A 57671-nucleotide genomic window follows, 5' to 3' on the forward strand; every position below is an offset into this window, starting at 1 on the left:
GGTTGCACTGACTGTTTTCAACACAGCGCAAAATCAGCGGCAACACACCAAACCTGTGGGATCGGGCTTGCTCGCGAAAAACCCAAGAACACCACGGGGCATCTGGTAGAACGCGTTGTCGGTCTTCTCGGACAAGCTTGCTTTTTGACAAGCGGTCAGCTCGTCACCTTGCCTATTGGAAATCTCCAGCTTAGGCTAGCTTAGCTAACCCTGTGGAGGTGCCATATGAATGAACTGGTGCAAGTAAACATGCACGAAGCAAAATCCCAACTTTCGCAACTTGCTGAACGTGTATGGCATGGCGACAAGGTCGTGATCGCCAAGGCCGGCAAGCCTTATCTCGATCTGCTGCCTCATGTCGATACACCTCGGGCGCGCAAGCCTGGGCGGTTGAAAGGGAAGATTCGGATGTCTGCAGATTTTGACAAGACCCCCGAGGACATCATCGATGGATTTGAGGGCAGTCTATGAGGCGCTTGTTGTTGGATACCCATGCGTTTCTTTGGTGGCTGTCTGATGATCCTGCATTGGGCGCAGATGCTCGACAGATGATCGGGGAACCGCGTAATCAGGTCTTGGTGAGCGCCGCTTCGATCTGGGAGATATCGATCAAACAGGCCAAAGGAATGCTAGAAGCCCCAGAGGATCTTGAAGCGCTGGTTGAGGACGAGGGTTTTACCAAACTGCCGATTTCTCTGTTCCATGGACAGCAGGCGGGCAAGTTACCGGAGATTCATCGCGATCCGTTTGATCGGATGCTGATTGCCCAGGCTCAGGCGGAAGGGCTGGAGTTGGTCACGGCCGACGGGATTATTCCGCAGTATGGCGTGCGGGTAGTTTCGGCAAGGTCGTGAGGGGGCGGGGCGCCGATGGTCCCAAACCTGCTGCAAATCCCTATGGGAGCGAGCCTGCTCGCGATTCATAGGGTCACCACACTCCCCAAGCCGACCACCAAGCTGAGGCGAGGCGGCTTGCCTACGTTGAGCTTCGTAGCAGTCTGGTTCCGGCAAGCACGAGCTGACGAGTCGCGTTTCGCACTAAGCGAAGAAAGCGAGTAAACAAAAACCGATCAGGAGATCAGTCGGTTTTTTTGTATTGGCTCTTTCAGTCCACTATCACTTCGATGGCCACTTGTCTCGATAGACAAACGCAACTTGGTAGTCATAGGAGAGCAACTGAATGGCATGGTGGAAATGGGGCTGAAGAGTGCTGACCCAGTCGGGGGATACGTTGAAACCACCATTGTTCATATTGTTTTCAATGGGCATGCCCAGCGCTTCGATAACTGAGCCATCATCGCCAAAGTCTTTCGACAATTCCTCCCCTTCGCCCATCTCGGTTCGTTTGTCATACCATTCCAGCCTGATTTTCAGTCCCATAACGTCCTCATAAATATTTTTTGATGCTTCGATTTTTCTTCGGTGGGTCCAGCTGTTCGCCAGTCTCATAGTCGAAGGAACCTAGGTGGCTGCCATCACTTGAGCGATAGGCTTCAAGTTCACCATGTAAAAAATCCCACTCGTAAATTGTTCTACCCTTCGCATCAGTCCAGCGATCCCGAAGTCCTCCCGCGTATGGGGTTTTCTTTTTCGTTCTTCTCAATCCAGGAAATGCAGTGATGTCTTCGGTTTCGGGGGCAGGGTGATAGGTGTGACCCGCTTCGGCTGTGCCTTTGCCCTAGCACTCACCACAATATAAACCAGCCTTACCCCCGAATCAGCCGGGAACACCAGAATGAAATCCTTGTACTCCGGCGGATACACCGGGTTCACGATGATGCTGTCAGCCGCTTTCGTCGGCGGGTAAACCCAGATATGCGGTGCTTGCGGGGCAGCCCCCAGCGCCGGAATGCCCAGGATGTCGGAACCCTCCACAGCCGGTGTCCAGATCAGTTCAATGCCGTCACCCAGGTCAGCCACCTGCTGGCTGCCACGCAATGTGAACTGCACGACATCAACCATTTCCCAATCGCGATTTTTGCCGGTGTAGAAGCCGTATCCCTTGAGGCTGCCGTAAGTCTGTTGCTCGACCCGCAGGCGAACGCGGGTACGGGCCTGTTTGAGCGCACGGAGTTGGTCTTCGGTGTAAAGCGAGCTGTCGCCCAGACTCGATTGTGTGACCAGCGCAACAAGGCCAACCAACGTTGCTGTTACGGCGCTCGCCGCAGCCACGGGAACAGCGGCGAATGCCGAGCCGGATTTGTCTAGGTGCCTGCGCGTGTTCCGATGAAGTATTCCAGTCCCTCTGGGAAATCAATTTTGAGTAAATCTGCAATCTGCCTGACTTGATGTTCAGTAAGTTGCAGTTCACCGGGCTCTAATTCTTCGAGGGTTTTTGACTCAGTCAGTTGAGCCAGAATCTGGTTGAGCTCGTAATCTTTTAGAGCCAGTTCGAATTGCAATGTATCGTCCTGCTTCTCATCGGGGTAAAAGCCGGTGATGGAAAGATAGCGCATGTTTTTTCTCTCTTGGGTCACTTTGGGGTCTTCCTGCCTGGCTTAGCGTCCTTTGTTCGTTCTCCCGTTAAATGATTAAACTCGCCCAGATGGTTTCCTAATTTATCGTACATCTCAACTGCACCGCTTTTGGAGTCCCACTCATATATCCGCCCTTTACGGTCTAACCAACGAGCTCGTTTTTTACCTCCGCCTTGAACTGAAGCTTTCGATTTCACGCGGGTCGTGTCGGGGAAGGCAGGAAGGGTTTCCGGGTCATCGTAATACTTATGATCCCCCGGCATACTCATGACGATGTACACCGGCTTCACGAGTGACCCCGCCGGGAACACCAGAATGAAATCCTTGTACTCCGGCGGATACACCGGGTTCACGATGATGCTGTCAGCCGCTTTCGTTGGCGGGTAAACCCAGATATGCGGCGCTTGCGGGGCAGCCTCCAGCGCCGGAATGCCCAGGATGTCGGAACCCTCCACAGCCGGTGTCCAGATCAGTTCAATGCCGTCACCCAGGTCAGCCACCTGCTGGCTGCCACGCAATGTGAACTGCACGACATCAACCATTTCCCAATCGCGATTTTTGCCGGTGTAGAAACCGTACCCCTTGAGGCTGCCGTCAGTCTGTTGCTCGACCCGCAGGCGAACGCGGGTACGGGCCTGTTTGAGCGAACGGAGTTGGTCTTCGGTGTAAAGCGAACTGTCGCCCAGACTCGATTGTGTGACCAGCGCAACAAGGCCAACCAGCGTTGCTGTTACGGCGCTCGCCGCGGCCACGGGAACAGCGGCGAATGCCGAGCCAGCCAGGGCAAGGGAGCCCAGACCGACGGGAATCGCTGCGCCACTGATCTTCTTCAGTGGCACAGCGCCCGATACATCCGCTTCGCGAGCACCCAGTAGAATCAAGTCGCCGTAGTCTTTCAGGCTATCGGTCGGCACCATCCCTGAGGGATTCGAGTAATCGATGATGGCGTCCGGCAGCTTGCAGGACTTGGCGAAGACACATCCGGCTTGAGCGGGCCTTTGCTTTTCCGCTATGGCCTGACGCCTACGTTCGAAGGCGTCTTGCCTGGCCAGCATGGCCTCGTAGGCTTTTTGTCTGGCGTCCCGCTCGGCCAATTCGGTGGCAGTCATGTAGCGGTAGGTGACGTGATGCCCATCACCGGAGGGTGGATTCTTAATCCGCGGAATGTCCTTGTTGCCAGCCACTGATCATCCTTTCGTTCATCCATCGGCAGCCCCGGAAAAGGGGCTGCGCGACGTTAACGAACGTGGCTAGCCTTGGCTGTAGGACGAGTCCTGAATGGCTCTAAGCGTTTTCTCTTTTATCGGGATGGCAGCGCGATCCTTACGGCTCGCCGCTTTCGTGCACATGTGCCTATGAAGTTTTACAGGCTCAATTACTCAAACTTCAACCGTTCCACCTTCTGAAACAGTGAAGCAGTGAACTCATCCCGGTCACCCGAATGGTGACAACGCCGATGACAGTTCGGACACAGCGCAACAGTGTTGCTCGGGCGATCCGAACCTTCCTGCGCTAAATGCTTAACGTGATGGACCTCAAGAAACGGCCTGCCATCCTTTTCAAACGGAGCAGGCGAGCCACAGCCTTCGCATCTACCGTTAGCCTGTTGGCGAACCCAAGCTCTCACCTCAGGATCGCGAACAAAAGACCTTCCGCTGGACTGAGTCTGTTCTGGTCTCTCAATCCCTTTCGGCACGTCTTTAATCGGTTGTTTTTCAAGTTTGGCAGATCGCCGTTCCAGCGTTGCCTCGTCCGCCGTCGGGGCAAAATCCTCAGGTGTCAAAATACTCGGAGCGTTGAGCGCTTCTCGAATGCTTCGCGCAACATTCGCGCCGACATTCTTGGCGGGTTTGTAGCCCGCAATGCGAGCTCGACCCAACTCCTCCAGAACGGTAGAGATGTTCTGCATCCGAAACTCAACCGACCCTTTGGTCCGGGCGGCTAAGGCTCCCTCACGTAGGATGCGGTTCTCCTCAGTCTTAACGACTTTCTGACCACTCTGCTCGCGGGACAACATGCTGAGATAGGCGTCTACCGCAGCCTGAATCTCAATGTCAGTCCAATCGCTGTTGCTCTTTTCCGTGTCCATAAAATCGCCGAGGGCTGAAAACCCTCGGACGATACTGAGTGGCCATTACGACTGTCTACGAAAATTCCTACAGAAAGAACCGACACTTCTTTCGATTGATCCTACAAAGGTTAGCCAACCGAATGTTTTGAGGACTGAAACGCCTCCAAAACCTTCCGCCACCAAGGCTTAACCACCGACACCCGCCGCCGTGTGCGATTCAGCAATAGATAAGGCATGTCCCGCAACCGTATCCAACCTTCATCCTGCCAATGCAACAGACTCAACGACATCTCCGGCCAATCCAACAAACTCAACATCGGCCGATCCGCATTCTTCGACGGACCCGCATCGCGCAAGGCCGGCACCACTTGATGAGTTAGCCACTCTCGCAACAACCGATTCCCTGGCGCGTAGTGATAGACCAGCAGCGCATAGACGCCGGACTCGCTGAGCATCAGTCGTTTTTCTGGTTGTCCGTGGTAGTCGATTAGCAATGTGTGCCGCTGATCTTCATCCAGTTTGCTGACCACTCGATCGTTCAGATGGATACCCATCAAGCGACCTAGATCGCGGGCGCAGAACCAGGCTTGGTTTTCCAGGAGGAGGGCATGGAGGGGGCGGTTGTGGCGGATGAACACCGTTGGGATGAATGGATCAAGCATGGTCGGTCTCCGAGGCGAAGGGACGGAGTCGAATCGTTATGGGCATTTCCATTACCTCTACGTAGTTTTGGAGAGGGCCAGTACCCAACGTAGAGGATTCAAGAAAATCCCAACAAGCACTCGCTCTACTAACAAAAAGTCGCACGTACGTCTTTAAGACGTGTGCGATTCTGTGTGGCTGAGCAGCTTCTACGTTGGGCGTTTCTTAGGCACCTGCACTCAGCCTATGGATCGGTGCAGTAATCGTCAATCCGGAAAAACCTTGATTTCCTGTAGGACGAATCTTCGCGAGCAGCTTGTTGCGATTGATGAGATAGCTCATGCATCTGGTATATGTGTGAGCTAGATCAAGTTTATTCTGAGGGCTATCTAAATTTGGTAATTAAATACTGACGTGAATAAGTGTCGATTAGATTATTTAGCTCTTTGTCTAAGGCGTCATGTTTTTGCGGGCTTCGAGATTTTCTTAGGTGTTTTTCTAAGAATTTTGCGGAAAGTTTTATCACAAGCTTTTTGTGGTCGTGAAATAACTCTTTTGCCCAGTTAAGCTCTTTGTCTTTTGATAGATTGTTGTTGAAATCTCTGGTCAGTATGAATGCGATCTTGCCATAATCGTTACAGAGATAAGAGTTAACTTGCCTGTAATCTGATGCTGTTAATTCCTTGTAGTTTTTTACTTCAAAGATGATTTGCCGGGTTTGATAATCTTGAGTGACACGTTTCCAGAATTTTGTTTCGCCAAGATTTGTTCCGACAATATCTCGCTGTTGTAATCCGTTTTTGTTTGGGTGTATTTCAACATTGCATAAAGTGCCGGCGAAAACAACTTTTACTGCCTTCAAGCACCAAGCTTCGAATTCTACCGCCCCAGCCTGTCCCTCCGGTATTTCGGTGAGTTCTTGAAGTAGGGCTCCTATTCGTTGATTTCGCTGTTCGACCGACGCGGAGCTGACCTCGATATCATATTCGTCATGAATTTCTTCGGCCTCGTCCAGCTTTAATTCTGACTGTTGTGTTCCAAGTGCAAGCCAATAGCAGGGATGAATAAGAAGCCGGGAGTTAGATAAGAACTCACGATCGGGCTCCTTCCCGTCATGACAAAATACGAACGATGCAGATTGTTCATTGTAAATGCCAAGAAATCCCACACTATAAAGTCTTTGTAGTACTTGAATACCATTGTCGAATAAGAAAATATCTTGCAGCTTTTCTTTGTCTAGCCTGTCCAGCGCCAGTACAACTTCTACTTTTTTTATAGCATCAGCTATGCTGAGTTCAGGTTGGCTGCCGGTAAAAGACTTAGTGAACTCTTCAAGGGCAGCAAAGATTGATTCGTATTCTTTGTGCAAGTCATTAAGTCTATTTGATGATATTGTTTTTGCGGTTGCATCGATATCTTCAAGTACTATTTCTTTTCTCTGTTGCGAGTTGGCTCTAAGAAATGCATCATTTAAAAGTACCAGGATGTCTCGAGGTCTATATAGTGTTAGCTTTAATGCCGTTCGGAAACCCTCTTTTCCTTTAAGTTCGTTTGCTGAAAATTGATTCCAAACTCTGGTGTTATTCTCGATGTCACAGTTAAATGCAATTCGAATTCGGTTGCAGACGAGGTTAAAGAGGTTGTATTCATCCCAGTGAAGTCTGAGGGTCTGGCCTTCAATATTTCGTGTGAAATCGGGATCGAGCTTTGAGATGGATCGATATATGTTGTCGCGCACAAATGCGAATGCGCAAACTAGATCTTTCGATCTGCTCTTGACGTCTATAGCAGTTTGAATAAATCCATCCACTATAGCTACTCCGAGATCGTCAGGGCTATATCCTTCATCAAGTTTGTCTGCAAATACAACGTATTGTACTCCAGATTTTTCTAGTGCTTCAAAAAGCACTTCTTCTATTAGGTCAAGTTCTAGTGTTTCAGATAAGTCAGCAATACGGGATTGAGGGGTTTGATCAATTTTTATAACTTCTTTAAGTTTTTTTCTTATTTTTGAAGATATGCTCTGACGGGTAGAGTTCCAGGGCTGTATGTGGTGTGATATACGAGTGATGTTGATGTTTTTTTGGAGTTTGTAGTGAGTGCTTAGGTCAGCTATTACTTCCATGTAAAGGCCGTATCTCCATGCCATTTTTGTTCCGGCCTTTATGTGAAGATACTTGTCGCCAAATAGTTCGAATGTGTCTCTTAATCCAATTATCTGTTCTTCTTCTGGGGAGATAGTAATTACTTTGGTTTTTGGCTTGTTTGACCAGTGTTTTGCTAGCATGTGGACTAAGGCGCTTTTCCCTGTGCCTCGTCTGCCTACAACAATGGATCGATCGTTTGACTCAAGAAGTGACTTGTAATCTGAGGTTTCCCAGAAGGAAGACTCAAGCATTTTCGAGTCGTGCTCTGCTCTAATGTCGCCTAATACGTTTCCTTTCATATTAACCTTCTTTAAGTTTAAAACTTATAAGGCGATTTATAACAGAAGGCCCCGCTTAAGCGAGGCCTTTGCTTATCTCGCTACCCTAACATTTGATTAGGTACAGCGTTAATTTTTTTATTTAGTCCCAGCTCAACGCCCCACCAGTCTGATACTCAATAACCCGAGTCTCAAAGAAATTCTTCTCTTTCTTCAAGTCCATAATCTCGCTCATCCAAGGGAACGGGTTAGTCGTCCCTGGATACTCTTCTTTCAAACCGATCTGCGACAGGCGACGGTTCGCGATGAACTTCAGGTAGTCCTCCATCATCGCCGCGTTCATGCCCAACACGCCACGAGGCATGGTGTCACGAGCGTATTCAATCTCCAGCTGAGTCCCCTGCAGAATCATCTGCGAAGCTTCTTCCTTCATTTCAGCATCCCACAAGTGTGGGTTTTCGATTTTGATCTGGTTGATCACGTCGATGCCGAAGTTCAGGTGCATGGATTCGTCGCGCAGGATGTATTGGAACTGCTCGGCGACGCCGGTCATTTTGTTGCGGCGGCCCATGGAGAGGATTTGGGTGAAGCCGCAGTAGAAGAAGATGCCTTCCAGGACGCAGTAGTAGGCGATCAGGTTGCGTAGCAGTTCTTTGTCGGTTTCGACGGTGCCGGTTTCGAACTTCGGATCGGAGATCGAACGGGTGTATTTCAGGCCCCAGGTGGCTTTTTTCGCGACCGATGGGATCTCGTGGTACATGTTGAAGATCTCGCCTTCATCCATGGCCAACGATTCGATGCAGTACTGGTAGGCGTGGGTGTGGATCGCTTCTTCGAAGGCCTGGCGCAGGATGTACTGGCGGCATTCCGGGTTGGTGATCAGGCGGTACACGGCCAGGACCAGGTTGTTGGCAACCAGGGAGTCGGCGGTGGAGAAGAAGCCGAGGTTGCGCATGACGATGCGGCGCTCGTCGTCGGTCAGGCCTTCCGGGTCTTTCCAGAGGGCGATGTCGGCGGTCATGTTGACTTCTTGCGGCATCCAGTGGTTTGCGCAACCGTCCAGGTACTTCTGCCAGGCCCAGTCGTACTTGAATGGCACGAGTTGGTTGAGGTCGGCGCGGCAGTTGATCATGCGCTTTTCGTCGACAGCCACACGGGCGGAGGCGCCTTCGAGTTCGGCGAGGCCTTCGGCGATGTCGAGGTTGTCCAGGGCAGCTTTTGCACGGGCGATTGCGGCTGAGTCCGAAGCGGTGACGGCGCGAGCTTCTTGAGCCGCGACACCACCAGCGGTGTCGAGGCGGTCCATGTTGGCTTCAGTCGCGTGGCCGGCGTTGGCGCCTTTAACCACGGTTTCGCCGCTGTCTTCTTTGTCGAATTCGTCCCAGCTCAGCATGACGTGTCGTCTCCTGCGTGAGGGCCAGATGCCCGTGTGAAAACTGATTGGTTGGTTTTTCACACGGCCGTACTGGCCGCGGTGGATCTAAAGGAAATCGTTTTTTGCAGCAGTACAACGCAGGCAATAAACAGAATTTTGTACGGGTGTTCTGAGGCCACTGACGGGCGCAGAAAATGCGAACAGCTTCTGCGTGGGCTTCAGACTGGCGTGTTCCCCTGTAAGGGAATATTGCAGGCCCGATTTACGGCGCATTATAGGGAAATTTTCGGCCGCGTGGTGCGACGAAATGGTACTTGGAAGGGGAGGCGGGAGGCGTTTTTAGGTCGGAGTGAGGGTTTACAGGGCTTTGGCTGCCATCGCGGGTACAGATTTTTTTTTCATAAATTTTGGCGCTCGATTATTTTTGTTCAAAAAACAATCAAAAACCGCCTTTTCCACTACATGTTGTGTTTTGAGTCGGTTTTCGGTAGCTCCAGACACAACTAGGCCCGACGAGTGTCGGGCTGTGAAGTCGTGCTCGTTTATCAGCTGAGCCGAGCCGCACCAACGCGATCTGCACCGTCGGCAGCCACCTTGGCAGAACCGGTGCGGTCGTAGCCGTCAGCAGCAAGAGTGGCAGAACCGGTGCGGTCGTAGCCGTCAGCAGCAAGAGTGGCAGAACCGGTGCGGTCGTAGCCGTCAGCAGCAAGAGTGGCAGAACCGGTGCGGTCGTAGCCGTCAGCAGCAAGAGTGGCAGAACCGGTGCGGTCGTAGCCGTCAGCAGCGACAGTGGCAGAACCAGTGCGATCGTAACCATCAGCGGCTACAGCGGAGCCAGTGCGGTCGAAACCATCAGCAGCGAAAGCGCTACCGGCCAGTACGGAGAGGGTCAGGGCGAGGATCAGTTTGGTTTTCATGGTAGTGGCTCCAGGTTCGTTGGCGTTTTGTGCCTTGGGTGTGGAATTCATACTACGCCTGATAATTTGATTAAAAAGCGCAAAAAAACGCTCAAATCAATCGTATAAATAGATGTATAAGGTTCGGCGCTTCATCTGCCGTAAGCCGCGGGCGAATGGGTCGAACCTTGGGGGAAAGTGAAAGCGGATGTTTAGCCGTTAGAGCAGCCGTTACCCATGATGGTGTAGCTCAGAATATGACGTTGGCCTTTGGAGTCGTCGTATTCCATTTTCATCGGAACTACTTCACACACATTCGGGATTTCGCTCATCGATACAACTTTGGCGATGTCCAGGTGAGTGGAGTAAGTGTATTCCTCGATGACCGGTTGCTGCTGTGCGACATCAGTCGGGACCTCGTCTGCCATGGCGGTTGCGCACAGGCTGCTGAGGGCCAGAACTAATAAAGCTTTCATTTCAAATTTACCTTTTAGAGGTCGAGTGGGGTCACGCAACCTTTTTGGGGTTGCGTGTGGAACTTAAGTACTGGTTTTTTGATTAACTGCCTTCGTGGGGGCTGCAACTTGGTTAATCACATTGCCTTGTTGGCGAGGCTGATTTTAGGCGTGGGGTTGTCGTTCATATACCCGTGCTTTTGATAAACACTATTGACAGATCCTGTAACAATCCCCTGAAAGCGACCTTTGGTTCGCTGATGAAGCCAATTTCATAACCCCCCTCAAGCCCCTGAAATCACCGTGTTTGAGCCTTTTGTCGAGGTATAGCCACATTTTGTAGGGGCTTGTTACTACCATCGTCGAATGGTTCTATAGGCCCGGCCCGGCTACAACTGGGTCATACAAAAACAACTATTCCACCGAGGTAAGAAAGATGAGTGCGGCTTCTCTGTATCCCGTTCGTCCCGAGGTTGCGGCCAACACGTTGACTGACGAGGCGACCTACAAAGCCATGTACCAGCAGTCCGTCGTCAACCCGGACGGCTTCTGGCGCGAGCAAGCCAAGCGACTCGACTGGATCAAGCCTTTCACCACGGTGAAACAGACTTCCTTCGATGATCACCATGTCGACATCAAATGGTTCGCCGATGGCACCCTGAACGTTTCCTACAACTGCCTCGACCGTCATCTGGCCGAGCGCGGCGATCAAATCGCGATCATTTGGGAAGGGGATGACCCTGCCGAAAGTCGCAACATCACCTATCGCGAACTGCACGAAGAAGTCTGCAAATTCGCCAACGCCCTGCGCGGCCAGGATGTGCACCGCGGCGACGTGGTGACTATCTATATGCCGATGATCCCCGAAGCCGTGGTCGCCATGCTGGCTTGTACCCGGATCGGCGCGATTCACTCGGTGGTGTTCGGTGGTTTCTCGCCGGAAGCCCTGGCTGGCCGGATCATCGACTGCAAATCCAAAGTGGTGATCACGGCCGACGAAGGCGTTCGTGCCGGCAAGAAGATCCCGCTCAAGTCCAACGTCGACGATGCGCTGACCAACCCGGAAACCAGCAGCATCCAGAAAGTCATCGTGTGCAAGCGCACCGGTGGCGACATCAAGTGGAACCAGCATCGCGACATCTGGTACGAAGACCTGATGAAGGTGGCAGGCAGTGTCTGCGCGCCGAAAGAGATGGGCGCTGAAGAAGCGCTGTTCATCCTTTATACCTCCGGCTCGACCGGTAAGCCGAAGGGCGTGCAGCACACCACCGGTGGTTACTTGCTGTATGCGGCGATGACCCACGAGCGCGTGTTCGACTACCGTCCGGGCGAAGTCTACTGGTGCACCGCCGATGTCGGCTGGGTCACCGGTCACAGCTATATCGTTTACGGTCCATTGGCTAACGGCGCGACCACGTTGCTGTTCGAAGGTGTGCCGAACTATCCGGATATCACCCGGGTGGCGAAGATCATCGACAAGCACAAAGTCAACATCCTCTACACCGCGCCAACCGCGATCCGCGCAATGATGGCGTCGGGCCAAGCCGCGGTTGAGGGTGCCGATGGCGGCAGTTTGCGCCTGCTCGGTTCTGTGGGAGAGCCGATCAACCCCGAAGCGTGGGACTGGTATTACAAGAATGTGGGCAAGTCCCGTTGCCCGATCGTCGATACCTGGTGGCAGACCGAAACCGGCGGCAACATGATGAGCCCGCTGCCGGGTGCTCACGCGCTCAAGCCAGGCTCTGCGGCGCGTCCGTTCTTCGGTGTGGTGCCGGCGTTGGTGGACAATCTGGGCAACATCATCGAAGGCGTGGCCGAGGGCAACCTGGTGATTCTCGATTCGTGGCCGGGCCAGGCGCGCACGCTGTATCGCGACCATGACCGCTTCGTCGACACTTACTTCAAGACGTTCCGTGGCATGTACTTCACCGGTGACGGTGCGCGTCGTGATGAAGACGGCTACTACTGGATCACTGGTCGTGTGGATGACGTGCTCAACGTGTCCGGCCACCGTATGGGCACCGCCGAGATCGAAAGCGCGATGGTCGCTCACCCGAAAGTCGCCGAAGCAGCGGTGGTTGGTGTGCCGCACGACATCAAGGGGCAGGGCATTTATGTCTACGTCACCTTGATCGGTGGCGAAGAGCCGACCGAGCAATTGCGCCTGGAGCTGAAAAACTGGGTGCGTAAAGAGATCGGTCCGATTGCTTCGCCGGACGTCATCCAGTGGGCGCCGGGCCTGCCGAAAACCCGCTCGGGCAAAATCATGCGCCGCATCCTGCGCAAGATTGCTACCGCCGAATACGATGGGCTGGGGGATATCTCCACCTTGGCCGATCCGGGTGTGGTGCAGCATTTGATTGATGAACACAAGATCATGAACGTCGCGTAAGCGGTTCTTGAGTCACGGAAGCCCCGCCCGGCATTGCGCCTGGCGGGGCTTTTTCGTACTGATCGTTACTGATCGTACCCACGCAAAGCGTGGGTACGATCAACGTGTCAGCCAATAATTATCGGCTTCTTCTGTAAGCCCCTTCCCACTGTTACCCGCCACCCTTCAAGTAACTGAATGTGTAACCGCTCGCTCCCATACGGGGCATTGGGAAACGCAAAGCCCCGTCATTCGGCCTCTATCGCCCGCTTGAAAAATTAGACACAACGCTGCGCTTGCCGGATCAGAAGGGTTTGCCAATAATAGGCCCGCAATTTGCAGCATAGATCGGTTCACTGTCTTTTGCTCCTGCATGAATTTGCAAGGTTGTCAATGTGCCCAATCGACTTTCTCTGTGCATCTGTAATTTGTTGTCGCATTGAAGAAATATCGGCTTCGGGCCTGTCGTTAGAATGCCGATCACTCGCTCGTTGTTGCTCGCGTTGAAAAAAGCGCGCGGTTCCTACAACGCAGCACCGCTTTGCGGTTCCACTCATTCGCATATTGGGCTCTCGCTCACTCTGCCGTTTTAGCCCTTTACCGATGGAGTCCCAAGATGAAGAAACTCGTGCTGCTTGGCGCCCTGGCACTGTCCGTGCTGTCCCTGCCGACTTTTGCCGATGAAAAGCCTCTGAAAATTGGTATTGAAGCGGCTTACCCTCCGTTTGCTTCCAAAGCGCCGGATGGCAGCATCGTTGGTTTCGACTACGACATCGGCAACGCTCTGTGCGAAGAGATGAAGGTCAAGTGCACTTGGGTCGAGCAAGAGTTCGACGGTCTGATCCCGGCACTCAAAGTGCGCAAGATCGACGCGATCCTGTCGTCCATGTCGATCACTGAAGACCGCAAGAAGTCCGTGGACTTCACCAACAAGTACTACAACACTCCGGCTCGCCTGGCCATGAAGGCTGGCACTCCAGTCAGCGACAGCCTGGCTGAGCTCAAAGGCAAAAACATCGGCGTGCAACGTGGTTCGATCCACGAGCGTTTCGCCCGCGAAGTCTTGGCCCCGCTGGGTGCCGAGATCAAGCCTTACGGTTCGCAGAACGAAATCTACCTCGACGTAGCAGCGGGTCGCCTCGACGGCACCGTGGCAGACGCTACGCTGCTGGATGACGGTTTCCTGAAAACCGACGCCGGCAAAGGTTTTGCTTTCGTTGGCCCGGCCTTCACCGACGTTAAATACTTCGGCGACGGCGTAGGCATCGCGGTTCGCAAGGGCGACGCGCTGAAAGACAAGATCAACACCGCGATCGCCGCCATTCGCGAGAACGGCAAGTACAAGCAAATCCAGGACAAGTACTTCGCCTTCGATATCTACGGCAAGTAACACGTTCCGGCAACAAGTCCGAAATGGCGCAAGCAACAGGATCTCTGAGGTTTGCGCCATTTTTTCATCCCAACTTTCGAGGACCTGAATCATGTTGAAAGGCTACGGGGCTGTCATCCTCGATGGCGCATGGCTGACGCTTCAGCTCGCCTTGTCGTCCATGGTCTTGGCCATTGTTCTGGGTCTGATTGGCGTTGCATTGCGTCTGTCGCCGGTTCGCTGGCTGGCTTGGCTGGGCGATCTGTATTCCACGGTGATTCGCGGTATTCCCGATCTGGTGCTGATCCTGCTTATTTTCTACGGTGGTCAGGACCTGCTCAACCGCGTCGCACCGATGCTCGGTTTTGACGACTACATCGACCTGAATCCGTTGGCTGCCGGTATCGGCACCCTGGGTTTCATCTTCGGTGCGTACCTGTCGGAAACCTTCCGCGGCGCGTTCATGGCGATCCCCAAGGGTCAGGCTGAAGCCGGCATGGCGTACGGCATGAGCAGTTTTCAGGTGTTCTTCCGGGTGTTGGTGCCGCAGATGATTCGCCTGGCGATTCCGGGCTTCACCAACAACTGGCTGGTACTGACCAAGGCCACCGCGTTGATTTCGGTGGTGGGGCTGCAAGACATGATGTTCAAGGCCAAGCAGGCGGCAGATGCCACCCGCGAGCCTTTCACCTTCTTCCTCGCAGTGGCGGCGATGTACCTGGTGATCACCAGCGTCTCGTTGCTGGCATTGCGTCACCTTGAGAAGCGCTACTCGGTAGGCGTAAGGGCGGCTGATCTATGATCTTCGACTACAACGTCATTTGGGAGGCCTTGCCGCTGTACTTCGGCGGCCTGGTGACCACCCTCAAATTGCTCGCGCTGTCGCTGTTTTTCGGCCTGCTGTGCGCCTTGCCGCTGGGCTTGATGCGCGTCTCGAAAAACCCCGTCGTCAACATGAGCGCCTGGCTCTACACCTACGTGATCCGCGGCACGCCGATGTTGGTGCAGCTGTTTTTGATCTACTACGGGTTGGCGCAATTCCAAGCGGTCCGTGAAAGTTTCCTGTGGCCGTGGCTGTCCAGCGCAACGTTCTGTGCGTGCCTGGCCTTTGCGATCAACACCAGCGCCTACACCGCCGAAATCATCGCCGGCAGCCTGCGCGCTACGCCAAACGGCGAGATCGAAGCGGCCAAGGCCATGGGCATGTCACGCTTCAAACTGTACAAACGCATCCTGCTGCCATCGGCCCTGCGCCGGGCGCTGCCGCAGTACAGCAACGAAGTGATCATGATGCTGCAGACCACCAGTCTGGCGTCCATCGTGACCCTGATCGACATCACCGGTGCCGCGCGCACGGTCAACGCCCAGTTCTACTTGCCGTTCGAGGCGTACATCACCGCCGGCGTGTTCTACCTGTGCCTGACGTTCATTCTGGTGAAACTGTTCAAACTGGCAGAGCGCCGCTGGCTGGGCTATCTGGCCCCGCGGAAGCACTGATATGGAACGCATCGATCATGCATTGCCGTGGAGCCACTTGGGTAGCGAACGCCAGATTTCGGTGTTCCGCTTCGGTAGTGGCGAGCGCAAGGCTTACATTCAGGCCAGCCTGCACGCCGATGAACTGCCGGGGATGCGTACCGCTTGGGAGCTGAAAAAGCGCCTCACCGAACTCGAAGCCCAAGGCTTGCTCAACGGTGTGATCGAACTGGTGCCGGTGGCCAACCCACTGGGCCTCGGTCAACTGCTTCAGGGCAACCACCAGGGTCGTTTCGACGCCGGTAGCGGCAAGAACTTCAACCGGGATTTCGTCGAGCTGAGCGCGCCAGTGGCCGCCGAGCTGGACGGGCACCTGGGTGATGATCCGCACGCCAATATTCAGCTGATCCGTCAGACCATGAGCGATGTTCTGGCCGCATTACCTCCCGCGGCCAGTCAGTTGCAGGGCATGCAGCGGATTTTGCTCAGCCATGCCTGCACCGCCGACGTGGTGCTGGATCTGCATTGCGATGCCGAAGCGGCGCTGCACATGTACGCCTTGCCGCAACACTGGCCGCAATGGCGTTCGCTCGCCGCGCACCTCAACGTCAAGGTGGGCCTGCTGGCGGAAGATTCCGGTGGCAGTTCCTTTGACGAAGCCTGTTCGTTGCCGTGGCTGCGTTTGTCGCGTCTGTTCCCGGATGCGCAGATTCCACTGGCCTGCCTGGCGACTACCATTGAATTAGGGGGGCAGGCCGACACCGGTCGCCCGCAAGCCGAATTCCACGCCGAAGGCATTCTGGCGTTCCTCGCCGAGCAGGGTTTGATCAGTGGCGAATGGCCCAAACCTGCGCAAGAAGCCTGCGAAGGCATGCCGTTCGAAGGCACCGAATTACTGTTCGCGCCGCATCCCGGTGTGGTGAGCTTTTTGCGTAAACCCGGTGAGTGGATCGAAGCCGGCGACGAGATTTTCGAAGTGATCGATCCGTTATCGGATCGGGTCAGCACGGTGTGTGCTGGTACGTCCGGGGTGCTGTTTGCCATTGAACGGCTGCGTTATGCCCAACCCGGTTTCTGGCTGGCCAAGGTGGCGGGGCGCGAAGCGCTGCGTCACGGGCGCTTGCTCAACGACTGACTGACTGTTTTTGTGAGAACCGACCGCATGTACAAACTTGAAGTCCAAGACCTGCATAAACGCTATGGCAGTCACGAAGTGCTCAAGGGTGTGTCCCTGAAAGCGGCGGCTGGCGATGTGATCAGCATCATCGGCTCCAGTGGCTCCGGCAAAAGTACTTTCCTGCGCTGCATCAACCTGCTCGAGCAGCCGCACGCGGGCAAGATTCTGCTCAATAACGAAGAGCTGAAACTGGTGGCCAACAAGGACGGCGCGCTGAAAGCGGCCGACCCGAAACAGCTGCAACGCATGCGTTCGCGCCTGTCGATGGTGTTCCAGCATTTCAATCTGTGGTCGCACATGACCGCGCTGGAAAACATCATGGAAGCGCCGGTCCACGTGCTCGGCATGTCCAAGGCCGAAGCCCGCGAGAAAGCCGAGCACTACCTGAACAAGGTCGGCGTGGCTCATCGTAAAGATGCTTATCCAGGTCACATGTCCGGCGGCGAACAACAGCGCGTGGCGATTGCCCGTGCGCTGGCGATGGAACCTGAGGTGATGCTGTTCGACGAACCGACCTCGGCACTTGACCCGGAACTGGTCGGCGACGTGTTGAAAGTGATGCAGGCGCTGGCGCTGGAAGGCCGGACCATGGTGGTGGTGACCCACGAAATGGGCTTCGCCCGTGAAGTGTCGAACCAGCTGGTGTTCCTGCACAAAGGGGTCGTCGAAGAAAGCGGCAACCCGCGTGAGGTGCTGGTCAATCCACAGTCCGAACGGTTGCAGCAATTCCTGTCTGGCAGCTTGAAGTAATCAGGACTGCCGTTGTGCACCGGGATAGTGCATGCTTCGCGATTTAGAAGCTGGCCCCGATCCCCTGTGGGAGCTGGCTTGCCTGCGATGACGGTGAGCCAGTTTGCATCTCTGGCACAGACATACCGCCATCGCAGGCAAGCCAGCTCGCACATTTGATCTCTGTTGGTTTCGAGATTTGCGTTCATTTACGGGCTAGCATTGGCCCATGCCTTCATCACCGTTCTTCGTTTCGGATTGCCCGCCATGACTGCCCATCGAATTGGTTTCCTGATTTGGCCCAGCACTAAAGCACTGACGCTTGCGCTGGCTGAGGAGGCCTTGCGTGTTGCCCAGCGTGTGCATCCGGACGTTGTCTACGAACTGTCGTTTTTGCAGGCTGAGCCGCAGGCCGAAGGTGCCTGGCAATTACCGGGTGAGCCGTGGGCCGGCAAGCTCGAAAACTTCCAGAAACTGTTCCTGCTCGCCGATGAACCGCCGACTACCCTGGCCCCGGCACTCAGTAGTTCGCTGAAACAATTGGTGCGTGCCGGTTGCGTGATCGGCGGTTTGTCCGCCGGTGTTTATCCGTTGGCGCAACTGGGTTTGCTCGACGGCTACCGTGCCGCCGTGCACTGGCGCTGGCAGGACGATTTCGCTGAACGCTTTCCGAAAGTCATCGCCACCAGTCATTTGTTCGATTGGGATCGCGATCGCCTGACCGCGTGTGGCGGCCTGTCGGTACTCGACTTGTTGTTGGCCGTTCTGGCCCGTGACCACGGCGCCGAACTGGCCGGTGCAGTGTCGGAAGAGCTGGTGGTGGAGCGCATCCGCGAAGGCGGCGAACGCCAACGCATCCCGCTGCAAAACCGCCTCGGTTCCAGCCATCCGAAGCTCACCCAAGCGGTGTTGCTGATGGAAGCCAACATCGAAGAACCCCTGACCACCGACGAAATCGCCCAGCACGTGTGCGTGTCCCGTCGGCAGTTGGAACGGATTTTCAAGCAATACCTCAACCGTGTGCCGAGCCAGTACTACCTGGAACTGCGCCTGAACAAGGCCCGGCAGATGTTGATGCAAACCAGCAAGTCGATCATCCAGATCGGTTTGTCGTGTGGCTTCTCTTCGGGGCCGCATTTCTCCAGCGCCTATCGCAACTTCTTCGGCGCCACGCCGCGGGAAGATCGTAATCAGCGGCGCAGCAGCAGCCCGTTCGAGTTGTCATCGGTGCCGTCGGAGCGCGGGTAAGTCGATCACTCGTCAGGTTCGGAATCTTCCGACGTCGACACCTCCATTTCCGCCTGTTCGATTACAGCTTCGACTCCGAAGTCGCTGCCGGATTGTTTGAAGTAAGCGATCAGTGTCTGCACGCTTTCCTCGTTCAACGGATTGCCCCTCAGATTGATGCTTTCGGCGATTTCCAGCGGCAGTTCGAGGATGTCCCGGGGGATATGGGTGATGGCGTTGCCGCTCAAATCCGCCACTTCCAGTGACTTCACTTGCAGCAGGCCAGCGGGTAGTTCGCTGATGCCGGTTTCGCTCAGCAACAGGTTTGCCATCTCAGGCATTTGGCTGACATCGGGCGCAAGGGTGAGCGGGTTGTTGCTCAAGTCCAGATAGTTAAGTCGTTCCATTTGCGCCAACTGCAGCACCGATTGTGCGGTCAGGGTTATGTCGCATTCGCTCAGTGCCAGCACTGTCAGTTTGCCCATTCTGAAAATGGCTTCGGGTATTTCACGCAACGAGTATTCGCGGACGGTCAGACTCTTCAGGTTTGGAAAGCTTTCAAGAAAGCGCCCGGCGCCAGAGGTCAGTCCCGCATCGCTGTGCAGGTACAGCTGGGAGACGTGGCTGAAGTCCGCACTCAGCGCCGGAAGGTCGCCGGTAATGATGGTGGTCAGAGTCAATTCATAGCTGGGTTGAAGCTCTTGACTGAAATCATCCAGTTCGGTTTCCCTACGCCAGCAGCGCTCAACGAGCTGTTTGAAGTGATCGCGGGTGGCGTGTTCAATCAGCAGTTGCTGGTCAGTAAAGGGCTCGCCGCTGACTGGGTGAAGTGCGGGAATGTCGGCGGTCCAGAAGGCAAGATCGTTGCGCAAGGTGTCGTATTCGGTTTCCAGGCGTGATAGTTCGATTCGGCCCTCGGCGAGCGTGCCGGGCAGGCGATAGATGAATTCGCTGGCATTTTCTTGATCCAGTAGCGGGTAAAGCGCTTGCAGGCGATGGATATCGGCCTGCCTGGCAAAGATGCCGAAGTCATGACGAGTCTGTTGGAAATGTACTTTTACCCGTTCGCGGCCAGTGGCGGAAATCGGGTTGCCACCCAGGTCGAAGCCATCTTGCATGCTGGTAGGCAGGCTAAATAGCGCAGCAGGCAGTTCTTCGATCTGGTTGTCATTGAACAGAGCGGTACGCAAGCGTGGCCGCGACAGCAATCCTGGTGGAAGGTCGGTCAGGCCGGTGTCGGAAGGGTCGATGTAATTCAGGTCCGGCATGTTCTCCAGTGAAGGGGCCATCCCCAGCGGGTTTTTATACAGGTCGAGTACGTTCAGGTTGCTCATCCCCGAAAGGAAGGCCTGGCTGTGCGCTGTGAGCGTTACTGCGCAGTCGCTGAGAATCAGCTCGTTGAGCTGTGGCCATTGGGTCACGGCATCCGGCAACTGGCCCAGGTTGAAATTGCGCAGCACCAAACGATTAAGCCCGGAGAAGCCATTCAGGAATTGATTCACACCGCTTGTGGCGCGATGGCCTTCAAGCATCAAGTCGTGCACTTGGGGGAAATCGACATTCAGCCTTGGTAGTTCCCCCAAAATCGGCTGGGAGAAGTAGAAGATGACTGGCCCATCGTTGGCACTGTCGTAAGTGGCCTGGCGGCGCCAGCAGTCCAGTAGCTGGCCCATCATTTCTCTGCGTGCTTGCCGTTGAGTGGCGAATTGCTCCACGCTCAGCCTGATTTGCGTGTCCGGAACAACCAGCGGCATTTCAACGAACCAGGTATTCAGCTCATCAAACAATTGCGCATGCTGAGTGAACAGTCGGTGCAGCTCCGCCCGCGGTCCGTCCGGATGCTGTTGCAACCGCTCGACAAACGTCTGGACCTCTTCTGGTGCCAGATGGGGGAACAGTGATTGCGTGTGGTGTTGCAAGGTGGGTGTGTTGTTCGGCATCTGATGATACCCATCCGATCCGCCCAATAGCCGCATGAACCTGGGGTCGTAAGCGGGCTTGAGAATCGGGTGTTGTGCCAGAAGCGCGCGCAGTTCATCCCGGCTGATGGCATGTTCGCGGATCAACTGTTTGAGCTTTTCTCCCTGGCCGATGTGAACGTCCAGTGCAATCCGCTCACTGTCCGGTAACGCCTGCAGCAGGCTGAGATACAGCGTACTGGCACCGCTCAGTTCTTGTCCGGCATCGTCGAAAGCCTGATACAGGCGTTCTTCAGTCCGCACGACGACTTTGCGGTTTGGCGCATCGGCTTTACCGACGCTGTCGATCAAGCGTCCATCATGAGTGAAGTCCCGGATTTCGAGGCGCAGTTGTCCCGACCAGCCAGGTAGTTGCTCCAGCGTATGCAGCGCCATTCGATCTGAGTCGAGGTTGTTGCCGGCCGACCCCAGTTCAAGGCTTTCATAGGCGCGCGTCACCCGTACTTGCAGTTGGGCTTCTTGTGTCAGTTCCGTGAGGCGTTCGGACAGTGTTCCGCGCTTGAGTTGTTGCAGTTCCTGGTCGCTAGCGGTATCGATCAGGCCCTGTGCAAGACTCTTCGGCAGGCCGGGTGCGGTATCGATGATTCTTTGTGCCAGTGGGCCGGCGCCTCGTTCGAGTTGGCGGTAGCGATTGTCGAAGATCACAAATTTCTTGCGTTCGGCGAGCTCCGCCAATGTGCGGCGCAGGGTATGTGCGCGGCTTTCGACACGGGTGGAAGACGTGCCGAAATCTTCGCCCATCAGTGTTCTTGTTTCAGTTTCATCGAGCGCGAGGAGATACGTCTTAAGCAAGTCGCCGCTGTTCAGTCGTGAGGCATCGATTTCTATGACAGGCAAATCGGGGGTGGGACTTTGCCAGAGGGTTTGCGCTTTTTCGTTGATCAGTCGGATGCCTTTGTTTTCAGGTCGGTACCCGTATTCGCTGAGTAATTCGAGTTGTGTAACGAGGTCGGCCTTCAGGTAATCGTCCGGTCGGTCGCTGCCGATCAGTTCGATAAACGTTTGAATGTCCTGTTCGATCTTGAAGCGCTTGAGTGTGTCGGCCAGCAGCGGCGGCAGTTGCTCGGCGTTCACATGCATTTTGCGCAAAGCGTTTTCGTGGCAACCGCTGATGGTGAGCATGCGTTCACGCTCGCTTGCCGAAAAGCGCTCCATGTGGGGACCGATTCGGCGCAGCAGGGTGGCCTGATCCCAGTTCAGCGGCTGGTCGAATTCGGTTTGCCATGCACCGTCGCCATTATGTTTCAGCACGGGTTTGTAGGCATCCGGGCGAGTCGGGTGTTCAATACGGTGCACGCCGGTCGATGGGGTCTCGGTGAGCGCGTAGAGCTTGTTTTCCAGCATCAACAGCTTTTTGCCCTCGTGAGTGCGCAACCCCAGCTCATCAGGTTTCGAATCATCGGGCAGCTCGGCGGAATGCTCGTAGGAGGTCAGGTCGGGCTTCCAGTAGCGGGTGTCGCCGTTCGGGCGTTTTACCGCGTTGAAGCGATCAATGAACTGCACGATTTCCTGAGGCAGCACGGCGCGAAACTCCCCTGCGGCAATGGCGCCTCCGGCTGCGAAAGTACCCAACTGCACCGCGGATTCCACCACACCCATTAAATGCTCGAACGCTTCGACCGACTGACCTTCGGCCCAGTCGACAATGCTTTCGAAGGTTTCGTCGAGCAACTGGTACGCGATGTACGCCAGCATCAATTCGCCGAGGAACGGCACGAACGGCAGGGCGATGAAAGCCGCAATGTTCAGCAAAGCCGAGGCGATTTCCGTGAATGAATCCCACAGCGCCCAACGGGCTTTCTGATCCACCGTTGCCGTGGACACCGCGATGACGCGTGCATCGTTGAAAATCTTGTCGAGTTTTCGTTGGTAGAGATGTGCCCACAGGTCGCCATGGATCGGCGTTGAGGCTATTTGCAGGTTGGCGCGCTGGTCCGGATTTTCCCGCCAGACGGGGCGCGGGTCGCCGCGCTGAACCGGTTGCCAGGTAATAGGCGCCAGGCGATTGTTCAATTGCGCGAAAAAGTACCCGCGATCCTCATGGTCGATGAAGCGGCTGAAGAACTGCTGATATTGCGGATCGCGCAGGCGCTGGCTCAACGCCTCAGCAAATGCGGCAGACGAAGGGTATTGCTTGATCGGTTGGTGCGGATCGTCCGGAATGTAGGCCACCACCCTGACCACTTCGCGAGCGTGTTCAAGATCCGGGGCGAACAACAGGATGCCGGTCAGGCGCGCATCCATGATGGTCAGTTCATAACAACCCCACGGCTCGCCGCGCAGGTGCAGGTGCGGCAATCCGTCGATCATTCCACGAATCAGGCGATGGACGTCGCTGCCGAGCAGGTTTTGCATCTGCGCCATGTGCAACGCAGCAGTGAGTGTTGTCTTCTGACTATCGTTGACACGGGGTCGCAGGATCGCCGCGACCACCGGGTTGCTGATACCCAGATTTTCTTCGAGATACGTTTTGTAGCGCTCGCCAATATCCAGTTCCCGACACAGCCGGGTGAACGCCGCAATGGGCATTTTTTGCAGGATGTGCGGCAGTTCATTGAATTGCCCTGTGGGCGCAGGGGCGCTGATGTAGGTCGAGGCGGGCTCGAAGGCGTCATCCTCGGTCTCGCTGCTTTCGAAATTGTGCAGCGCCGCATCCAGTAACGACACCGTCCAGACGCGTGCCGCTCCGGATTTCAGTCGCAGCCAGGGAATGGGTGCGGGGATATAAAGACGCAAAAAGACCTGGCTGACGTCCAGCTCCAGGCCAAACCGTTTCTTGATGGCGGCATGAAGCAGCGGTTCGGCGAAGGTATTGGTGTTCTGCAAGCGAGCCAGCGTCTGATCGACGCGGTTTTGCGCCTTCCAGTGCTCGGCGTTCAGTTTGCCCAGTTCGACGTGCTGGCTGCGAGGGGCATCCTTGAGGCCATCAGGCAGGAGGGGGTTGACGTTTTTCAGGGCGTCGCGCTTTTGCGCTGATGCCTGGGCCAGCCAGGGTGGGATGACGCTTATCAGGTGCTCATAGTGAGCGTCCTGCCGGAAGGGGGAGGGTAAAGCGTCTGAATGTTTGGGGTTGATGCTCATGGGCGTGCCGTTGACGTTTGATAAGCCCACAGCAAAACCCACGATCGCACCCGGTGTGCGGTACATATTTACCGCCACCGCGAAATCGTCTTGAGTAAGATCCCGCCAAGCCTGCCGCAAACCCCTGCGGCAGTTTAAACTGCGCCTTTGCGACCCTATATGTCGCATTGCCGTAAACCCGGGAAAATCCGGGGTTTGCGCTATAAGAAGTTGTCGCTTGGCGGCAAGGCCGGGCTGAAAACTGTCCTTACAATCCCCCCATCGCTCGCCAGTTTCCGGCGGGTGTTCCTCATCAGGAGACTCCGATGTCCGTTGAGCACGCTGCGGTAGAACGCGCCGATTTCGACCAGGTAATGGTTCCCAACTATGCGCCTGCCGCATTCATCCCTGTGCGTGGCGCCGGTTCCCATGTCTGGGACCAGTCTGGCCGCGAGCTGATCGACTTCGCTGGCGGGATTGCCGTTAACGTATTGGGCCATGCGCACCCGGCGCTGGTCGGTGCCTTGACCGAGCAGGCGAACAAGCTGTGGCACGTGTCTAACGTGTTTACCAATGAGCCGGCCTTGCGCCTGGCCCATAAGCTGATCAACGCCACGTTTGCCGAGCGCGCTTTCTTCTGCAACTCCGGCGCCGAAGCCAACGAAGCCGCCTTCAAGCTGGCCCGCCGCGTCGGTTTCGATCGTTATGGCAGCGAGAAGTACGAAATCATCGCCGCGCTCAACAGCTTCCACGGTCGTACCTTGTTCACCGTGAACGTCGGTGGCCAGTCGAAGTACTCCGACGGTTTCGGTCCGAAAATCACCGGTATCACCCACGTGCCGTTCAACGATCTGGCCGCTCTGAAAGCGGCTATTTCCGACAAGACTTGTGCCGTGGTACTCGAGCCGATTCAGGGCGAGAGCGGCGTTATCCCGGCCGAACTCAAGTACCTGCAAGGTGCCCGTGATCTGTGCGACGCACACAACGCGTTGCTGGTGTTCGATGAAGTGCAGACCGGCATGGGCCGCACGGGCAAGCTGTTCGCCTATCAGCAGTACGGCGTGATCCCGGACATCCTGACCACCGCCAAGAGCCTGGGCGGCGGTTTCCCGATTGCGGCGATGCTGACCACCGAAGCGCTGGCTAAACATCTGGTCGTCGGCACCCACGGCACCACCTACGGCGGCAACCCGCTGGCGTGCGCTGTCGCGGAAGCCGTGATCGACGTGGTTAACACCCCTGAAGTGTTGGCTGGCGTGAACGCCAAGCACGACAAGTTCAAGGCGCGCCTGGAGCAGATCGGTGAGAAATACGGCCTGTTCACCCAGGTCCGTGGTATGGGCCTGTTGATTGGTTGCGTGCTGAGCGATGCCTGGAAAGGCAAGGCCAAGGACATCTTCAACGCTGCTGAAAAAGAAGGCTTGATGATTCTGCAAGCCGGTCCGGACGTGGTTCGTTTCGCGCCAAGCCTGGTGGTTGAAGACGCCGATATCGATGCCGGCCTGGACCGTTTCGAACGCGCTGCTGCGAAGCTGACGCAAGCCTGATAGACCTTTCGACGCCTGACATTTTCAGGCGTCGATCCAGATTTTTGTTTCGGGCTGGATCAAATGTGTGGGAGCTAGCCTGCTAGCGATGAGGGCCTGATAGCCAACATCATTGTTGCCTGACAGGACGATATCGCTAGCAGGCTAGCTCCCACAGTTGACTCTGAGTTGTTTCAGGGATGGCCCGGGTTTTTTTCTTCTGTAAGTTCTGAGATTAAGGAGTGACACCATGCTGGTGATGCGCCCCGCGCAAATGGCTGATCTGGGCGAGGTACAGCGTCTGGCTGCGGACAGCCCGATTGGTGTCACTTCCTTGCCGGATGACGTTGAACGCCTGAGCGACAAGATCGCGGCAAGCGAAGCCTCGTTCGCCGCCGAAGTGAGCTTCAACGGTGAAGAGAGCTATTTCTTCGTTCTCGAAGACACCGCCACCGGAAAACTGGTGGGTTGCTCGGCGATCGTGGCGTCGGCCGGGTACTCCGAGCCGTTCTACAGCTTCCGCAATGAAACCTTCGTGCACGCCTCTCGCGAGCTGAAGATTCATAACAAGATCCACGTGCTCTCGCAGTGCCATGACCTGACCGGCAACAGTTTGCTGACCAGTTTCTACGTGCTGCCGGAACTGGTGGGTTCGGCCTGGTCGGAACTCAACTCCCGGGGTCGCTTGCTGTTCGTTGCCAGCCATCCGGAGCGCTTTGCCGATTCCGTGGTGACCGAGATCGTTGGCTACAGCGACGAAAAGGGTGATTCGCCGTTCTGGGATGCCATCGGTCGAAACTTCTTCGACCTCAACTACGCCGAAGCAGAGCGTCTGTGCGGTCTGAAGAGCCGTACGTTCTTGGCGGAATTGATGCCGCATTACCCGATCTACGTGCCACTGCTGCCGGACACCGCTCAAGAAGCGATGGGCCAGGTGCACCCTCGTGCGCAGATCACTTTCGACATCCTGATGCGTGAAGGCTTCGAGACCGATCATTACATCGATATTTTCGACGGCGGCCCGACCTTGCATGCCCGCGTGTCGGGGATTCGTTCGATCGCCCAGAGTCGCGTGGTCCCGGTGAAAATCGGTGAACCGGTCAAAGGTGCCGGTCGTCAGTACCTGGTGGCCAATGCCCAGTTGCAGGATTACCGCGCGGTATTGCTCGAGCTCGATTACGCGCCGGGCAAACCCGTGACCCTGGATCTTGAAGCGGCCGAAGCCCTGGGTGTCGGCGAAGGTGCCAGCGTGCGCCTGGTGGCGGTTTAACGCCCGCTTCAATGCGTAGAAGAATGCCTAAAAAGCAGCGAGTTTCACGGGTGGCGCAAGCGGCCCGTTTGAGGAGATAGCATGATCGTTCGTCCCGTACGCAGCAGCGATTTACCCGCTCTGATCGACCTGGCCCGCAGCACCGGCACCGGCCTGACCACTTTGCCGGCCAACGAAGAACGTCTGGCCCATCGGGTCGGTTGGGCCGAGAAGACCTTCCGTGGCGAAGCCGGGCGGGGCGATGCGGACTACCTGTTCGTGCTCGAAGACGATGATGGCCGCGTGGTGGGTATTTCCGCCATCGCAGGCGCCGTCGGTCTGCGTGAGCCTTGGTACAACTTCCGGGTTGGCCTGACCGTCAGCGCTTCGCAAGAGCTGAACATCTATCGCGAAATCCCGACGCTGTTCCTGGCCAACGACCTGACCGGCAACTCCGAGCTGTGTTCGCTGTTCCTGCACGCCGACTTCCGCACGGGCCTAAACGGTCGCATGCTGGCCAAGGCGCGGATGCTGTTCATCGCCGAATTCCCGCAGCTGTTCGGCAACAAGATCATCGCCGAAATGCGCGGCATGTCCGATGACGCCGGGCGTTCGCCATTCTGGGAAAGCCTGGGCCGACACTTCTTCAAGATGGAATTCAGCCAGGCTGATTACCTGACCGGCGTGGGCAACAAGGCGTTCATCGCCGAACTGATGCCGAAATTCCCGCTGTACACCTGCTTCCTGTCGCCAGACGCGCGCAACGTGATCGGCCAGGTTCACCCGGACACCGAGCCGGCGCTGTCCATGCTCAAGAGCGAAGGTTTCAGCTATCAAGGTTACGTCGACATCTTCGACGCAGGCCCGGCAGTCGAGTGCGAAACCGGCAAGATCCGCGCGGTACGTGACAGTCAGGCGCTGGTGCTGGCCATCGGCACGCCAGGTGACGACGCCACACCGTTCCTGATTCATAACCGCAAGCGCGAAGACTGCCGGATCACTGCCGCTCCCGCACGCTTCGCCGCCGGCACGTTGGTCGTCGATCCGTTGACCGCCAAACGTCTTCAACTCAACGCCGGCGATCAAGTGCGCGCCGTTCCGTTGTCCGCTGCTCGGGAGTCGAAATAATGAATTCGCTATACATCGCAGGTGAATGGCTGGCCGGCCAGGGTGAAGCATTTCAATCGCTGAACCCGGTAACCCAGCAAGTGCTGTGGACCGGCGAAGGTGCCACTGCCGCTCAGGTTGAGTCAGCCGTGCAAGCCGCGCGTCAGGCATTTCCGGGCTGGGCCCGTCGCACGCTGGAAGAGCGCATCACCGTGCTGGAGGCCTTTGCCGCCGCGCTGAAGAACAACGCTGACGAACTGGCTCGCTGCATCGGCGAAGAAACCGGTAAGCCGCTGTGGGAATCGGCGACTGAAGTCACCAGCATGGTCAACAAGATTGCGATCTCGGTGCAGAGCTACCGCGAACGAACCGGCGAGAAGAGCGGCCCGTTGGGCGACGCCACCGCTGTGTTGCGCCACAAGCCACATGGCGTGGTCGCGGTGTTCGGGCCTTACAACTTCCCTGGTCACTTGCCGAACGGTCACATCGTGCCGGCGCTGCTGGCGGGTAACAGTGTGCTGTTCAAGCCTAGCGAACTGACGCCAAAAGTTGCCGAGCTGACGGTCAAGTGCTGGATCGAAGCCGGTCTGCCGGCAGGTGTGTTGAACCTGCTGCAAGGCGCTCGTGAAACCGGTATCGCCCTGGCGGCGAACCCCGGTATCGACGGTCTGTTTTTCACCGGGTCGAGCCGCACCGGCAATCATCTGCATCAACAGTTTGCCGGCCGTCCAGACAAGATCCTCGCGCTGGAAATGGGCGGTAACAACCCGTTGGTCGTCGATCAGGTCGCAGACCTCGATGCTGCCGTGTACACCATCATCCAGTCGGCGTTCATCTCCGCTGGTCAGCGTTGCACCTGTGCCCGCCGCTTGCTGGTGCCGCAGGGCGCCTGGGGCGACACACTGCTGGCGCGCCTGGTGGCGGTCAGCTCGACCATTGAAGTCGGTGCATTCGATCAGCAACCGGCGCCGTTCATGGGCTCGGTGATTTCCCTCGGCGCCGCGAAAGCATTGATGGACGCGCAAGAACATCTGCTGGGCAACGGCGCGGTGGCGCTGCTGGAAATGACTCAGCCGCAGGCTCAGGCCGCCTTGCTGACCCCAGGCATTCTGGACGTGACGGCAGTGGCTGATCGTCCTGACGAAGAGCTGTTCGGCCCGCTGCTGCAAGTGATCCGCTACGCTGATTTTGAAGCGGCGATCGCTGAAGCCAACGACACCGACTATGGCCTGGCGGCCGGTCTGCTGTCGGATTCCGAAGCGCGTTATCAGCAGTTCTGGCTGGAAAGCCGCGCTGGCATCGTCAACTGGAACAAGCAGCTGACCGGTGCAGCGAGCAGCGCGCCATTCGGCGGCGTCGGCGCCTCGGGCAACCACCGCGCCAGCGCCTACTATGCAGCAGATTACTGCGCGTACCCGGTGGCTTCGCTGGAAACGCCGAGCCTGGTGATGCCTGCGACCCTTACGCCCGGCGTGAAAATGGCGTGATGCCCATCGCCAGCGGGCTGGCTCCCACAGGTGCGGTGGTGTTCACATATTTTGTGTGCGACCCAATCACTGTGGGAGCCAGCCTGCTGGCGATGGCCGCGCCGCAGTCTTACTGAATAGTTACTGAAGCCATAACAACAGATTCTCGTGGAGCCTCGCTGATGAAATCCTATGAAGTCAATTTTGACGGTCTAGTGGGGCCGACCCATAACTACGGCGGTTTGTCCTACGGCAACGTCGCGTCCCAGAGCAACAGCCAGCAGTCTTCGAACCCGAAGGAAGCCGCGCTGCAAGGCCTGGCGAAAATGAAATCGCTGATGGAAATGGGCTTTCAACAGGGCGTGCTGGCACCACAGGAGCGCCCGGACGTGGCCGCTCTGCGCCGCTTGGGCTTCAGCGGCACCGATGCTCAGGTGATCGAGCAAGCCGCCAAAGATGCCATGCCGCTGCTGGTTGCCAGTTGCTCGGCGTCGAGCATGTGGGTAGCCAACGCCGCCACGGTCAGCCCGAGCGCCGACACCGCCGATGGCCGTGTGCATTTCACCGCGGCCAACCTGAACTGCAAATATCACCGCAGTATCGAACACCCGACCACCAGCCGCGTGCTGGGGGCGATGTTCGCTGACCAGAAGCACTTCGCGCACCACGCGGCATTGCCTGCCGTGGCGCAGTTCGGTGACGAAGGCGCGGCCAACCACACCCGTTTCTGCCGTGAGTACGGCAAGGCTGGCGTCGAGTTCTTCGTGTTCGGTCGCAGCGCGTTCGACACCCGTTACCCGTCACCGCAGAAGTACCCGGCACGCCAGACCCTCGAAGCGTCCCAGGCGGTTGCCCGGTTGCACGGCTTGAGCGATGACGGCGTGGTCTATGCCCAGCAGAACCCTTCGGTGATCGATCAGGGCGTGTTCCACAACGACGTGATTGCGGTGGGTAATGGCGAGGTGCTGTTCTATCACGAGGACGCGTTCCTCGACACCGACCAGATGCTGGCTGAACTGCAAAGCAAACTCGCCAAAGTCGGTGGGAAATTTCAGGCAATCTGCGTACCGCGTTCCGCGGTAACCGTGGAAGACGCGGTTCGTTCCTACCTGTTCAATAGCCAGCTGCTGACGCGTCCTGACGGTTCGATGCTGTTGATCGTGCCGGAAGAGTGCCACGGCAATGAGCGCGTCTGGCAATACCTTCAGGGTTTGACCAGTTCCGGCGGCCTGATCCGCGAAGTGAAAGTGTTCGATTTGAAGCAAAGCATGCAGAACGGCGGTGGCCCGGCTTGCCTGCGGCTGCGCGTCGCGCTCAACGAAACCGAACTGGCGGCCGTTAATCAAGGGGTTATCATGACGGCACCGTTGTACGGCACGCTGACCGAGTGGGTCGAAAAGCACTACCGCGACCGCATGGCCGAAACCGACCTGGCGGACCCGCAATTGCTGCTTGAGTGCCGGACGGCACTGGATGAACTGACGCAAATCCTTAAACTGGGCGCGGTTTATCCATTCCAGATCAATTGAACGTCGAGAGCGTAAAAAACATGAGCGATACCCTGCAGTTGATCCTTGAAGACACCGACGGCACGCAACTGGAAACGTCCTGCACCCGCGTCGCGGTCATGTGGCAAGGCAAAGAGCTGTGGATTCAGCAGGACGGCCGTGGCCAACTGCTGATCGGCGTGGACGTCGAAGAAGGTGACGCTGAATACGCAAACCTGCTGCTGCGCCCATTGGCGACTAATCTGGTAAGTCTGCAACTGGAAATGGAACCGGCTGAAGTCGGTGACGAAGACCACGTGCACGGCCCGGATTGTGCGCACGACCACTAAGGAAACCGCTTATGCTCGCCCTCGGCAAACTGCTTGAACTGACGCTCGCCGGTCGCGAACCGGCGGAGAAGACTCAACTGACTGTCGAAGGCGTGCGCATGCGCTGGTTGAGCGAAGGCGCGCTGGAAGTCCGGCCGCCTGAAGCTCGCGATAACGGTCTGGACCTGCTGCTATCGGCCGGTATCCATGGCAACGAAACAGCGCCGATCGAGCTTCTTGATCGCCTGTTGCATGACATCGCCCGCGGCGATTTGAAACCGCGCGCACGCATTCTGTTCCTGTTCGGCAACCCCGAAGCGATTCGCAAAGGCGAGCGTTTCGTCGAGCAGGACGTCAATCGACTGTTCAACGGACGTCACGAACAAAGCAGCGGCTCCGAAGCCCTGCGCGCGTGTGAACTGGAGCGGTTGGCGGCGAGTTTCTTCAGCCTGCCCGATCGTGGCCGTCTGCATTACGACCTGCACACGGCGATTCGTGGCTCGAAAATCGAGCAGTTCGCCTTGTACCCCTGGAAAGAAGGCCGCCATCATTCACGCTTGGAACTGGCGCGCCTGCGCGCTGCCGGCATGGAAGCGGTGCTGCTGCAGAACAAGCCGTCCATCGTCTTCAGTTCCTACACTTACGACAAGCTCGGTGCCGAGTCTTTCACCCTTGAATTGGGCAAGGCGCGGCCGTTCGGGCAGAACGACGGCGTTAACGTCGACCTGCTGGAAACCCGCCTCAAGCAGATCATCGAAGGCAACGAGCCGGCCATCACCGAAGGGGCACTGGACGGTTTGCAGTTGTTTAGCGTGGCGCGGGAAATCATCAAGCACAGCGATAGCTTCCGCCTGAACCTGCCGGCGGATATCGAGAACTTTTCAGAGCTGGACGTGGGTTACGTGCTGGCTGAAGACATTGCCCAGACCCGCTGGATCATCGAGGAGGAGGGCGCCCGGATCATTTTCCCGAACCCCAAGGTCAAGAATGGCCTGCGTGCCGGCATTCTGATCGTGCCGACCACCGACGAAAACCTCGCCTGAGCTTGATCTCAAGCCCGACGTAAACCCTTGTGGGAGCGGGCTGGCCCGCTCCCACAGGTTTTTCGGTGTTTAGACCGCTACCGCGCGGGGCTCGCTACGACGCAACGCCCGCATCTTGTGCAGCGTATCCGCACACGTCTTCGCCGCTTCCTGACCTTTATGCACGAAATGCTCGAAGAAGAACTTCTGGTGTTCTTCGCCAGCATGGAAGTGGTGCGGGGTCAAAACCACCGAGAACACTGGCACTTCGGTTTCCAGTTGAACCTGCATCAGGCCGCTGATCACTGATTGGGCGACGAACTCGTGACGGTAGATCCCGCCATCGACCACCAGACCAGCCGCGACGATGCCGGCATAACGGCCGGATTTGGCCAGGAGTTTGGCGTGCAGCGGAATTTCAAAGGCGCCGCCGACTTCGAAGAAATCGATCTCCGATTCCTGATAACCCTGAGCAATCATTTCGGCGACGAAGCCTTTTCGGCTCTGATCGACGATTTCCTTGTGCCAGCAGGCCTGGATGAACGCAACGCGCTCGCCCTGATGGTTTTTGCTTTTGCTATCGATTGCGGTGGGTTGCATGTTCTGACTCCTGTTTATGTAAAAAACAGGGCATATGAATCGAATGGGATTTAAGGGTACGCAGGCACAAATGCCTGCGGACGGCGCTTTGGTATAGAGCCTAGGCGGCGCCAATCCCGTTCTCTCTTCATCCGGACTATGACCGTCGGCCCCGGGATCACACCGGGTCTGCTGACCTTGCCGCCAGCCACCGCCGAAGCCGTGCTGTCACCAAGCGCTCGCGGGCTATGCGCATTGCGCGCAATTACCGCCGGTGGGGAGTTGCGCCCCGCCCTGAGAACGTTTTGCCACCAGATTGTTTGGCGGCGAAGCGTTTTTAACACATATTTCTCGCCTGTGCATTGCTGCTATCTGATGATTGCTATCGACTTTTTCGTCGGTTCAAGAAGCCTTTTCCTGCCCAAGGGTTGATTATTCGTCGGTATGACCGCAGTAATTCCTACCTGAAAGGGATTTTCCCCTGCTTACCGAGGCCAGATTCATGAGTGTTATCGATCTTCGCAGCGACACCGTCACCCAGCCGACCTCCGGCATGCTCCACGCGATGGCCAACGCGGCCACCGGTGACGACGTTTATGGCGAGGATCCGACGGTCAATCGTCTGGAGGCCGAACTGGCCCAACGACTGGGTTTTGCCGCCGCGCTGTTCGTCCCGACGGGCACCATGAGCAACCTGCTGGGCCTGATGGCCCACTGCGAACGCGGTGACGAGTACATCGTCGGCCAGCAGGCCCACACGTATAAGTACGAAGGTGGCGGTGCGGCAGTGCTCGGTTCGATCCAGCCACAGCCGCTGGAAGTGCAGGCCGATGGTTCGCTGGATCTGGAGCAGGTTGCCGCTGCGATCAAGCCGGACGACTTCCATTTCGCCCGCACACGTTTGCTGGCGCTGGAAAACACCATGCAGGGCAAAGTCCTGCCGCTGGAATACCTGGCCCGGGCCCGCAGCTTCACCCGTGAACACGGTCTGGCCCTGCATCTGGACGGCGCTCGGCTGTACAACGCAGCCGTCAAGCTGGGTGTCGACGCCCGTGAAATCACCCAGCATTTCGATTCCGTCTCGGTTTGCCTGTCCAAGGGGCTGGGTGCGCCGATCGGTTCGGTGCTGTGTGGCTCGGCGGAGTTGATCGGCAAGGCTCGACGTCTGCGCAAAATGGTCGGCGGCGGCATGCGTCAGGCCGGTATTCTGGCGGCGGCAGGTTTGTACGCTCTGGATAAAAACGTTCAGCGTCTGGCCGACGACCACGCCAATGCACAGTTTTTGGCCGAGGGTTTACGCAAGGCCGGCTACAGCGTCGAGCCGGTGCAGACGAATATGGTTTATGTGCAAATGGACGGTAGGGCCGAGGCGATCAAGACATTTACTGGCGAGCGCGGCATCAAGCTGAGCGCTGCCGGACGCCTGCGAATGGTCACGCACATGGACGTCAGCCGCGCTCAAATCGAGCAGGTCGTCGCGACATTCGTCGAGTTTTCTCGCAAGTGATAGCGTTAGCGGTCCAATTGACCGTTTCTATCGTATAAACACGCTGTACCCCGCGCGCTGGGCCGATATAATGCGGCCCTTTGCCGTCGCTTCGTCTGATGACGTTTCGCACAGGCCTTTGGCCGCAGCCTCCGTGGAAGAACCTAATGAAAAGCGCAGAAATCCGTGAAGCCTTCCTTCGCTTCTTCGAAGAGCAAGGCCACACCCGTGTAGCCTCCAGCTCTTTGATTCCGGGCAACGACCCAACCCTGCTGTTCACTAACGCGGGGATGAACCAGTTCAAGGACTGCTTCCTGGGCCAGGAAAAGCGCGCATACACCCGCGCCGTCAGCAGCCAGAAATGCGTACGTGCGGGCGGCAAGCACAACGACCTGGAAAACGTCGGTTATACCGCTCGTCACCACACCTTCTTCGAAATGCTGGGTAACTTCAGCTTCGGTGATTACTTCAAGCGTGACGCGATCACCTACGCCTGGAACTTCCTGACCTCCGACAAGTGGCTGAACCTGCCCAAAGAAAAACTCTGGGTCACCGTCTACGCCAGCGATGACGAGGCCTACGAGATCTGGACCAAGGAAATTGGCGTTCCTGCCGAGCGCATGGTTCGCATCGGCGACAACAAAGGCGCGCCGTACGCGTCTGACAACTTCTGGACCATGGGCGATACCGGCCCGTGCGGTCCATGCACCGAGATTTTCTACGATCACGGCGCCGACATCTGGGGCGGCCCACCGGGCTCGCCGGAAGAAGATGGCGACCGTTACATCGAAATCTGGAACAACGTGTTCATGCAGTTCAACCGCACCGCCGATGGCGTGTTGCACCCGCTGCCAGCACCGTCGGTTGACACCGGCATGGGCCTGGAGCGGATCAGTGCCGTGCTGCAGCACGTTCACTCGAACTATGAAATCGACCTGTTCCAGAGCCTGCTGAGCGCATCGGCCAAGGCCATCGGTTGCACCAACGACAATCAGGCGTCCCTGAAAGTCGTCGCCGACCACATTCGTTCTTGTGGCTTCCTAGTTGCCGACGGTGTGCTGCCGTCCAATGAAGGCCGCGGCTACGTGCTGCGCCGGATCATTCGTCGCGCTTGCCGTCACGGCAACAAACTGGGCGCCAAGGGCAGCTTCTTCTATCAGATCGTTGCGGCCCTGGTCGCCGAGATGGGCGAAGCCTTCCCTGAGCTGAAATCCCAGCAGGCTCACATTGAACGTGTGCTGAAAGCCGAAGAAGAGCAGTTCTCCAAGACCTTGGAGAACGGTCTGAAAATCCTCGAACAGGATCTGTCCGAGCTCAAAGGCAATGTGGTGCCGGGCGACGTGGTGTTCAAGCTCTATGACACCTACGGTTTCCCGATGGACCTGACCGGCGACATCGCCCGCGAACGCAGCCTGACCATTGACGAAGAGGGCTTCGAGCGCGAAATGGAAGCCCAGCGCGTCCGTGCCCGTTCCGCCAGTTCCTTCGGCATGGACTACAACAGCCTGGTCAAGGTTGATGTGGCCACCGAATTTACCGGTTACAAAGCCACCAGCGGTTCGGCGAAAGTGGTTGCTCTCTATAAAGAAGGGCAATCGGTCGACGTATTAAGTGAAGGCGAAGAGGGTGTGGTCGTTCTCGATCAGACGCCGTTCTATGCTGAATCGGGCGGTCAGATTGGTGACTGTGGTTATTTGCAGGCCAGCAACGGCCGTTTCGACGTGCGCGACACCACCAAAACCGGCGGCGCATTCCTGCACCACGGTGTGTTGGCGTCGGGTAGCCTGACGATCGGTTCTCCGGTTGAGACCCACGTTGAAGCCGACGTGCGTCACGCGACCTCGCTGAACCACTCGGCGACCCACTTGCTGCACGCAGCATTGCGCCAGGTGCTGGGCGACCACGTTCAGCAGAAAGGCTCGCTGGTCGACAGTCAGCGCCTGCGCTTTGACTTCAGCCACTTCGAAGCCATCAAGCCTGAGCAGTTGAAGGCGCTGGAAGACATCGTCAACGCCGAGATTCGCAAGAACTCCGAAGTTGAAACCGAAGAAACCGATATCGAAACCGCCAAGCAGAAGGGCGCCATGGCGTTGTTCGGCGAGAAGTACGGCGACAACGTGCGCGTGCTGAGCATGGGCGGTAGTTTCTCCGTCGAGCTGTGCGGCGGTATCCACGCCAACCGGACTGGCGACATCGGCCTGCTGAAGATTATCAGCGAAGGCGGTGTGGCTTCCGGCGTGCGTCGTATCGAAGCGGTCACTGGCGCCGCGGCGCTGGCATACTTGAACGCTGCTGAAGAACAACTCAAGGAAGCGGCCAACCTGGTCAAGGGTAGCCGCGACAACCTGATCGACAAGCTGTCGGCTGTGCTGGAGCGCAACCGTCTGCTGGAGAAGCAACTCGAGCAGTTGCAGGCCAAGGCTGCCAGCGCGGCGGGCGACGATCTGTCGGCTTCCGCGCTGGATGTCAAAGGCGTGAAAGTGCTGGCCGTGCGTCTGGACGGTCAGGACGGCAAGGCGCTGCTGGCGCTGGTCGATCAACTGAAAAACAAACTCGGCCGCGCAGTGATCCTGCTCGGCAGTGTCCATGAGGAAAAGGTCGTTCTGGTTGCAGGCGTAACCAAAGACCTGACTGGCCAACTCAAAGCCGGTGATTTGATGAAACAAGCCGCTGCGGCAGTGGGCGGGAAGGGCGGCGGTCGTCCGGACATGGCGCAGGGCGGTGGTACTGACGCTGGCGCACTGGATGCCGCATTGGCCCTGACTGTTCCATTTGTTGAGCAGGGTTTATAAGGCAGTGTGTCCGGCCCGTAGTCTAGTGGCGGGCCGGAACGCTGTTTGAGTGATTATTTGGGCGCCCTTCATGGGCAGAGGCGGCTTTGAAATGGCTTTGATCGTACAGAAATTTGGAGGCACCTCGGTCGGCACTGTCGAGAGAATCGAGCAGGTCGCCGACAAGGTTAAGAAATTCCGCGAAGCCGGCGATGATCTGGTGATTGTGCTGTCTGCAATGAGCGGCGAAACCAACCGTCTGATCGATCTGGCCAAGCAAATCAGTGGCGATGGCCAACCGGTTCCTCGTGAGCTGGATGTGATCGTCTCCACCGGTGAGCAGGTGACGATTGCACTGTTGGCCATGGCGCTGATCAAGCGCGGCGTGCCAGCAGTGTCCTACACCGGCAATCAGGTACGGATTCTGACGGACAGCGCGCACAATAAAGCGCGTATCTTGCAGATTGACGATCAGAAGATTCGCGGTGATCTGAAGGCAGGTCGCGTGGTAGTTGTCGCCGGTTTCCAGGGCGTTGACGAGCACGGCAACATCACCACCCTCGGTCGTGGCGGTTCCGACACCACCGGCGTGGCGCTGGCAGCAGCCTTGAAGGCTGACGAATGCCAGATCTACACCGACGTCGACGGTGTCTACACCACCGATCCACGTGTGGTGTCCGTGGCTCAGCGCCTGGACAAGATTACCTTCGAAGAGATGCTGGAAATGGCCAGCCTCGGTTCCAAGGTGTTGCAGATCCGTGCGGTGGAATTCGCCGGCAAGTACAACGTTCCGCTGCGCGTACTGCACAGCTTCAAGGAGGGTCCGGGCACCCTCATTACTATTGATGAAGAGGAAACCATGGAACAGCCGATCATTTCCGGCATCGCTTTCAACCGCGATGAAGCCAAGCTGACCATCCGTGGCGTGCCAGACACCCCGGGCGTTGCATTCAAGATTCTCGGCCCGATCAGCGCCGCGAATATCGAAGTCGACATGATCGTGCAGAACGTTGCGCACGATAACACCACCGACTTCACCTTCACCGTGCATCGCAATGACTTCCAGGCAGCGCAAACCGTGCTGGAAAACACCGCGCGCGAGATCGGTGCCCGTGAAGTGGTTGGCGACATCAAGATCGCCAAGGTCTCGATCGTCGGCGTCGGCATGCGTTCTCACGCGGGCGTGGCCAGTCGCATGTTCGAATCCCTGGCCAAGGAAACCATCAACATCCAGATGATCTCTACTTCGGAAATCAAAGTCTCCGTAGTGATCGAAGAGAAGTACCTGGAACTGGCTGTGCGCGCTCTGCACACGGCTTTCGAACTGGACGCACCGGCCCGCCAGGGCGAGTGATGCGTTTGCCGAAGGGCGCGGTCTGACCGCGCCCTTTTGTTTTTTTGAATGGCGCGACCCGAGGCTGTTCTTTTGCTCGCGCTGGTCAATACTCAGGCATGTAGGGCTGCGATCGCTCCGGTTGTAGGTCGAGTGCCTTTTTTTTGCAGACTGTTGTCCCTGAAATGAAATGCGTGAGGAGAAAGGTATGCTGATTCTGACTCGTCGGTGCGCAGAAAGCCTGATTATTGGTGATGGCGAAATCACCGTGACCGTGCTCGGCGTTAAAGGAAATCAAGTGCGTATCGGTGTCAACGCCCCGAAAGAGGTTGCGGTCCACCGTGAGGAAATTTACCTGCGTATAAAGAAAGAGAAGGACGAAGAACCAAGCCATTAATTTTTATCGTTTTTTATGTTTGCAAACGGGGAAGAAGCTGGTTAATATACGCCCCGTGTTGCGGAGAGCTGGCCGAGTGGCCGAAGGCGCTCCCCTGCTAAGGGAGTACACCTCAAAAGGGTGTCGGGGGTTCGAATCCCCCGTTCTCCGCCATTATTTGCGTAGTACGTTGTAATCTGGCTTCTTCGGTAAGTTGTTGAAATTACTAGAAAAAAGCGCTTTACAAAAAGATTCGACGGCCTATAATGCGCGGCAACAAATGCACTCGTAGCTCAGCTGGATAGAGTACTCGGCTACGAACCGAGCGGTCACAGGTTCGAATCCTGTCGAGTGCACCATTTAAGAGTTGTTTGCAGTGATGCGAATAACTTGGCTTCAACCAGTTGTGATCTGGTATAAAAACACAAATGCACTCGTAGCTCAGCTGGATAGAGTACTCGGCTACGAACCGAGCGGTCACAGGTTCGAATCCTGTCGAGTGCACCAAACACCAAAAAGCCCGCGTTTAACGCGGGCTTTTTGCCGTCCGGGATTTGGCTTTCCCTTGGGTGCATCCTCTCTCATCAAACTCGACGTGTGCACTGCGACCTCGCTTGGAGTCGTAACGGTAGCTAGTGGCTGAATTGCGAATACTGATCTTGTCTGGCTTGCCGAGGGCGCTTTCGACGTCCTGCTGGCTCATGCCGGCGACAACCCGTTGATTGATGATGGCTTCGCGGCGCTCTCTGGCGCTGATCAGGTTTCCACATTTGTCCTCGCTCCGGCCAACGACAGTCGGTTCTCTCCTTTTGATTTTCATACCTGATGTTTCGCGGATGTCGGCTTCAGGCATGAGCGCCATTGTGCTGCCTGGCGTGAAGGTGCGCACGTCTTGCAGTGAAAGGCTTTCTCCGGCCGTACAGCTCAACGTCGTGAACGTAATGCGCCCATTGGCTGCCTCGCAACGGTGAACGGTGGCGGCAAGCGCCCAGGGCGGCGAGTAGAGCAGGGCGAAAAGCAAAAAATAATGTGCATTCGATGGCATTAAACGTCCTCCATGACGGTCCATCTCTAGGGTAGCCGCTACATTTTTCGACGACGGTGTGTTTTCTTTTCGGGATGAGTCGTCGCATTTTGATGGATCAGGACTGCGCTCAGGTTTGTCTCGCAAGCGCTTGTTTCAGCCGCGATTTTTTAACGTTTAAAACCGCCGGGCGGTGTATCATTGCGCCCGTCAGCCCCGCCGGGGCTTGTGGAATACCTTCATGGACTTACCCAGTAGTTACTCAGTAAACCGTTTTTCCAATCATGAATTGACTGATTGATCCTTCCGGCGTGCCCCGCTGCTGGGAGTGGAGTTCGCCTATGTCTGAAGTTGAAGTAAAGAAAACGCAGGAAAGCTTGCAGGACCGCCTCGCTCAAGTTATTGAGCTGTTGCAGCGTCAGCGAGTGGTCGAAGACCTGACTCATCGCCAGGAAGGTCCGCATCACGACCGGGTCGAGAACCTGGTTCACCGGCAAAACCTCGTCGAGTTGCAACGCAAGCTCGATGATTTGCACTCCGCCGACGTCGCCTACATCCTTGAAGCCTTGCCGCTGGACGATCGTCTGACGCTCTGGCAATTGGTCAAGGCCGATCGCGACGGCGACATTCTGCTCGAAGTATCCGACTCGGTTCGTGAAACCCTGATCGCCGACATGGACGATCACGAGCTCCTGGCCGCGGCCAAGGACATGGATGCCGACGAACTTGCTGACCTGGCCTCCGAGCTGCCGCGAGACGTCGTCCACGAGCTGATGGAAACCCTCGATGGCCAACAGCGTGAGCGCGTGCGCTCTGCCTTGTCCTATGACGAGGATCAAGTCGGTGCACTGATGGACTTCGAGATGGTGACTATCCGCGAGGATGTCAGTCTCGAAGTGGTTTTGCGCTACCTGCGTCGCCTCAAGGAACTGCCGGGCCACACGGACAAACTGTTCGTGGTCGATTATGACGGCGTGCTCAAAGGCGTGTTGCCGATCAAGCGATTGCTGGTCAACGATCCCGAGAAACAGGTTTCTGAAGTCATGGCCAGCGATCCGGTGAGTTTTCACCCGGACGAAGACGCCTACGATGCCGCTCAGGCGTTCGAACGTTACGACTTGATCTCGGCGCCTGTGGTCGACAAGAACGGCAAGCTGATCGGCCGCCTGACCATCGATGAAATGGTCGACCTGATTCGTGAAGAGAGCGAAAACGAAGTTCTCAACATGGCGGGCCTGCGCGAAGAAGAAGATATTTTTGCGTCGGTCTGGAAGTCCCTGCGTAACCGTTGGGCCTGGCTGGCGGTGAACCTGATAACCGCGTTCATTGCATCGCGGGTGATTGGTCTGTTCGAAGGCTCCATCGAGAAGCTGGTGGCGCTCGCGGCGTTGATGCCGATCGTGGCAGGTATCGGTGGCAACTCGGGCAACCAGACCATCACCATGATCGTTCGGGCCATGGCGCTGGATCAGGTGAGTACCGGCAATACTTCGCGCCTGATGCGCAAGGAGCTGGCGGTAGGTCTGATCAATGGCTTGGTCTGGGGCGGAGTAATCGGCGTCGTCGCTTATCTGCTGTACGGCAGCTGGTCGCTTGGTGTGGTGATGACCGCAGCCATGACGCTCAACCTGTTACTTGCAGCGTTGATGGGGGTATTGATTCCAATGACCCTGGCCCGTCTGGGTCGAGATCCGGCCATGGGTGCCAGCGTGATGATCACTGCCATGACCGACAGTGGTGGCTTCTTCATCTTTCTCGGTTTGGCGACGATCTTCCTGCTCTGATTTTCCTGCTTTCACTGAACCCGCCAATCGGCGGGTTTTTTATGCCCGAATTTCAGGCAAAAAAAAGCCAGCAATTATGCTGGCTTGAGCGTTACGGATGAATCAGGAAGCGTCTGCGGCCATTTCGGCATCATGCGCAATCAGCGAAACAAGTGCGTTCTGCTGGCGGTGGGAGAGTTGGCGGAAGCGTTGCAGCAGTTCACGTTCGTGCAATGACAGCTCCGGACTGTCCAGGCGCATGCTCAATTCTTCGCCCAGTGCGCCTTCCTGAATAAGACTCTGCTCAAGGCGCGCGATGATTTCGGAGTTCATGCTGCGATGATGATTGCGAGCCACCTCGGCAATGCGTTCACGCATTCCGTCTGGCAGACGTACGACGAACTTGTCAGCCGTACGGCTGGAATAAATTGCCTGTTTCAATGGGCGCATATATTTAACCGGTTAGTTCAGGGGAGCGGTTCTCGGGATTGGCCGCAGGATGTCTGATAGGACAAGCGCTCTTGCCAAATGTTCAACCTGAATTGATAGAGGCGCGCATCATGCCTCAAAATAGCCAGATCATTGGCGTCAATTCTGTGACAATTATTGAGCTGGGTAAAGGCTTAATGCCAGCACTGATTATCAGAAATGCGGACTGGTTTGAAAAGTTTGCCTTGGTCCGTATCACTGACCGCATTGTGTTGTCCTACAGGTGATGTCCGAAGACGGCTGAAGGCGCATTCTATGCGGATTCGATCATTGTCCCTTACTTATACAGGATAGTGGCAATTGGCCGATTTACTAGGGCAAGACGCATATCCGGGGGCTATTTCAGGATGGGTGGCAGGCTGATTTTTTTGATGGGACCTTCAGGATCCGGCAAGGACAGCCTCATCGAAGCCGCTCGAGAGCCTTTGCAGGCGCTCAATTGTGAGGTGGTGCGTCGAGTCATTACGCGGTCAGCGGAATCCCAGGGTGAGGACGCCATTGGCGTTTCCCGGGAAGAGTTCGAGCGGCGTAAGGCTGCGGGCGATTTCGCGTTGTCCTGGAATGCCAATGGCCTGGATTACGGAATCCCGATCGAAATCGATCAATGGCTCGACGATGGCCGACATGTTTTGGTCAATGGCTCCCGCGGCCACTTGGCGCAGGTACTGCGTCAATATCCCAGGCTGCTTCCGGTGCTATTAACCGTCAAGGATGAAGTGCTGCGCGAACGTCTGCTGCGCCGTGGCCGTGAGAGTCTTGTGGAGATCGAAGCAAGGCTGCGTCGCAATGAGCTTTTCATGAATGATGTGTCAATCGGTGATACGCAAATTCATCGACTCGACAACTCCGGCGAACTGGGCACTGCGGTCGCCAATCTGCTGGACCTGCTGAGGATTAACGCAGTACCGGATCGAATTTGATTCTGCGTCCGGCAATCAGCGCCAACACGAACAGCGAACTGAATACGCCGCTGGCAATCAGGGGCAGGGTGACAAACGTATCCTGGACCAAAGACAGATGAAGAATGCCGCTCAGTAAGGCAAGGATGAAAAATCCTGCGGCTGATTTGGACATGCTGTGCTCCTGATGGGGTGATTCAAAATATCAAAATATCAAACGTTCGGAAGACTGAGTCGGGAGCAGGATGTCTTCCTGGCTCACCTCTTGGCTGATTAAGCCGTACTGATCACTCAACACCGCCAATTGAGGCGCTTTTTGCAGTTGAAGGTAATGCGGCATGCGGTGGGCAACCGGCTCAGCGCCGCTCTCGGGGATAGAATGAAAACCCAACAGAATCGCCAGGGCGATCACATTCGAGAGTAAAAGGGCGCTGTTCATGAGGCTGGCCTCCGTTGTTCTTTAAGAACAGCTAAAGCAGCCCGCATGCCAAGAGTCCAGCGGCTATTAAATCCTATAAAAACAATGAATTAAGATATTTGTGCGATGTGCATGCATTGCATTTTGCAATGATGACTTTTTGGGGTGATGCAAATTGCACGGTAAACAATGCCACGCTGCGGCGCGGCATCTGCCTACACTTAAAAAGCCCAAACGGACGACATGACAAACGCAGGCCTGCCCGTTAACATGCACGCCGTCCATTGCACCGCGTTTCCTCGTGGTCGACCTGTGTCTCAGTAGCTCAATTGGATAGAGCATCCCCCTCCTAAGGGGAAGGTTGGCAGTTCGAACCTGCCCTGGGACACCAAATATCTTCAGCGCTCAGCTGTAAAAAAAGCCTCGCCAGACTATTTCCTCTGGCGGGGCTTTTTTGTATCTGCTCACCCGACGACCTACATGGAAACTCTGTCATTGCTGTGCCTTACTCCAGTCACAACTCGGGGAGTGAAATCGATGCGGCGAAGAGGCGCAAAATTCTGGTTATGGACTAACACTCGGTTACCTCTCCACACCCATGAGGAAGTGCTCGGCAGTGGCGTGCATATCGAGGTGCAGGCACGGGTCAGACAGGACGGGATTACCCAAGTGTTTATAGGCGTCTACGGCACTAATGGCTGGGCGATTTGCGAGGAGTTCCATGACCGGTTCATGGGTGAGCATTACTGCATCGCCTTGAAGTGGGGCGCTCAGAGGGCGAGGGAGATCGTCGCGGATACCCAGGAGTTCGTCGCGCCACACCGGGTGCAATTGACGTTGAGTCCGGTGATCACCGACGAGTCGGTACTGGCGCTGCGGCGGATGGAGATGACCGAGCGCGAGACTCTGAAACTCAGGACTGATGATGCCTGGGCGGAGTACCTCGCCGCCAAGGCAGCCATGCTGAACCTGATGCGCTCAACCAAAGTAGATCCCAAGGTCTGGGCTGACCACAAGGAGCGTCTCAGGCAGGCAATTGACCGGCGAGCCTGCGTACAACGAGCCTATCTGGACTGACCCTGTTTCAGGTCTGCGAGCGCCGCAAGGACTCGATGGTTTCGATCAGGTCATCGTAGGAAACCGGCTTTCCGATGTGCTGGTCAAAGCCTGATTGCCGTGATTTTTGAATGTCGCCGTGGGCGCCGTAACCGGTCAGCGCAATGGCCGGCACATCCTTGACGAGCGGCAGCTGACGCAATGCGCTCATCAGTTCATGTCCATTCATGACTGGCATGCCCAAGTCCGAAATGATCAGGTCGAAACGGGTGCTTTTTGCGGCATCCAGTGCCGCCACCGGACGGTCGAACGCAATCACTTGCGCGTCTTCCATTTCCAGCAGCATTTTCAAGGTTTCCAGCACGTCGGCGGAGTCGTCGACCAGCAGGATCGTCAAGCCGCTCAATCTTCCAGAGGCACCTTCGGTCTGGGCCGCGGGTTGAACCTCCACGGTTTTTGCCAGTGGCAAATACACGGTGAAGGTACAGCCGGTTCCCACCCCGCCAGAACTGACCTCGACCGTCCCTCGTTGCGCCTCGGTCAACTGGCGGACCAGCGATAAGCCAATCCCCAGCCCTTCACGGTTGTGAGTCGCATGCTGTTTTTCCGCCTGACCAAACAGGTCGAACACATGCTCCAGGTTCTCGGGCGCGATGCCGGCACCATTGTCTTTGATATCAAGTCGCGCCTTGTTCCCCGCCTGGCTGGCGATCAATTGCACGCGGCCCTTGGGTGGCGTGAATTTCAGTGCATTGTTGACCAGGTTCCAGATGATTTGCTCCAGGCGCGTCGGGTCGGCCTGCACCATCAACGCGCCGCCGGGCACCCGCAATTCAACCGTAACGTCATGCCGGTCATTGACTACGACGGTGTGGATGTCGCGTAACACGTTGACCAGGTCCACGGCGACCGGTTGCAGCTTCAGCTTGCCGGTCCGGACCCGGGCGACGTCCAGCAGATCGTCGATGATCCGTGCCTGGCTGATGACCGCGTCGCAGATAGTGTTGATAGCCTTGGCCGCCGGAGGCACCGATTCGGTCACCGGCAAGCGGCGCAGCAGTTCTGCATTCAACTGGATCAGGTTCAGCGGATGCTTGAGTTCATGGGACATGACCGCGAAGAACTCGTCCTTGAGGTAGTTGGTGTTACGGGTCTCGGCCAGTTGTGGGCTCTGCTCTTCATGCTGGCGTTTGTGGCCGGTCAGGTCCCGGGCGATTTTCACGTAACCTTGCAGATTGTCGCCGCTGAGCAAGGTCACCTCGCCGCTGCAAAAGAAGCGGCTACCGTCCTTGCGCAGATGCCAGCGCTCGTCTTCGCTGCGGCCCTGGGTGCGCACCGACAGCAATTCGTTTTCCGGCACGCCGGAGGCGCGATCTTCAGGCGAGAAAATGAAGTCGTAGTAAGCGCCCTCGGCCTCGGGCTTGCTGTAGCCGAAAATCAACTCGGCGCCCTTGTTCCAACTGGTGATCACGCCCAGTTCATCGAGGGTGATGATGGCGTAGTCGCGCGTGCTTTCGGCAACCAGGCGCATGCGTTCTTCGCCCATACGCAATTCTTCTTCGGCCGCTCGACGCTTGGTGATGTCGATGAAGGTCAACACGGTGCCGTCGATGTGGTCTTCGCTGGAGCGGTAGGGCAGCAGGCGGGCGATGTACCAACGGTTGTCGGTGCTGCTGACTTCACGCTCGATCATGTTCAGCGATTCGAACACCAGCGCCGCGTCCCCCGCCAGGTTGTCGTAATGCAGGCGATGGGTAATGTCGAGCAATGAACGGCCGGTATCCACCGGCAACATGCTGAAGATGTCCGTGGCGCGTGGGGTAAACCATTTGATGCGCATGCTGCGGTCGACAAACACCGTGGCAATGTCGGTGGAGGCGATCAGGTTGGTCAGGTAGTCATTGATCTTGTCGGTTTCTTCGACCTTGGTTTTCAGCTCGTAGTTGACCGTCAGCAACTCTTCATTGATCGACTGCAGCTCTTCCTTGCTGGTTTCCAGCTCTTCGGTCGCCGAACGCAGTTCTTCGTTGATCGCCTGCATTTCTTCGTTGGAAGCCTTGAGCTCTTCGCTGGAGATTTCCGATTGTTCGATGGTGTCCTGCAGGTGCAGCTTGGTGCGTTGCAGTTCGCGCTCCAGGTTGGACAGCACCTGGCTTTCGGTCTGCAGCATGGTAGTGGCCGACAGATTTGAAGGGTCGACCTCGACTTCCTCGAAAATCACCAGAACGTATTCGCCATCCGACTCTTCATCCTTGTAGGGATGAGCGACCAGATCGATCAGATAACGCCGGTCATCGCGCTTGATCGGTACCTCGCGGGATTTGACGGGCAGGCCGCTCTGTTGAACCTGGAACAGTGTCGTGCGGATTTCCAGGCGCAGTTCCGGAAGAATCAGTGACAGAAGGTTGCGCGACAATTCACCACCGACATGACGCAAGAAGCGCCCGGCGCTTTCGCTCATGTGCAGGATGTCGGCATTGGCATCGACGATCACGCTTGGTGGAGCGGACTGCTCAAGGGCGCGTTGGTGGATATCGGCGACTGACAGCTTGCGCTGCACGCTGTTCTGTGGGGTCTCACGTGAAACATTGCTGCGCACATAACCCCCGCGCGGCATGGTCGGCGTGCGCCGGCTGTTGGCGGTGCCGGTCTTGGCGCGGAAAATCCGGTTGCGTTTATCCACCGGGGCGAACAGTTCGTGGCAGGCATCCGCGCTTTCGGAAGACCCCAAAAACAGGAAGCCGCCTGGGCGCAGGGCAAAGTGGAACATCTGCAGGATTTCGCGCTGCACTTCGCGATCCAGATAAATCAGCAGGTTGCGGCAAACGATCAGGTCGATTTGCGAGAAGGGCGGGTCGGACAGCAGGCTGTGTTTGGCGAACAGGACCTTTTCGCGGATTTCCTTGCGAATCCGATAGTGGCCATCTTCCTTGATGAAGTAGTGCCGCAGCCGTGTTGGCGGCACATCGGTGATGATCGCTTGCGGATACAGACCGGCCCGGCCGAAGCTGATGGCACGCTCGTCGATATCGGTGGCGAACAGTTGCATCGATGCCATGCTGGCATCCAGTTGCAGTTGATCGTTGAGCAACATCGCCAGGCTGTAGGCCTCTTCGCCCGTGGAACAGCCGGCGGACCAGACGCGGATTTCTTCTTTCTCGGGTTGCGCCGATGTGGCAGCGCTGACCAGTTGTGGCACGACGTCCCGTTCCAGGGCTTCGAAGGCTTCACGGTCACGGAAAAAGTTGGTCACGCCGATCAGCATGTCCCCCAGCAGGGCCTTGGTTTCTTCGGGGTTGCTTTGCAGATAGCGGTAATAGGCACTCAGATCTGGCTGCGCCGTGACCTGCATCCGGCGTTCGATCCGGCGCAACACGGTGGCGCGTTTGTAGTGTTTGAAGTCATGGCCGGTGCCCGTGCGCAACTGGACCAGGACGTCGTGCAACAGTTGCTCGGCAACTGCCGCTTCGCGCTCGGACACCGCGGCAATGGTTTGCAGTTCCGGATCGTTAGCGGTGGGCAAGGTGATTTCCTGGGAATTGCGCCACAGTTCCAGGAGCTTTTGCGGCATTTCTACAACGGGCAACACCAGATCGACCATGCGCGTGTCGATGGCGGCGCACGGCATGCCGTCAAACTCGGCGTCTTCCGGCGCCTGGGCGAGGGTGACGCCACCCTGTTCCTTGATCCGTGACAAACCGACAGCACCGTCGGAACCGGTGCCCGACAGCACCAGACAGAAGGCCCGTTCCCGGTGCACGTCGGCCAGATTGCGAAAAAACAGATCGATGGAAGCATGGCGTCCCTGGTTCGCATCGCAAGCACTGACTTCAAGAAAGCCGTCATTCATCGTCAGCCGTTGCGCCGGTGAAATCACGTACACCCGGTTTTTCTCGATAGGCACCGTTTCGGAGACCTGCAGGACCGGCATCTTGGTCGATTCCTGGATGATTTTGTCCGCGATGCTTTCGTGATCCGGCGACAGATGAAGAATGATCACAAACGCCATGCCGTTGTCCTGAGGCATGTTTTCGAAAAACAGTTTGATCGCTTGCAATCCTCCCGCCGAAGCGCCAATGCCGACCACCGGAAAGTCCAGGTTGCTGGGGCTTAGGGTCTTTTGCTGAGAAGCAGTGGCCGAGTGCTTGGGTGCGGTGGTCATGACTGTTGCCTTTGGCGGCGAGAGCGCGGATCAATAAATCAGGATAATCCCGTTCTTCAATAACACCTTCAAATATTTAGCCCGAAAAAGGAGCGTTCCTTGAATTCTTTGACCGCCAAATGCGCGATTGCAGTCCCTTTGCTTCAAGAGAAGGCCGGTACTGGCCGATAACCCGAACGGTCATGGTCTTTTTCTTAAATTGCCTGGAAATCTTCGATGCTGTCGTATCACCAAAAGCGTTTTCTGATCGTCGATGATTTCTCGGATTTCCGCAGTTCCGTCCGGTCCATGTTGCGTGAACTGGGCGTCAAGGATGTCGACACCGCCGACACCGGCGAACAGGCGCTGCGCATGTGCTCGCAGAAGGCCTACGATTTCATCCTGCAGGACTTTCACCTGGGCGATGGCAAGAAGAACGGCCAACAGGTGCTCGAAGACTTGATGATCGAAAAGCTGATCAGCCATGAAGCGGTGTTTGTCATGGTCACCGCCGAGACGAGTCAGGCGATGGTGCTCAGTGCGCTGGAACATGAACCCGACGCCTATCTGACCAAACCCTTCAACCGTTCCGGCCTGGCCCAGCGCCTGGAGCGACTGGAACAGCGCAAAACCTTGCTCAAGCCGATCCTGCAAGCCCTTGACCGGGGCAAACCGGTGGAAGTGCTCAACGCCTGCATCGCCCTGTGCAAGCAGGACATCCGCTACTCGCCGTTGTGCCTGCGCTACCGCGCCGATGCCCTGCGTGACCTGAATCAGAACGAGGCGCTTGAGCGGCTCTACGACAGCATCATTGCTGATCGACCTTTGCCGTGGGCCTTTGCCGGGTTGGGCAAGTTGCTGTTCAAGCGCGGCCAGGTCGGTCAGGCCAAAGGGGTTTACGAAAAAGCCCTGAAAGTCTTCCCGATGATGCCGGCCCTCTACGACGGCATGGCTGATGTGCTGGTCGCCGAAGGGGACACCAAGGCCGCCCAGAATGTACTGGAGGAGGCGATTCGACTGTCGCCTCTGGCGGTGCGCCGGCAAGCGCTGCTGGGCAAGTTGGCGATGGTCAACGAAGATTTTGAAACCGCCTCCAAAGCCTATCGCCAGGCCGTGGCCCAAGGTGCCCAGTCACGCTTCAAGGACGTCGAAAGCAATCTCGGCCTGGCCCACGCCTTGATCAGCAAGGGCAGTGAAAAAGGCCTGGATACCCGCACCCGCCTGGAAATCAACACGACGCTGAGTGCGGTGGCCAAGGAAAACCCTACCGATCCGGGTTTGCAGATTCGTGCGCGGCTGATGAAGGCCACCAGTCTGTTGCTCAACGATGCCGAAACCGCCGAGAAGCTCACCGAACAAGCGATGATGCGCCTCGATGGCATGGAGCAGTTCATGAGTGCTGAAGCGGCGCTGCTGGTGGCCAAGCAACTGCAAATGCTCGGGCAGGCCAGTGCAGGCGCCTCGATGCTGAAAAACTGCGCGGAAATCTATGGCGACGACCCGACGGTGATGAAGGGCATCGCCAAGTTGACCGACGACCCGACGATCCTCAATTCCGGCAACGCCGCTGCCGACCTCAACCGTCAGGGCGTTCGGGTGTACAAGACCGGCAACCTGGTGGAGGCGCGAGAGGTGTTCCGCAAAGCCCTGGCGATGCAGCCGAAGAACATCAGTATCGCGCTGAACATGGCGCAGTCGCTGCTGCACGGCACTGACACCAGCGTGCCGTCGGCGGAACTCGAAGAATGCCGGACCTGCCTGAAAACGGTCGGCTTGATGCCCGACACCGACCCGCGTTTTACCCGTTTCCAAAAACTGCGAAGCAAGGCGTTTGGCGAATGAACGACAGCGAACAGGCACTTGATTTTTCCACGGTGATTGCCTCCACCGTGCACGATATGAAGAACTCCCTGGCCATGCTGATGCAGGCCCACAGTCAATGGCTGGCACGTTTGCCCGACCCTGCGCGGCACACCCCGGAGCAGGGCGTGATCGAATTCGAGTTCGCCCACCTCAACGGCATGCTGGTGCAGTTGCTGGGTCTGTACAAACTCGGCGTCAACCAAATGCCGTTGCAGCCGGCCTACCATGAACTGGATGACTTCATCGAAGCGCAACTGGCCTGCCATCAGGACGTGTTCGCCAGCCGCGGCATTATGGTGACCTATGAAGTGGACCCCTTGAGCCCTTTGGGTTTCTTCGACCGGGAGCTGATCGCTTCGGTGCTGGCCAACAGCATCAACAACGCCATTCGCTACGCCCGCCACGCGGTGCTGATTACCGTCAGCGATGACGCCGGGCAACTGGTGCTGACCATCAACGACGATGGCGAGGGTTACCCGCCGCAGATGATCGTGCGTCAGGCTGATTACGTGCAAGGCATCAATCACAGTAGCGGCAGCACCGGGCTGGGCCTGTACTTTGCCGGGCGGATTGCGGCGTTACATCAGCGCAATGGAGTCGGTGGCCGCACCGAAATCAGCAATGGCGGCCCGCTGGGCGGCGGCGTGTTCAGCCTCTATCTGCCCTGACCGGTTCTTTTTGTTGGGCGCTGCTTGATATTCCGAACAGGCGGAGCCTATTTTGTACGGGTCGCCGTTCGCGGCTCTCACAACACCAAAGGATTGCGTCATGACAACCGATGGCCAGCATTCACTCGCGCAGCGATTGACGGGTATTGATGAGATTGAATGTGTTACGCCGGATCTCAATGGCGTACCTCGTGGCAAGGTAATGACCGCCGAGGGTTTCCTCGAAGGGCGGCGTTTGCAGATGGCGCGGGGAGTGCTGCTGCAATGCATCATGGGCGGATATCCGCCAGCTCGCTTTTATGGCAGTGATGACGGCGACCTGGCGCTGGTGCCCGACGCTGCACACATTCACCGCTTGCCCTGGAGCAGCCAGCCCCGCGCCTTCGCCATTTGCGATGCGGATGAACTGACCGGCGAAAGCTCACGCCTGTCGACCCGCGGCCAACTCAAGGCTGTGATCGCCCGTTACGCGGCCCTCGGCCTGGCGCCAGTGGTGGCGACCGAGCTGGAATTCTTTGTCTTCGCGCCCAATACCGATCCGACTCAACCGTTCCAGCCGCCAATGGGCCTGGACGGCCGTCGCGAGGACGGTCATTCGGCGTTCAGCGTCAGTTCCAATAACGGTTTGCGGCCATTCTTCAGTGAAGTCTACGAATGCATGGCGGCCCTGGGGTTGCCGCGCGATACCTTCATGCATGAGATGGGCGTCAGCCAATTCGAGATCAACCTGCTGCATGGTGATCCGCTGCTGTTGGCCGACCAGACGTTCCTGTTCAAACATCTGCTCAAAGAAGTTGCGCTCAAGCATGGCCTGACGGTGGTCTGCATGGCCAAGCCGCTGGCGCACACGCCGGGCAGTTCGATGCATATTCACCAGAGCATCGTCGAGATCGGCACCGGGCGTAACGTGTTCAGCGACAAGGCTGGTGAGCCAACCGCGACCTTCCGTCATTTCATCGGCGGTCAGCAGGCTGGCATGGCGGACTTTACGGCGCTGTTCGCACCGAACGTGAACTCTTATCAGCGCTTATGCCATCCGTTTGCATCGCCGAATAATGCCTGCTGGTCCCACGACAATCGTGCGGCCGGTTTGCGTATTCCGGCCAGTTCAGCGGCCGCTCGTCGGGTCGAGAACCGCTTGCCGGGGGCCGATGCCAACCCGTACCTGGCGATCGCCGCGAGCCTGGGAGCGGGGTTGTATGGCATTGAACACAAACTGGAGCCGAGCGAGCCGATCCAGGGTGAATTCGAGGTGCCGGACAATCTTTCATTGCCGTGTACCTTGCATGCCGCTATTGAACGTCTGAAACGTAGCCAATTGGCGAAGGAACTGTTCGGCAAGGAGTTCATCGAAGGTTACATCGCTTCGAAGACCATGGAGTTGACCAGCTTCTTTGATGAAATTACTCCCTGGGAGCGGCGTGTTCTAGCAGCCCAGGCCTGACGACCCGTCGACATCGGGCTATCTTTTCAGGTAGTCCGTTTCTCACTGCAAGGAGCCGCTCGGAACGCCGATGCGCCAAATCTGGAAACCCTTTCGAGCGCTTTATTTCGCTTCGCTGATGATGTTGATCGGCTCCGGCTTGCTGAGTACATACTTGGGCCTGCGCCTGGCCGCCGACAATGTCGACAGCCTGTGGGTGGGTGCCTTGATGGCGGCCAACTATTTCGGCCTGGTGCTGGGCGGCAAGATCGGCCATCGGCTGATTGCCCGGGTCGGGCATATTCGGGCGTATTCGGCCTGCGCCGGGATTGTCGGCGCGGCGGTGCTCGGCCATGGTCTGGTGGACTGGTTGCCCGCCTGGCTGTTCCTGCGGGTGATCGTCGGTCTCGGCATGATGTGCCAGTACATGGTCATCGAAAGCTGGCTCAACGAGCAGGCGGAAGCCAAGCAACGCGGCATCGTTTTCAGCGGCTATATGATCGCCTCATACCTGGGGCTGGTGTTGGGTCAACTGATCCTGGTCATGCACCCGTCGTTGGGCCTGGAGCTGCTGATGTTGGTCGCCCTGTGCTTTGCCTTGTGTCTGGTGCCGGTGGCCCTGACCCAGCGAATTCACCCGGCGGCGCTGCACCCCGCGCCGATGGAGCCGCGGTTCTTTATCAAGCGCGTGCCGCAATCGTTGAGTACGGTGCTCGGGGCGGGGTTGATTGTTGGCTCGTTCTACGGTCTGGCGCCGCTGTACGCTTCGCAGCAAGGCTTGTCCACGGAGCAGGTCGGTCTGTTCATGGGTAGCTGCATTTTTGCCGGTCTGGTGGTGCAGTGGCCGCTGGGTTGGCTGTCCGATCGTTATGACCGGGCACTGTTGATCCGCTGTTTTGCATTTTGCCTGGCCCTTGCCGCGTTGCCGCTGGCGATCATGCAGCAGGTGCCGCTGGAGGTGCTGTTCGTTGCCGGGTTCCTCTGCTCGCTGGTGCAGTTTTGCCTGTATCCATTGGCGGTGGCGTTTTCCAACGACCACGTCGAGGGTGATCGGCGGGTGTCCCTGACGGCGATGTTGCTGGTGACCTACGGTGTCGGTGCCAGTATCGGGCCGCTGGTGGCCGGCGTGCTGATGAAGCTGTTCGGCAGCCATATGCTCTATGCCTTTTTCAGTTTCTTCGCGTTGGTGCTGGTGTGGCGGATTCGTCCGAAAGCGGTGACCAACCTGCATGTGGTGGACGATGCGCCGCTGCAGCACGTCGCCATGCCGGACAGCATGTCGAGTTCGCCGCTGGTGGCTTGCCTTGACCCGCGTGTCGATGAACAGGTGGTGCAAGACCAGATGCAGAACCCGATCAGCCCGGAGCCGGAACTCGAGCCGGGCACCGAAACCGAAACCGAAACACCTCCAGAAGACCCTGACACTGGGCGTGAGCAAAGTTTCACCGAGGCCAGGCCTTAGGGGCGTGTCCCCTGGGTCCAAGGCATAAAAAAACGGGCAGTCACCGCAAGGGACTGCCCGTTTTTTATTGAAGCGTCGTATTACATGTCGTCTTTATCGAAGCGCCGCGCTTCGCGCTGAAGCTGATAGACGAATCGCTCGACCTGGCGCTGCACCAGCCCGCTCATGTTGTGAAAGCGGATGCCGGCGAAGGTGGTGGAGATCTTTTCTTCGAAATGCAGGTAGCGCAATTCGACCGGTGCCGACATGTTGCCAAAGGGCAGGGCGGCGACGAAGCGGTCGTAGACCTGACCCAGTTGCAGACTGCCGGTGATGTCGCCTTCGAAGCGCAACTTGCAACCGGTCGCGGAAATGTCCAGCAGCTTGCCGCTGATCGGCGCCTTGAGCTTTTCACCGTCCAGATCGACGCTGACCAACTGTACCAGCTTCAACGCAGCGCGGAACGCATTGCGGCGCTGGTGGTAAACCACCTCGGCGGGCAGGGCGCCACGGTAGCAGCGACCGCCATCGAATTCGTCGATGGTCAGCGGGCCGTTGCTTTCCCAGGCAATGCGCACGCCGTCGTGGAAGCCTTCGACCTTGAACGGTTCGCCGGCCAGCAGGAAGCGTTCACCGTCGCGGGGGATCATTTCGTCCAGGGCGATTGTTTTGCTTTCACGGTTGATGTCTACCAGATAACTCTGGAACCGCTGGCTGCGCTCGTGGAAGGTGATGATCAGCGGATCATGGCTTTCTTGCAGCTGGCGCAGGTTGCCGGAGATTTCCAGGGGCGTGGTGAGCACCTTGGGAGGCTGCGGAGCATCTTCCGCGTTTAAGGCATTGGACACGATTCATCAATCTCCAGACAAAAAATGACTACGGCTAGCCAGCATTTTGCCAGCATGTTTCGTGTCTTGATAGTGCATGCCTATGCAAAGTCTCAAGCCTGACTGAGCGGGCGTGGCTTCGCAAGCCTGGCGGTTGACCCGCGAGCATCATAGAGCGCTGGCGGTTCGCCGCCGGTGAGGATTTTCAGCTGGTTGGCCGTGGCTGCCTGCTGGACCAGAATGGACTGGCCATTGTTGGCGTTGGCGGCTTGGCACTGAGCCAGAAGGTCGGTCAGTACATCGCTTTGCGCCAACAACTCTTGGCCGACGCTCGAATGGCTGGCAAGTTGCTCCAGGCCGTTGCGATTGGTCGGCAGATTGAGGCTGGCGAGAATTTCACTGCGCTTGCGGCCATGCTGTTCGAGCAGAATGATCAATGCCTGTTTCTGCGCCAGAATCTCTTCGAGCAGTGGCATATCGCGACCATGCAAGGCGAGGGACTCGGTTTGCAGTAACTCCAGCAGGTGTTGTGCCGGAGCGAAGTCGTCGGTGATCAGTTGCAGTAAATTAGTGTCGTGCATGGCTGGCCTTGGGTTTTAAGCGTCCAAAAGCCTGGCGCAGGCCGTGGCCTAGCGCTGGGCTTCGAAGTTGAGCAGTTTGCTGGCTACACGGTTGCTGTCGACTTTATAGCTGCCATCGGCAATCGCTGCTTTCAACTCGGCCACGCGGGCGTTGTCGACGACAGGTTGATCGCGCAGCTTGTCAGTGACCTTCTGCAACTGTTGAGCCTCATTGCTGAGGTGTACCGATTCCCCGCTTTTGACGGTACTGGCCTGTTCGGCCGGAGTATTCAGCGGCGCGGATTTGCCGGCTTCGGCAGTTTCCTTCGCGGCGCTGGTACGAGTACTGCCCGTAAGTGACGAGGAGCTGTTCAAACGGCTGAAATCGATGACCATGATAAAAAAACCTCTGGGTGTTTGGACGCTTGCCATGTTTTCGGCCCGACCCTGAAAAACTTTAGGCCCATTTATCAATGAGCTTGCGCGCGTCAGCGCTTGCCCTGCTTGGGGCTGAGTTTAGGGAACAGTCGGCCAGCGCGCCACATCTTCACCAACAGAGATCTCTACATGGCCACTTCCACCTGGCCGGGCGCGATGACTTGCGCCTTGATGACCCGCTGGGAGTTGAGGTTTTTTACTCGAATCTGTTCGCGCATGCCGCCATTGGACAGCGCTTCACCCGGCATGCGCACGCTGAGCGTACCACTGCGGGCGGTAATCACCACTTGGTCGCCCTTGCTGATCACTTCCGCCTGTTCCATGTGCACCAGGGTAATGACCTGGTCGGCGACCATTGGTCGGGTAAGTTTCTGCCCGATCGCCTGGTCGGTCGACGTCAGGTAGCCCTGGCTGATCAGGCTGATGTCGCGCTCTCGCAGGGTGACATCCTCGGGCTCGACAATGGCGGCTCGCCGCAGCGCTCGGGTGGTGGTCACAATGTCGCGAAACAGCCGTACTTGAGCGGGCACGAAGACGGTCCAGGGGGAGGCGCCCTCGCAGCGCACCTTGACCGTAACCCGGCCCAGCGGCTTGGCCGGACTCTCCAGCGTGGCTGTCAATTCCTTGTCGCACATGGGCATGCGCAGCCGGGGATCGAGCTGCTTGACCTCGATCTCGTAGCGGCCCTCCGTTTGACTGGTGGCCAGATAGTCTTCTACGGTGAATTCAAGAAAGCCCTGAGTGACGCCGATAAGCATGTCAGGCAAGGTAACCGCGTCAGCAAGGGCAGGGCTGCCAGCGTTGAACAGGCAAACAGCCGATATCGCGCAAAGCAATTTGCGGAAAGTGGATGTCAGGCGTCGGAATAATGTCGGTTCTGTGTTCATAAGAGTTAAAAAGCAAGCGCCGTGCCGTTTATTGATGAATGTGCGTCGCAACACACTTAGCGTCGGTGTAGGAGTCTGGGCATGGCTGGTGTAATGGATTCGGTAAACCAGCGCACGCAACTGGTAGGGCAGAATCGCCTTGAGCTGTTGTTGTTCCGTCTCGACGGCCAGCAGCTGTATGGGATCAACGTGTTCAAGGTTCGTGAGGTGCTGCAATGCCCCAAGCTGACGCTGATGCCCAAGTCCAGTCCTGTCGTGTGCGGTGTGGCAAATATTCGGGGGGCGACCATTCCGATTCTTGATCTGGCGATGGCGACCGGCTCCGGGGCTTTGAAAGACAAGAACAATCCGTTCGTGATCATCACGGAATACAACACCAAGACCCAGGGTTTCCTGGTTCGGTCGGTAGAGCGCATCGTCAACATGAACTGGGAGGAGATTCATCCGCCACCCAAGGGCACGGGACGCGATCATTACCTGACGGCTGTGACTCGGGTCGACAATCAGTTAGTCGAAATCATCGACGTCGAGAAAGTCCTGGCGGAAGTGGCGCCGACACCGGAAGCGATTTCCGTTGGCGTGGTGGATGTCGAAACCCGGCACAAGGCGCTTTCGTTGCGCGTGCTGACGGTCGATGACTCGACGGTGGCGCGCAAGCAAGTCTCGCGGTGCCTGCAAACGGTGGGTGTCGAAGTGGTAGCGTTGAACGACGGCAAGCAAGCGCTGGATTACCTGCGCAAGCTGGTTGACGAGGGCAAGAAGCCTGAGGAAGAGTTCCTGATGATGATTTCCGACATCGAGATGCCGGAAATGGACGGGTACACCCTCACGGCCGAGATCCGCAACGACCCGCGCATGCAAAAGCTTCATATCATCCTGCATACTTCGTTGTCGGGCGTATTCAATCAGGCGATGGTCAAGAAAGTCGGTGCCGATGACTTCCTTGCCAAGTTCCGTCCTGATGACCTGGCATCCCGGGTAGTCGACCGGATCAAAGCAGCAGATATCAGCTAGGGACCTTCTGCCCCTGGCGGTCAACACGATTTAAGAGGCGGCATCTTTGTCTACGGGTAATTTGGATTTCGAACAGTTCCGGGTCTTCCTGGAAAAAGCCTGTGGCATTTTGCTCGGTGAAAACAAGCAGTACCTGGTCTCGAGCCGTCTCAACAAACTGATGGAACAGCAAGGCATCAAATCCCTGGGTGAGCTGGTCCAGCGCATCCAGACCCAGCCGCGCAGCGGTTTGCGCGAAATGGTGGTGGATGCCATGACCACCAACGAAACCCTGTGGTTTCGTGACACCTATCCGTTTGAA

Annotated in this window: 50 protein-coding genes, 4 tRNA genes, 1 pseudogene and 1 riboswitch (1 of these 56 running past the window's edge); of the genes and pseudogenes, 34 read left to right on the forward strand and 21 right to left on the reverse strand. The window is 57.1% G+C overall.

The window, feature by feature from the left end:
• Positions 1-225: 225 nt before the first annotated feature.
• Positions 226-471 (forward strand): type II toxin-antitoxin system Phd/YefM family antitoxin, encoded by a 246-nt coding sequence (locus tag FQ185_RS10375; protein WP_149417353.1) that lies wholly within the window; start codon positions 226-228, stop codon positions 469-471.
• Positions 472-482: 11 nt separating this feature from the next.
• Positions 483-854 (forward strand): type II toxin-antitoxin system VapC family toxin, encoded by a 372-nt coding sequence (locus FQ185_RS10380; protein ID WP_256730399.1) that lies wholly within the window; start codon positions 483-485, stop codon positions 852-854.
• 261 nt (positions 855-1115) lie between these two features.
• Here FQ185_RS10380 and FQ185_RS10385 read toward each other — a convergent pair whose 3' ends face one another.
• The 10 genes and pseudogenes from FQ185_RS10385 to FQ185_RS10430 all read right to left on the reverse strand — a co-directional run bounded on the left by FQ185_RS10385 (position 1116) and on the right by FQ185_RS10430 (position 10361).
• Complete coding sequence (locus FQ185_RS10385; RefSeq protein WP_149417355.1) at positions 1116-1379, reverse strand: colicin E3-like toxin immunity protein; 264 nt, start codon at positions 1377-1379, stop codon at positions 1116-1118.
• 7 nt (positions 1380-1386) lie between these two features.
• Positions 1387-2198 (reverse strand): annotated as a pseudogene (locus tag FQ185_RS10390) (colicin E3/pyocin S6 family cytotoxin); the annotation flags it as partial.
• Between the two features lie 5 nt (positions 2199-2203).
• Positions 2204-2455 (reverse strand): pyocin S6 family toxin immunity protein, encoded by a 252-nt coding sequence (locus FQ185_RS10395; RefSeq protein WP_149417356.1) that lies wholly within the window; start codon positions 2453-2455, stop codon positions 2204-2206.
• Positions 2456-2472: 17 nt separating this feature from the next.
• Positions 2473-3660 carry an S-type pyocin domain-containing protein gene (locus FQ185_RS10400; protein ID WP_149417357.1) on the reverse strand — a complete coding sequence of 396 codons (1188 nt, stop codon included), beginning with the start codon at positions 3658-3660 and terminating at the stop codon, positions 2473-2475.
• Positions 3661-3851: 191 nt separating this feature from the next.
• Entirely contained in the window at positions 3852-4565 is a 714-nt protein-coding gene (locus FQ185_RS10405) for an HNH endonuclease (RefSeq protein ID WP_149417358.1), read from the reverse strand.
• Positions 4566-4675: 110 nt separating this feature from the next.
• The gene (locus FQ185_RS10410; protein WP_149417359.1) at positions 4676-5209 is read right to left on the reverse strand and encodes a Bro-N domain-containing protein; all 534 of its coding nucleotides are present in this window, start codon (positions 5207-5209) and stop codon (positions 4676-4678) included.
• A gap of 365 nt (positions 5210-5574) precedes the next feature.
• Positions 5575-7635: a P-loop ATPase, Sll1717 family gene (locus FQ185_RS30545; protein WP_149417360.1), complete on the reverse strand. Its 2061-nt coding sequence runs from the start codon at positions 7633-7635 to the stop codon at positions 5575-5577.
• A gap of 121 nt (positions 7636-7756) precedes the next feature.
• Complete coding sequence (locus tag FQ185_RS10420; RefSeq protein WP_008034875.1) at positions 7757-9007, reverse strand: ribonucleotide-diphosphate reductase subunit beta; 1251 nt, start codon at positions 9005-9007, stop codon at positions 7757-7759.
• A gap of 527 nt (positions 9008-9534) precedes the next feature.
• Positions 9535-9906 carry a heme utilization protein gene (locus FQ185_RS10425; protein WP_149417361.1) on the reverse strand — a complete coding sequence of 124 codons (372 nt, stop codon included), beginning with the start codon at positions 9904-9906 and terminating at the stop codon, positions 9535-9537.
• 191 nt (positions 9907-10097) lie between these two features.
• On the reverse strand, positions 10098-10361 hold the full coding sequence (locus FQ185_RS10430) for a DUF2790 domain-containing protein (RefSeq protein ID WP_149417362.1): 264 nt from the start codon (positions 10359-10361) through the stop codon (positions 10098-10100).
• A 415-nt stretch (positions 10362-10776) separates the two neighbouring features.
• Between FQ185_RS10430 and acs the strand changes: the two genes are divergently transcribed.
• The 7 genes from acs to FQ185_RS10465 all read left to right on the forward strand — a co-directional run bounded on the left by acs (position 10777) and on the right by FQ185_RS10465 (position 18710).
• Entirely contained in the window at positions 10777-12732 is a 1956-nt protein-coding gene (gene acs, locus FQ185_RS10435) for an acetate--CoA ligase (protein ID WP_149417363.1), read from the forward strand.
• 595 nt (positions 12733-13327) lie between these two features.
• On the forward strand, positions 13328-14101 hold the full coding sequence (locus tag FQ185_RS10440) for an ABC transporter substrate-binding protein (protein WP_149417364.1): 774 nt from the start codon (positions 13328-13330) through the stop codon (positions 14099-14101).
• A 91-nt stretch (positions 14102-14192) separates the two neighbouring features.
• A complete protein-coding gene (locus FQ185_RS10445; protein ID WP_149417365.1) occupies positions 14193-14882 on the forward strand; it encodes an ABC transporter permease in 690 nt (229 codons plus the stop codon).
• Complete coding sequence (locus FQ185_RS10450; protein WP_149417366.1) at positions 14879-15577, forward strand: ABC transporter permease; 699 nt, start codon at positions 14879-14881, stop codon at positions 15575-15577. The genes FQ185_RS10445 and FQ185_RS10450 overlap by 4 nt, the downstream gene beginning before the upstream one ends.
• 1 nt (position 15578) lies before the next feature.
• Positions 15579-16691 carry a M14 family metallopeptidase gene (locus FQ185_RS10455; protein WP_149417367.1) on the forward strand — a complete coding sequence of 371 codons (1113 nt, stop codon included), beginning with the start codon at positions 15579-15581 and terminating at the stop codon, positions 16689-16691.
• A gap of 27 nt (positions 16692-16718) precedes the next feature.
• Positions 16719-17483: an ABC transporter ATP-binding protein gene (locus FQ185_RS10460; protein ID WP_008154324.1), complete on the forward strand. Its 765-nt coding sequence runs from the start codon at positions 16719-16721 to the stop codon at positions 17481-17483.
• Between the two features lie 246 nt (positions 17484-17729).
• The gene (locus FQ185_RS10465) at positions 17730-18710 is read left to right on the forward strand and encodes a GlxA family transcriptional regulator (RefSeq protein WP_149417368.1); all 981 of its coding nucleotides are present in this window, start codon (positions 17730-17732) and stop codon (positions 18708-18710) included.
• Positions 18711-18715: 5 nt separating this feature from the next.
• Here FQ185_RS10465 and FQ185_RS10470 read toward each other — a convergent pair whose 3' ends face one another.
• Positions 18716-23815 carry a dermonecrotic toxin domain-containing protein gene (locus FQ185_RS10470; RefSeq protein ID WP_149417369.1) on the reverse strand — a complete coding sequence of 1700 codons (5100 nt, stop codon included), beginning with the start codon at positions 23813-23815 and terminating at the stop codon, positions 18716-18718.
• Positions 23816-24054: 239 nt separating this feature from the next.
• Between FQ185_RS10470 and FQ185_RS10475 the strand changes: the two genes are divergently transcribed.
• The 7 genes from FQ185_RS10475 to astE all read left to right on the forward strand — a co-directional run bounded on the left by FQ185_RS10475 (position 24055) and on the right by astE (position 31935).
• Complete coding sequence (locus FQ185_RS10475; RefSeq protein WP_149417370.1) at positions 24055-25275, forward strand: aspartate aminotransferase family protein; 1221 nt, start codon at positions 24055-24057, stop codon at positions 25273-25275.
• A 229-nt stretch (positions 25276-25504) separates the two neighbouring features.
• Complete coding sequence (aruF, locus tag FQ185_RS10480; RefSeq protein ID WP_149417371.1) at positions 25505-26524, forward strand: arginine/ornithine succinyltransferase subunit alpha; 1020 nt, start codon at positions 25505-25507, stop codon at positions 26522-26524.
• An 81-nt stretch (positions 26525-26605) separates the two neighbouring features.
• Positions 26606-27631 carry an arginine N-succinyltransferase gene (gene astA / locus FQ185_RS10485; RefSeq protein ID WP_149417372.1) on the forward strand — a complete coding sequence of 342 codons (1026 nt, stop codon included), beginning with the start codon at positions 26606-26608 and terminating at the stop codon, positions 27629-27631.
• Positions 27628-29097, forward strand: coding sequence for a succinylglutamate-semialdehyde dehydrogenase (gene astD, locus FQ185_RS10490; RefSeq protein ID WP_178113523.1), 1470 nt, complete (start codon positions 27628-27630; stop codon positions 29095-29097). Before astA ends, astD begins: the two co-directional genes overlap by 4 nt.
• Positions 29098-29258: 161 nt before the next feature.
• The gene (astB, locus tag FQ185_RS10495; protein ID WP_149417374.1) at positions 29259-30605 is read left to right on the forward strand and encodes an N-succinylarginine dihydrolase; all 1347 of its coding nucleotides are present in this window, start codon (positions 29259-29261) and stop codon (positions 30603-30605) included.
• A 20-nt stretch (positions 30606-30625) separates the two neighbouring features.
• Entirely contained in the window at positions 30626-30913 is a 288-nt protein-coding gene (locus tag FQ185_RS10500; RefSeq protein ID WP_033056735.1) for a hypothetical protein, read from the forward strand.
• Between the two features lie 11 nt (positions 30914-30924).
• Positions 30925-31935: a succinylglutamate desuccinylase gene (astE, locus tag FQ185_RS10505; protein ID WP_149417375.1), complete on the forward strand. Its 1011-nt coding sequence runs from the start codon at positions 30925-30927 to the stop codon at positions 31933-31935.
• A gap of 69 nt (positions 31936-32004) precedes the next feature.
• Here the strand turns inward: astE and FQ185_RS10510 are convergent, their stop codons facing one another.
• Positions 32005-32514 carry a 6,7-dimethyl-8-ribityllumazine synthase gene (locus tag FQ185_RS10510; protein ID WP_007943897.1) on the reverse strand — a complete coding sequence of 170 codons (510 nt, stop codon included), beginning with the start codon at positions 32512-32514 and terminating at the stop codon, positions 32005-32007.
• 114 nt (positions 32515-32628) lie between these two features.
• Positions 32629-32799: riboswitch (FMN riboswitch) on the reverse strand.
• Between the two features lie 196 nt (positions 32800-32995).
• On the opposite strand from FQ185_RS10510, the gene ltaE reads away from it, so the two are divergent.
• From ltaE to FQ185_RS10545, 7 genes are all read left to right on the forward strand, one after another.
• On the forward strand, positions 32996-34000 hold the full coding sequence (gene ltaE, locus FQ185_RS10515; protein ID WP_149417376.1) for a low-specificity L-threonine aldolase: 1005 nt from the start codon (positions 32996-32998) through the stop codon (positions 33998-34000).
• Positions 34001-34146: 146 nt separating this feature from the next.
• Positions 34147-36771: an alanine--tRNA ligase gene (gene alaS, locus FQ185_RS10520; protein WP_149417377.1), complete on the forward strand. Its 2625-nt coding sequence runs from the start codon at positions 34147-34149 to the stop codon at positions 36769-36771.
• Between the two features lie 91 nt (positions 36772-36862).
• Entirely contained in the window at positions 36863-38104 is a 1242-nt protein-coding gene (locus FQ185_RS10525) for an aspartate kinase (protein ID WP_149417378.1), read from the forward strand.
• Positions 38105-38291: 187 nt separating this feature from the next.
• Positions 38292-38480, forward strand: a complete 189-nt coding sequence (gene csrA / locus FQ185_RS10530; RefSeq protein WP_002554426.1) for a carbon storage regulator CsrA — start codon at positions 38292-38294, stop codon at positions 38478-38480.
• A 62-nt stretch (positions 38481-38542) separates the two neighbouring features.
• Positions 38543-38633: transfer RNA gene (locus tag FQ185_RS10535), tRNA-Ser, on the forward strand.
• Between the two features lie 108 nt (positions 38634-38741).
• Positions 38742-38818, forward strand: a tRNA-Arg gene (locus FQ185_RS10540).
• A 71-nt stretch (positions 38819-38889) separates the two neighbouring features.
• Positions 38890-38966: transfer RNA gene (locus FQ185_RS10545), tRNA-Arg, on the forward strand.
• Between the two features lie 19 nt (positions 38967-38985).
• Here FQ185_RS10545 and FQ185_RS10550 read toward each other — a convergent pair.
• On the reverse strand, positions 38986-39504 hold the full coding sequence (locus tag FQ185_RS10550) for a cell envelope protein SmpA (RefSeq protein WP_149417379.1): 519 nt from the start codon (positions 39502-39504) through the stop codon (positions 38986-38988).
• A 320-nt stretch (positions 39505-39824) separates the two neighbouring features.
• On the opposite strand from FQ185_RS10550, the gene mgtE reads away from it, so the two are divergent.
• Positions 39825-41267, forward strand: coding sequence for a magnesium transporter (mgtE, locus tag FQ185_RS10555; RefSeq protein ID WP_149417380.1), 1443 nt, complete (start codon positions 39825-39827; stop codon positions 41265-41267).
• A gap of 102 nt (positions 41268-41369) precedes the next feature.
• On the opposite strand, the gene FQ185_RS10560 is transcribed toward mgtE, so the two are convergent.
• The gene (locus FQ185_RS10560; protein ID WP_003178899.1) at positions 41370-41696 is read right to left on the reverse strand and encodes an Arc family DNA-binding protein; all 327 of its coding nucleotides are present in this window, start codon (positions 41694-41696) and stop codon (positions 41370-41372) included.
• 71 nt (positions 41697-41767) lie between these two features.
• Between FQ185_RS10560 and FQ185_RS10565 the strand changes: the two genes are divergently transcribed.
• Together FQ185_RS10565 and phnN are read left to right on the forward strand one after the other, a co-directional pair.
• Complete coding sequence (locus FQ185_RS10565) at positions 41768-41962, forward strand: hypothetical protein (protein WP_149417381.1); 195 nt, start codon at positions 41768-41770, stop codon at positions 41960-41962.
• Positions 41963-42082: 120 nt separating this feature from the next.
• Positions 42083-42655: a phosphonate metabolism protein/1,5-bisphosphokinase (PRPP-forming) PhnN gene (gene phnN / locus FQ185_RS10570; protein ID WP_149417382.1), complete on the forward strand. Its 573-nt coding sequence runs from the start codon at positions 42083-42085 to the stop codon at positions 42653-42655.
• Here the strand turns inward: phnN and FQ185_RS10575 are convergent.
• On the reverse strand, positions 42630-42809 hold the full coding sequence (locus FQ185_RS10575) for a PA3371 family protein (RefSeq protein ID WP_149417383.1): 180 nt from the start codon (positions 42807-42809) through the stop codon (positions 42630-42632). The genes phnN and FQ185_RS10575 overlap by 26 nt on opposite strands.
• 30 nt (positions 42810-42839) lie before the next feature.
• Entirely contained in the window at positions 42840-43073 is a 234-nt protein-coding gene (locus tag FQ185_RS10580; protein ID WP_149417384.1) for a hypothetical protein, read from the reverse strand.
• A 293-nt stretch (positions 43074-43366) separates the two neighbouring features.
• Between FQ185_RS10580 and FQ185_RS10590 the strand changes: the two genes are divergently transcribed.
• Together FQ185_RS10590 and FQ185_RS10595 are read left to right on the forward strand one after the other, a co-directional pair.
• Positions 43367-43443 (forward strand) — tRNA-Arg (locus FQ185_RS10590).
• 146 nt (positions 43444-43589) lie between these two features.
• Positions 43590-44129, forward strand: a complete 540-nt coding sequence (locus FQ185_RS10595) for a hypothetical protein (RefSeq protein ID WP_149417385.1) — start codon at positions 43590-43592, stop codon at positions 44127-44129.
• A 7-nt stretch (positions 44130-44136) separates the two neighbouring features.
• Here the strand turns inward: FQ185_RS10595 and FQ185_RS10600 are convergent, their stop codons facing one another.
• Positions 44137-48270 (reverse strand): CheR family methyltransferase, encoded by a 4134-nt coding sequence (locus FQ185_RS10600; protein ID WP_149417386.1) that lies wholly within the window; start codon positions 48268-48270, stop codon positions 44137-44139.
• A 216-nt stretch (positions 48271-48486) separates the two neighbouring features.
• On the opposite strand from FQ185_RS10600, the gene FQ185_RS10605 reads away from it, so the two are divergent.
• From FQ185_RS10605 to FQ185_RS10620, 4 genes are all read left to right on the forward strand, one after another.
• Complete coding sequence (locus FQ185_RS10605) at positions 48487-50091, forward strand: tetratricopeptide repeat-containing response regulator (protein ID WP_149417387.1); 1605 nt, start codon at positions 48487-48489, stop codon at positions 50089-50091.
• On the forward strand, positions 50088-50780 hold the full coding sequence (locus FQ185_RS10610) for a sensor histidine kinase KdpD (protein WP_149417388.1): 693 nt from the start codon (positions 50088-50090) through the stop codon (positions 50778-50780). The genes FQ185_RS10605 and FQ185_RS10610 overlap by 4 nt, the downstream gene beginning before the upstream one ends.
• A 202-nt stretch (positions 50781-50982) precedes the next feature.
• Entirely contained in the window at positions 50983-52224 is a 1242-nt protein-coding gene (locus tag FQ185_RS10615; protein ID WP_178113524.1) for a glutamine synthetase family protein, read from the forward strand.
• Between the two features lie 70 nt (positions 52225-52294).
• Positions 52295-53665 carry an MFS transporter gene (locus FQ185_RS10620; protein WP_149417390.1) on the forward strand — a complete coding sequence of 457 codons (1371 nt, stop codon included), beginning with the start codon at positions 52295-52297 and terminating at the stop codon, positions 53663-53665.
• A gap of 80 nt (positions 53666-53745) precedes the next feature.
• Here the strand turns inward: FQ185_RS10620 and FQ185_RS10625 are convergent, their stop codons facing one another.
• From FQ185_RS10625 to flgA, 4 genes are all read right to left on the reverse strand, one after another.
• A complete protein-coding gene (locus FQ185_RS10625) occupies positions 53746-54492 on the reverse strand; it encodes a flagellar brake protein (protein ID WP_149417391.1) in 747 nt (248 codons plus the stop codon).
• 92 nt (positions 54493-54584) lie between these two features.
• Positions 54585-55052 carry a flagella synthesis protein FlgN gene (locus FQ185_RS10630; RefSeq protein WP_149417392.1) on the reverse strand — a complete coding sequence of 156 codons (468 nt, stop codon included), beginning with the start codon at positions 55050-55052 and terminating at the stop codon, positions 54585-54587.
• Positions 55053-55100: 48 nt separating this feature from the next.
• Positions 55101-55427 (reverse strand): flagellar biosynthesis anti-sigma factor FlgM, encoded by a 327-nt coding sequence (gene flgM, locus FQ185_RS10635; RefSeq protein WP_149417393.1) that lies wholly within the window; start codon positions 55425-55427, stop codon positions 55101-55103.
• Positions 55428-55594: 167 nt separating this feature from the next.
• Positions 55595-56356, reverse strand: a complete 762-nt coding sequence (gene flgA, locus FQ185_RS10640) for a flagellar basal body P-ring formation chaperone FlgA (RefSeq protein WP_149417477.1) — start codon at positions 56354-56356, stop codon at positions 55595-55597.
• A gap of 81 nt (positions 56357-56437) precedes the next feature.
• Here flgA and FQ185_RS10645 point away from each other — a divergent pair, with 81 nt between their 5' ends.
• Entirely contained in the window at positions 56438-57370 is a 933-nt protein-coding gene (locus tag FQ185_RS10645) for a chemotaxis protein CheV (protein ID WP_149417394.1), read from the forward strand.
• A 46-nt stretch (positions 57371-57416) separates the two neighbouring features.
• On the forward strand, positions 57417-57671 hold the 5' portion of the coding sequence (gene cheR, locus FQ185_RS10650) for a protein-glutamate O-methyltransferase CheR (RefSeq protein ID WP_149417395.1). The gene runs 573 nt beyond the window's last position; the window shows 255 of its 828 coding nt (coding positions 1-255); its start codon is at positions 57417-57419; the stop codon falls past the right edge of the window.

This window comes from Pseudomonas sp. ANT_H12B (assembly GCF_008369325.1).
GTDB lineage: Bacteria > Pseudomonadota > Gammaproteobacteria > Pseudomonadales > Pseudomonadaceae > Aquipseudomonas.

Bases quoted from the DNA above. Each gene is read 5' to 3' on its own strand.
- FQ185_RS10615 (WP_178113524.1), top strand. From the start codon at position 50,983: ATGACCGCCGAGGGTTTCCTCGAAGGGCGGCGTTTGCAGATGGCGCGG.
- FQ185_RS10605 (WP_149417387.1), top strand. From the start codon at position 48,487: ATGCTGTCGTATCACCAAAAGCGTTTTCTGATCGTCGATGATTTCTCG.
- FQ185_RS10550 (WP_149417379.1), bottom strand. From the start codon at position 39,504: ATGCCATCGAATGCACATTATTTTTTGCTTTTCGCCCTGCTCTACTCG.
- mgtE (WP_149417380.1), top strand. From the start codon at position 39,825: ATGTCTGAAGTTGAAGTAAAGAAAACGCAGGAAAGCTTGCAGGACCGC.
- flgM (WP_149417393.1), bottom strand. From the start codon at position 55,427: ATGGTCATCGATTTCAGCCGTTTGAACAGCTCCTCGTCACTTACGGGC.
- FQ185_RS10560 (WP_003178899.1), bottom strand. From the start codon at position 41,696: ATGCGCCCATTGAAACAGGCAATTTATTCCAGCCGTACGGCTGACAAG.
- ltaE (WP_149417376.1), top strand. From the start codon at position 32,996: ATGAGTGTTATCGATCTTCGCAGCGACACCGTCACCCAGCCGACCTCC.
- FQ185_RS10460 (WP_008154324.1), top strand. From the start codon at position 16,719: ATGTACAAACTTGAAGTCCAAGACCTGCATAAACGCTATGGCAGTCAC.
- alaS (WP_149417377.1), top strand. From the start codon at position 34,147: ATGAAAAGCGCAGAAATCCGTGAAGCCTTCCTTCGCTTCTTCGAAGAG.
- astA (WP_149417372.1), top strand. From the start codon at position 26,606: ATGATCGTTCGTCCCGTACGCAGCAGCGATTTACCCGCTCTGATCGAC.
- FQ185_RS10395 (WP_149417356.1), bottom strand. From the start codon at position 2,455: ATGCGCTATCTTTCCATCACCGGCTTTTACCCCGATGAGAAGCAGGAC.
- FQ185_RS10595 (WP_149417385.1), top strand. From the start codon at position 43,590: ATGCGGCGAAGAGGCGCAAAATTCTGGTTATGGACTAACACTCGGTTA.
- FQ185_RS10600 (WP_149417386.1), bottom strand. From the start codon at position 48,270: ATGACCACCGCACCCAAGCACTCGGCCACTGCTTCTCAGCAAAAGACC.
- flgA (WP_149417477.1), bottom strand. From the start codon at position 56,356: ATGAACACAGAACCGACATTATTCCGACGCCTGACATCCACTTTCCGC.
- phnN (WP_149417382.1), top strand. From the start codon at position 42,083: ATGGGTGGCAGGCTGATTTTTTTGATGGGACCTTCAGGATCCGGCAAG.
- FQ185_RS10410 (WP_149417359.1), bottom strand. From the start codon at position 5,209: ATGCTTGATCCATTCATCCCAACGGTGTTCATCCGCCACAACCGCCCC.
- FQ185_RS10420 (WP_008034875.1), bottom strand. From the start codon at position 9,007: ATGCTGAGCTGGGACGAATTCGACAAAGAAGACAGCGGCGAAACCGTG.
- FQ185_RS10385 (WP_149417355.1), bottom strand. From the start codon at position 1,379: ATGGGACTGAAAATCAGGCTGGAATGGTATGACAAACGAACCGAGATG.
- FQ185_RS10510 (WP_007943897.1), bottom strand. From the start codon at position 32,514: ATGCAACCCACCGCAATCGATAGCAAAAGCAAAAACCATCAGGGCGAG.
- FQ185_RS10645 (WP_149417394.1), top strand. From the start codon at position 56,438: ATGGCTGGTGTAATGGATTCGGTAAACCAGCGCACGCAACTGGTAGGG.
- FQ185_RS10445 (WP_149417365.1), top strand. From the start codon at position 14,193: ATGTTGAAAGGCTACGGGGCTGTCATCCTCGATGGCGCATGGCTGACG.
- astE (WP_149417375.1), top strand. From the start codon at position 30,925: ATGCTCGCCCTCGGCAAACTGCTTGAACTGACGCTCGCCGGTCGCGAA.
- acs (WP_149417363.1), top strand. From the start codon at position 10,777: ATGAGTGCGGCTTCTCTGTATCCCGTTCGTCCCGAGGTTGCGGCCAAC.
- FQ185_RS10630 (WP_149417392.1), bottom strand. From the start codon at position 55,052: ATGCACGACACTAATTTACTGCAACTGATCACCGACGACTTCGCTCCG.
- FQ185_RS10455 (WP_149417367.1), top strand. From the start codon at position 15,579: ATGGAACGCATCGATCATGCATTGCCGTGGAGCCACTTGGGTAGCGAA.
- FQ185_RS10440 (WP_149417364.1), top strand. From the start codon at position 13,328: ATGAAGAAACTCGTGCTGCTTGGCGCCCTGGCACTGTCCGTGCTGTCC.
- FQ185_RS10580 (WP_149417384.1), bottom strand. From the start codon at position 43,073: ATGAACAGCGCCCTTTTACTCTCGAATGTGATCGCCCTGGCGATTCTG.
- FQ185_RS10525 (WP_149417378.1), top strand. From the start codon at position 36,863: ATGGCTTTGATCGTACAGAAATTTGGAGGCACCTCGGTCGGCACTGTC.
- FQ185_RS10405 (WP_149417358.1), bottom strand. From the start codon at position 4,565: ATGGACACGGAAAAGAGCAACAGCGATTGGACTGACATTGAGATTCAG.
- FQ185_RS10450 (WP_149417366.1), top strand. From the start codon at position 14,879: ATGATCTTCGACTACAACGTCATTTGGGAGGCCTTGCCGCTGTACTTC.
- FQ185_RS10475 (WP_149417370.1), top strand. From the start codon at position 24,055: ATGTCCGTTGAGCACGCTGCGGTAGAACGCGCCGATTTCGACCAGGTA.
- csrA (WP_002554426.1), top strand. From the start codon at position 38,292: ATGCTGATTCTGACTCGTCGGTGCGCAGAAAGCCTGATTATTGGTGAT.
- FQ185_RS10575 (WP_149417383.1), bottom strand. From the start codon at position 42,809: ATGTCCAAATCAGCCGCAGGATTTTTCATCCTTGCCTTACTGAGCGGC.
- FQ185_RS10375 (WP_149417353.1), top strand. From the start codon at position 226: ATGAATGAACTGGTGCAAGTAAACATGCACGAAGCAAAATCCCAACTT.
- FQ185_RS10430 (WP_149417362.1), bottom strand. From the start codon at position 10,361: ATGAAAGCTTTATTAGTTCTGGCCCTCAGCAGCCTGTGCGCAACCGCC.
- FQ185_RS30545 (WP_149417360.1), bottom strand. From the start codon at position 7,635: ATGAAAGGAAACGTATTAGGCGACATTAGAGCAGAGCACGACTCGAAA.
- FQ185_RS10425 (WP_149417361.1), bottom strand. From the start codon at position 9,906: ATGAAAACCAAACTGATCCTCGCCCTGACCCTCTCCGTACTGGCCGGT.
- FQ185_RS10470 (WP_149417369.1), bottom strand. From the start codon at position 23,815: ATGTACCGCACACCGGGTGCGATCGTGGGTTTTGCTGTGGGCTTATCA.
- FQ185_RS10620 (WP_149417390.1), top strand. From the start codon at position 52,295: ATGCGCCAAATCTGGAAACCCTTTCGAGCGCTTTATTTCGCTTCGCTG.
- FQ185_RS10465 (WP_149417368.1), top strand. From the start codon at position 17,730: ATGACTGCCCATCGAATTGGTTTCCTGATTTGGCCCAGCACTAAAGCA.
- aruF (WP_149417371.1), top strand. From the start codon at position 25,505: ATGCTGGTGATGCGCCCCGCGCAAATGGCTGATCTGGGCGAGGTACAG.
- FQ185_RS10610 (WP_149417388.1), top strand. From the start codon at position 50,088: ATGAACGACAGCGAACAGGCACTTGATTTTTCCACGGTGATTGCCTCC.
- astB (WP_149417374.1), top strand. From the start codon at position 29,259: ATGAAATCCTATGAAGTCAATTTTGACGGTCTAGTGGGGCCGACCCAT.
- FQ185_RS10500 (WP_033056735.1), top strand. From the start codon at position 30,626: ATGAGCGATACCCTGCAGTTGATCCTTGAAGACACCGACGGCACGCAA.